Raw genomic sequence first — 57671 nt, forward strand, 5'->3', positions numbered from 1 at the left:
ACGGCAGCCTCGGGCCCGTCACGGCCAGCGGCATGCAGTTCGCCAGCAACGGCTACGTCGTGCGGGGCGCCCCGATCACGCTGGTCGATTCCGCCGCCACGCCCGGGGAATCCATCATCCGCGTCGGCGACGGCTCCGGGCCGAGCGCCGGCTTCGTCGCCACCATCGACTCGGTCCTGACGGGCACCACCACCCTGGTCAAGAGCGACATCGGCACGCTCGTGCTCAACGGCGCGAACACCTACACCGGCGGCACCGCCATCCGCGGCGGCGTGCTGCAGGTGGCCGCCGACAACAACCTGGGCGCGGCGAGCACGCCGCTGAGCCTCGATGGCGGCACCCTGCGCACGACGGCGACCTTCACGTCGGCGCGCGCCGCCACGCTGGGCGAACAAGGCGGCACGTTCGAATCGCTGGCCGGCACGACGCTGACGCTGGCCAGCGCGGCAAGCGGCGCCGGCACGCTCACCAAGACCGGCGCGGGCACGCTGGTCCTGACCGCCGACAACACCTACACCGGCAACACCATCGTCTCCGCCGGCACGCTGCAGGTCGGCAACGGCGGCACCACGGGCAACCTCGCCGGCAACGTGATCAACGACAGCGTGCTCGCGTTCAACCGCTCCGACATCGCCACCATCCGCGGCAACATCTGGGGCTCGGGCGCGGTGAACCAGATCGGCAGCGGCGTCACCGTGCTGTCCGGCGACAACACCTATACCGGCGACACCACGGTGGCCAGCGGCACGCTGCGCGCCGGCGCCACGGGCAGCTTCAGCGCGGGCTCGCGCTTCGACGTGGCGGCGGGCACCACGCTCGATCTCAACGGCTTCAGCCAGACCATCGCCGGCCTCACGAACGGCGGCATGGTGCGGCTGGGCGGCGCGCCGGGAACCACGCTGCGCGTGGTCGGCAACTACGTGGGCAACGGCGGCCTGCTTGCGCTCAACACCTATCTCGGCACCGACAACTCGCCGAGCGACCGGCTCGTGATCGACGGCGGCACGGCAACGGCGGCCACGCCCGCGAGCGTGGGCGCCAATGCCGCGGTGCGGGTGCCGGCCGCGGTCGCGGGCGGCAGCACGGCGATGGTCGTGTCCAACGTCGGCGGCCCCGGCGCCAGGACGACCGGCGACGGCATCCTGCTGGTCGATGCCATCAACGGCGCCACCACCGCGCCCGCTGCCTTCGTGATGGGCGGGCGGCTGCTGGCCGGCCCCTATGAGTATTCGCTGTTCCGCGGCGGCGCCAGCGGCGCCTCGCCCGACAGCTGGTTCCTGCGCTCGACCCTGGACTGCGCGGCCGCGCCGGGCTCGCCGGAATGCCAGAGCACCGGCGGCCCGCCGCCAGCGCCCCCCAACTACCGGTCCGAAACGTCGCTCTATACCGCCATCCCGTCGCTCGCGCTGACCTATGGCAACGCCCTGCTCGACACGCTGCACGAGCGCATGGGCGGACAGGTCGCGCCGCAGCCCGACGATCCCCGCAACCTCCGGCGCGCGCCGGTCCCGCTCGGCTGGGGCCGCTTCATCGGCTTGGGCGGCTCCAAGGACGGCGGCCGGCTGGGCATCTACGGTGGCAACGGGCCCGACTACGACTACCGCATGTTCGCCGTGCAGGCGGGCATGGACGTCTACCGGAAGCGCCGGCCCGACAACAGCGCGGACAACGCGGGGCTGTACTTCGCCACCGGCCAGGTCAACAGCGACGTGATGCATTTCGACGGCTCGCGGGCCGGCTCCGACCGCATCGACGGCGTCACGCTGGGCGGCTACTGGACGCACTTCGGGCCGGGCGGCTGGTACGTCGACGGCGTCCTGCAGGGCACGCGCTACGACACCACGGCATCCGGCCGGCTGCCCGCCACCACGCGGGCGCGCGGCAACGGCGTGGCGGCCTCGCTCGAAGGCGGCTACCCGGTCCCGCTCGCCAATGGCCTGGTGGTGGAGCCGCAGGCGCAGCTGACCTATCAGGCCGTGTTCCTCGGCGACACGCGCGACCAGGCAGCCTCGATCCGCTTCAACAACGAACGCAGCATGGTGGGCCGGCTCGGCGTGCGCGTGTCGCGCACGTGGGACATGGACCAGAGCGCCACGCGCGAGACGCCGCCGCGCAGGACGATGGCGTGGGCGCGCGTGAGCGTCGTCAACGAATTCCTCGGCAGGCCGGAAACACAGTTCTCGTCCGCCGACGGTTACGTGGCGTTCCGCTCGGACACCCGTGGCGCCGGCGCCAAGCTCGACCTCGGCGTCGACGCGCAGATCACCCGCGACACCTCGTTCTACGGCAGCGTGCAGGGCGTGGTCAGCGGCGACGGGCATGCCGTGGGCGGGCAGATCGGCGTGAAGGTCAAGTTCTAGGCAAGCGTGGGCCGTCCGCACCGACGGCCGCCAGCACAAGGAGCGATGCACGTGGTCCTCACGATATTCCGGCGTTGGTCCGTCGCGGCCCTGGCCACCGCCAGCCTGGGCGGCTCGGTCGCCGCGGCTGCCGATGCATCCCTGCCCGGCGGGGCGAGCTCGCTGCGCGAGTCCTATGGCGACTGGCTGGTGAACTGCGCGGTCACCGGGCAAGGCAGCCAGGCGCGCAAGGCGTGCGCGATGCAGCAGGAGCAGAAAGACGCCAAGTCCGGCCAGCGCGTGGTGGCGATGGAGCTGCGCACGGCGCCGGGCAGCAACGTGGCCACCTTCATCCTGCCCTTCGGCCTGGACCTCGCCGCCGGCGCCACGCTGCAGATCGACGACGGAGCAAAAGGCCAGGTGCTGCCGTTCCGCACCTGCGTGCCGGCCGGATGCGTGGTGTCATCGACCATCGATCCCAGGATGCTGGCCTCGCTGCGCAACGCCACCGCGCTGAAGATCCACGCCAGGGCCGATGGCGGCCGGGACATGATGTTCCCGCTCTCGCTGAACGGGTTCGGCAGCGCCTACGACAGGACGGTGGCACTGGCGAAGTGATGCGCCGCTGCGCCGCCGCTCAACGCAGCGTGTAGCCGGATAGCTCGACCGTCACCGTATTGAACACGCCATCGGGGAACCGCACGCCGGGGCCACGCAGCCGCCCCGGCCTCCTGGTGGGGCCGGCGACCCCGCCTCCTGCCCGCGCGCTGAAGCAACTGCACGGCGAAGCGGCCCGCCCGTGGTCGGTCGAGGCATTGGCCCGCGTGGCCGGCCTGTCCCGCTCGACCTTCAGCGAGCGCTTTGCGCGGACGGTCGGCGTGCCGCCGATGCAATTCCTGATCGACTGGCGCATGGTCTTGATCAAGGCCATGCTTCAGCGCGAAGCGCCCCCGCTAAAGGTCGTCGCGGCGGCAATCGGCTATCCGTCGGCCAGTGCGTTCAGCACTGGCCTTCTGGCGTGAGGTGGGGGTGTCGCCGAGTCAGTTTGGCCGGGGTGTGGCGGCTGGTTGAGCGTGGGCGGCAGGGTGGCTGCGGTGCCGAAGTTGGGGCAATGCCGGCGGGATTCGGCTGGCTGAGCGGGGCCGGTACCGCTAATTGCCGGCCCGCAGAAGTGCGCCATGCGCGAGACGGTTGGGGTGCCCCCACATCCAGACCCACCGTACTGGAGACCAGCCATAAAATGTTCAGCATATTGGACAAATAATTTATATTTGACTAATACAATGAACATATACCTGCATTCGCCGATACTTCTTCTGTCCTGGAACGCCAGTTGTTGCTTCAGCTGGGCGACCGCCTTAAGCGCCTCAGGAAGGCGCAGGGCATCAACACGGTCGAAATGGCCCGGCGGGTGGGCATTTCCAGGACCACACTTGGCTCGGTCGAGGCCGGAGATCCCGCGCCGACAATCGGCACGTACCTCCGGGTCATGTCGGCTCTCGGCGTTGCTGGTGACCTGGCCCTGCTGGCTGGTGATACCTTCCAGCCGCCCCCGGCAACCTCCGCGGCGGCAACGTCAAGACGCGCGCGCCCCCTGGTGCAGGTGCTGGTCACCACGGATTCCCAGCGGCATCAGGCACAAGATCTTCAAAGCATGGCGCTTCACAAAGAAGCAATCCGGCTGACTCAGGAAGATCCTGCGCTGCTCGAACGCGCCCGGGATACATTGCGGCAATGGCGCGCCAAGGAAGACGCTCGCTCCCGATCCCTCTGGGACGAGTGGGAGACAATTCTCACCCGGCGCTCATGGCGCAAGGTTCTTGGCCGGACGAGGTGTGCCCAGGAACTTCGCCAGGCATCACCACTGCCAACCGTACTGCCAGAAGATGTCCGACACAATGTGCTTGCCCAAATACAGGCGCTAAAGAACGGGGTTATTCTGGGCGACCGAAACGAAGAAGGGGCCACGTGAACCGGGAGGACCTGGAGCACATCATTCGAGCCGCAGCAGAAATCACGAATGAGTACGAGTTCGTGGTCATTGGCAGCCAATCGATCCTGGGGCAGATCCCCAATCCGCCAGCGGTCTTCACGATGTCCGCCGAGGCTGATATCTACCCGCTCAATGCACACCAAAAGGCCGATAGCATCGACGCCGCAATCGGTGAAGGGTCCAGGTTCCACGAAACCCACGGTTACTACGCTCAAGGTGTGGGCCCGGAGACGGCCTGCCTGCCCGACGGCTGGCAAGATCGCCTGCTGCGTAGTCAGGCAATGCGTTTGCGGAAGTGGACTGCTTCACGCCGCTCTACGTTGGCTTCGCCATTGGCATGAAAATGGGCAATATGCATCGACTTGTTGTGGTGCTTCTCTTGTGTCTCGGCGTCGCGCCAACGCTCAGCGAGCATAAAGCGCCGGTTGTCGTTCGCGTCGCCAGGAAGCTCATAGCCCGGATTGCCTTCCTCGGTCGCCGGCTTCTCCGTGACTGTCACAAGATCGGCGCGCAATGCATCCTGCCGTCCTTCCTTAGCATGGAGAATCGCCACGCCACGAATTTCGCGCATGACTACCCGTTCCTGAAAATGGTTGCTCAAGGCGGCAAGCCGCTGACCGCCGGTTGCCGCCTGTTTCGTCGACTTACTCGCTACGGTCGTACGAGAACTGGATGCCCGGCGTGCCGCCCGTTTCGATGAACAGGTTCATGAACGCGGGGACGGTCTCGCTGCGCTTCCAGTCCCGTTGCAGCTCGCAGAACAGTTGCACGGTAGAAATAAGCTTGCCGCCGGCCTGCTCGATGCGTCGCAGTGCGGCTTCATGCGCGGCCACGGATGTGCCACCCACGGCATCCACCGGCACATAGACCTCGTAGCCCTCGGCCAGCGCGTCCAGCGCCGGGAACGTCAGACATGCTTCGGTCCAGAGCGCAGTCATGATGAGCTTCTTGCGGCCGGTTTCCTGAACCGCTTTCCGGAATTCCACGTCCTCCCAGCTGTTGATGCTGGTGCGATCGTAGGTCGGATAGTCGCCCAACACCTTGCGGATATGGGATACCGGCGGCTTGTTGAGACCGGTTTGCACGTTGACCGTGGAATGCACGATCGGCAGGCCGTAAGCGATGGCTGCCTTAGCGCAGCCAACGATATTGTTCAGCATCAGTTGCCGATCCATCGAGGCAATCGAGTTCACCTGCACCGGTTGATAGTCGATGATGATGAAGGTCGAGTTTTGCGGTGTCAGCAGTTGATCCGCCTTCGGGTCACGAATAGATTCGCTGGCCATGATTACATCCTTTCTTTGACAGGTGCCCGCCATTGTTCCGGCGCGGGAGGCAACTCCGGGCAGGCAGGGGCGGTGCGGGCAGGATGGCCGTCCCCATTCTGGAAAAAAGCCGGTCTTGCCCTGCAAGACCGGGATGAACGTCAAGTGGCCTGAACGAAGCGGCCGCTTTTGAAGTCGTCGAACGCCTGGATGAGTTCCGCGCTGGTGTTCATCACGAACGGCCCATGACCTGCTATCGGCTCGTCGATCGGCTCGCCAGTCAGTACCAGCACCATCGCGTCGCCATCGGCGTGAATGGCCACGTTGCTACCCTCGCGGCTCAGCAACACCATTTCCGCCTCACGAGCCTCCTGGCTGCCGTTGAGGGTGACGTGTCCGGCCAGCACCACCAGCATGGCCGTGTGGCGCTCGGGCAGTGCGATCGTCAGATCGTTATTGCCGGACAGGCGCAGATCCCACATGTTGATGGGCGTAAACGTCTTGGCTGGTCCCTTCGCGCCGAGCAGTTCGCCGGCGATCACTCGCCCCTTGCCGCTACCGTTGGGCAGATCGACGACGGGAATGTCGGCCGAGACGATGCCCTGATAGCCGCCAGGCGTCGTCTTGTCCTTGGCCGGCAGGTTCACCCAGAGCTGGATCATGCGGAACGGGCCGCCAGTCTTGGCGAACGCCGGTGAGTGATACTCTTCATGCAAGATGCCGGCGCCGGCAGTCATCCACTGAACGTCGCCAGGGCCGATGACCCCGCCATTGCCGGCGGAATCCTTGTGTTCTACCTGCCCGTCATAGACGATGGTTACCGTCTCGAACCCGCGATGCGGATGCTGACCCACACCACGACGCTTCGTCGTCGGCTCGAAGTAGTGCGGCCCCGCGTAGTCCAGGAGCAGGAACGGACTGATGTGCTGGCCGAGATCGTTGTACGAAAACACTGAGCGGACCGGAAAACCGTCGCCCACCCAGTGGCCGCGATTGTTGCCGTAACGGCCAAGAATTGCCTTGCTCATGATCATTTCCCGTGACAGCAGTAGTAATTACCGCTTCCTGCCATTGAAAATAGCAGCGCAACGATCGATCAGGAAGATTGCAATTTCCTACGCTCCGTCCTAATAATGGGACGATGCAAGACCTCAACGACCTCTATCACTTCGTGCAGGTGGTCGACCACGGCGGCTTTGCCGCTGCGGCTCGCGCCACGGGCATGCAGAAATCCAAGCTTAGTCGGCGCATTCTGCAGTTGGAAGAAAGGCTGGGCGTGCGCCTGCTCAACCGCTCCTCGCGCCGGTTTTCGGTGACGGAGATTGGCCGCGAATACTACGATCGTTGTGTCGCCATGCTGGTGGAGGCCGAAGCGGCCGATCAGGTAATCGCGCAGGTAAAGGCCGACCCGCGCGGCATCATCCGCGTAAGTTGTCCTGTGGCGCTGATCAACTTCCAGTTCGGCGAGTTATTCGCGCGCTTCCTTACCGCTTACCCGGCCGTGCAAATCTATCTTGAAAGCACGAACCGGCGCGTCGATGTGATCGCCGAAGGGTTCGACATCGCCATCCGCGTGCGCTTCCCGCCGCTCGAGCCGTCCGAGCTGGTCATGCGCAGGCTCGACACCAGTACGCAATGTCTGGTAGCCAGTCCCGCGCTGCAGGCGGTACGCGCCATCACCTCGCCCGCCGACTTGCACCATTCGCCCAGCATGACCCTCGGGCCGCCGCGGCGGGACTATCAATGGCAACTCGAACACGCCGACGGTCAGACGGCAAACGTCACTCATGTGCCACGTCTGGTCAGCGATGACATGGCGGCCCTGCGCGATGCGGCCATCGCCGGCGTAGGGGTTGTTGCGCTGCCGACGATGATGGTGTGGCGACAGGTCGAAGCGGGACAGCTCGTCCACATTCTGCCCGACTGGCGGCCACCGGCCGGCATCGTCCATGCCGTGTTTCCTTCACGGCGAGGGCTGTTGCCCTCCATCCGGACGCTGCTCGAATTCCTGGCGGCCGAATGCGACGAAGCGCGCCGCCGGGCCGTTGTGTAAGGTGCGTGATGCAGCGCAAGGAGCGAGCCTGTCTTGCTTGCGACGAAAGCAGGCTTGACGGTAGCAACAAGTATTGGGTCCCTGCAAACGGCATTTATCGAACACTTCGCAAGCGCCAGTTATTGGGGCGAATTCATCCCTCCGAGCCATCGTGAGCAACAGCTGCAACTGGCCGCACGGAGACGCTGCCACTGCGCGGCGCGCAGCAGTGACAGGACACAGGCGGCCGCCCGATCGGGCGCGCCAGCGGAAAGGTATTGAAGGCCGCTCGAACCGGCTCTCTCCGGTGACACTTTCATTCCGCGTTGCCCAAAGCCTTACCCGGCGAGGATTGCGGGGATCCTGGGATGCCGCGTACACGCGAGTCGACGCAATGGCCCTCGCAATGGCGACAATGTTGGTTCGGCAACCGGATCAGCCGGGCGAGTTGTGAAGGGGAACATGACCCTTTCAGACGCCCCCCACCGATTTCCCCTGATCCACTGGCAATTCGCTCGCCACGCCGCGGCCGCGCCTGGGCCCTCCCCTGGCCAACGTCAGCAATTCCATCTCCGGATACATCCGATCGATCTCCGCGATGTCCTGGAAGGTCTCCTCGACGATCCAGTCCCGCAGCCTGGCTACGGTCGGACGCGGCGTGGCCGTGGCCTGCTGCACCAGGTAGCAGTGCCGCTCCGTGACATGGGCCTGGCGGATGGCCGGCACCAGGGTTCCCAGCCGCATCCAGTGCGAGACCACGTTGAGCCATCCTGGCGCGATGCCCTGGCCCAGCATTGCGGTCTGGATCACGATCGAATAGTCGGAGAAGTTCAGGCTGTACAGGTCGAGATCGCGTTTCCGCAGGCCGGGGAACAGGTTCGGCCAGTCGCGAAAGCTGTCGGTCAGGTTGATGATGATGTCGCTGCCGTGCGTGGAATCGTCGCGGTAGGCCGGGGTGCTGATCGGAAGAATGATTTCCGGCATCAGCAGCGCGCCGTTCTGCGGGGTCTCGCCAGCGGTAAAGAAGCGCACGCCCAGATCCACGTCATGCATCGGCCCTCCCACCTTGCCTGAAATCAGCTGAAAGCGCAGGTCGACGCCGGGAAAGTCCCGCCGCAGCTTTTCCATGCGCGGCATCATCCAGTGCGTCGTGAAGGCGGTCGACACCGACAGCGTGATGGTCTCCATGCCCGTGGCCCGCGCCTCGATTTCGCTGATCGAGGCTTCGATGCCATTGAAGCCCTCGGTAATGGCTCTGTGCAGCAGGCGGCCATCGTCGGTCAGTTCGATGCCGCCCCGGACCCGCTTGTACAAGGGCACGCCCATGCGCTCTTCCATGCGCGCCATCATGCGGCTGACCGCGGGCTGGCTGACGTAAAGCTCGGCCGCCGCCTTGGTCAGGCTGCCGCAGCGGCCAGCCGCCTCGAAAACGAACAGCGCATTGGCGCTCGGCAGTTTGCGACGGAAATTGGCCATAACTTCAGATTATATTTGACCCAACAATTGGGAAGTTGCCCGGAGCCAGCGGCTGTCCCTAAACTCTCCCATCGAACAAGGAATTATGCAGCAAGCGGACTCCCTGCACACGACATGACAGAATCTGCCCTGCCACGGATCCTATTACATTGACACCGTCTTGTCATAACGCGACTCGCCCTTCGACCCCCCAGGAGCCCACCTGCCATGAATGACCGAAAAACGCTTGAAGACCTGATCGGACCCGCGGAAAGCACGCGCATCATGGATGCGATGCGCCGGGGTTTCACGCGCCGCGACGTCCTCGCCATGTTCGCGGCCGGCGGCATGCAGGCGGCGCTGGCTGGCAGCCTGGCGGGTGCGGCGGTTTCGGCGCATGCGCAGACGCCGCGCCGCGGCGGGCGGATTCGCGTGGCCGGGGACAATGCCGGCGCCTCCGATACGCTCGATCCCGCGCGCCAGTCGAACAAGGTCGACTATTGCCGCTGCAATATGCTCTACAACGGCCTGACCTGGCTGGATGCGACGCTGACGCCGCAGCCGGCGCTGGCGGAGTCGTTCTCGACGAAGGATGCGAAGACCTGGGTGTTTGCCTTGCGCAAGGGCGTCACCTTCCATGACGGCAAGCCGCTCGCGCCCGCCGACGTGGTGTTCTCGCTGATGCGCCACAAGGACCCCGCCACGGCGTCCAAGGCCAAGGCGCTGGCCGACCAGATCGAGACCGTGACCGCCACCGGCCCGAGTGAGGTGACGGTGGTATTGTCCGCCCCGAACGCCGACCTGCCGGTGATCCTCGGCACGTTCCATTTCCATATCGTGAAGAGCGGCACCACCGACTTCAATACCGGGATCGGCACGGGCCCGTTCAAGCTCAAGGAGTTCAGGCCCGGCATCCGCTCGGTGGTGGTGCGCAACGAAAGCTACTGGAAGTCCGGCAAACCGTACCTGGACGAGATCGAGTTCGTCGGCATCGGCGACGAGGGCGCGCGCGTCAACGCGCTGCTGTCGGGCGACCTGGACCTGGTCACGACGATCAACCCGCGCTCGGTCGCGCGCGTCAAGGGGTCGCCGGCACATACCGTGTTCGTCACGCAGTCGGGCCAGTACACCGACCTGATCGTGCGCCGCGACGTCGGTCCGGGCACCAACCCGGACTTCGTGATGGGCATGAAGCTGCTGCAAGACCGCGAGCTGATGAAGAAGTCGATCGCGCTCGGTTATGCGCTGACCGGCAATGACCAGCCGATCGACCCGACCAACCGCTTCTATTTCGACGGCCTGCCGCAACGGCAGTTCGATCCCGAAAAGGCGAAGTTCTACCTGAAGAAGGCGAACCTTGGCAGTGCGAGCATTCCGGTAGTGGCATCGCCGGCGGCCATGTACTCCGTCGATATCGCGCAGGTGCTGCAGCAGTCCGCGCGCCAGGCGGGGGTCAATCTCGACGTCAAGCGCATGCCGGCGGACGGCTACTGGTCCAATCACTGGCTCAGCAGCCCGGTGGGCTTCGGCTCCATCGTGCCGCGCCCGAACGCCGACACCCTCCTCACGCAGTTCTTCAAGTCGGATGCAACCTGGAACGAGTCGCGCTGGAAGGACCCGAAGTTCGACTCGCTGCTGACCGCCGCGCGCGCCGAGACGGACCTCGCCAGGCGCAAGCAGATGTACGCCGACATGCAGACGATGATCCACAAGGATTCGGGCATCGGCATTCCGCTGTTCCTTGCCACGATCGATGGCCACAGCAAGAAGCTCAACGGCCTGTCGCCGATCCCGCTGGGCGGCATGATGGGCTACGCCTTCGCCGAGAACGTCTGGCTCGAAGGGTGAGCTAGCGCCCGCAGCCCGCCTGCCCCCTGTTTTTCCATACCGCGGCCGCATGCAAGTGCGGCCAGGGACCCCCTGTATCCGCTTTTTCTTTTTAAGCTCCTTTTTCCATAGAGAGGCACCTCATGGCACTACGTGATTTCAAGGTACTGACGTTCGACGTGGTTGGCACGCTGATCGATTTCGAAGGCGGCATGCTCGACTATTTCCATAGCGCCGTGCCCGGCAGCCCGATCACCGACGAAGCATTCCTCGCGGCTTACCGGCGCGCGCGCGCCGGCGACAAGACGATGTGGTACCCGGACGACCTGGAGCGCTGCTGGCACCTGATGGCGGCCGACCTCGGCTTTCCCGACTCCGACGAGCTGGCGCGCGGGCTGCGCGACTCGGTCGTGAACTGGAAGCCGTTCCCCGACTCGGTGCAGGCCCTGAAGCGGCTGCGCAAGCATTTCAAGCTGGTGGCCATGACCAATGCGCAGCGCTGGGCGCTGACGCACTTCGAGAAGGCGCTCGACTTCCCGTTCGACGACAGCAACACCTGCGATGACGCCCTGTCCGAGAAGCCCGACCCGCAGTACTTCGCCTATGCACGCGGCCGCTATGACGCGATCTGGGGCCTCAAGCAAGCCGACAATCTGCATGTCGCGCAGAGCCAGTACCACGACATCGGCGTGGCGCGGCAACTCGGCCTGAAGACCTGCTGGATCGAACGGCGCCATGCGCAGCCGGGATTCGGCGGCACCATGGAAGTGCCGCAGATCACCACGCCCGACTACCACTTCCATTCGCTGTCGCAACTGGCCGATGCCGTCGAGGCCAACGCCTAGGAAATCGCTTCAGGAAGATCCTGGCGCCGTGGCGCGGCACGGCAAGTACCCCTTGCGCTGTCCGCGGCCGCGCGGCTGGCCAGGACCGCTTCGCTTCATGCCGAAACAGCTTCCTGGCCCTCTCAACTCCCCGGCCGCGCCGTCACGACGGGCGGCCTCAGCGCTTGCCTCATCATGCCCATCACCATCATCCCGAACTCCGTGCACTGCAACGACCTGGTCGACGACGGCCCGGTCGGACGACCGCTGAGCCAGCCTCCGTGCCGCACCAGCAGCCTGCGGGTCGCCCTGGAAGGCGCGGGCGACAACCGGACCGGCCTGTGGGAATGCACGCCCGGCTCCTATGAACGGCAGGTGCCGGAGGCCGAGGTCATGCATATCCTGGCCGGCTCCTGCGTGTTCACGCCAAGCGGCGGCGAGCCGTTGCGCATCAAGGCGGGCGACACGCTGTTCTTTCCCGCCAACACGACCGGCAAGTGGGAAATCCATGAACCGCTGCGCAAGGTGTTCGTGATCCTGAAGTAAGGCGCCAGCCAAGGATGCGGACCGCAGCCAGGCCCGGTCCCGCAGAATCTGCGTTCCAGCCCCGCCAGTTTGCAATTCGCTATGGCGCAGCTCGGTCAAAACAGCGGCATGCGCGTCGGCATCGCCACTATGCTAGCCAGCATGAGCCCGATCGCCGCATCCACCCACTCTTCGCGAGCCCGGCCGGCAAGCGCCGTTGCGGCCAGCACGCAGCATCCGCGCCTGGGCATGGTGCTGGCCTATATCCACCAGCATCTGGGCGAGCCGCTGCCGTTGCGCAAGCTGGCCGCGGTCGTGGGGCTGAGCGTGGGCCGCTTCGTGACGGTCTTCAGGCAGACGGTCGGCATGACGCCGCACCGGTATATCAGCCTGAAGCGGATCCGCCATGCGCAGGCCCTGCTCCGGCAGGGGCTCTCCCCGTCGTTGGCCGCGCACGAGTGCGGGTTCTATGACCAAAGCCATCTCTGCCGCTGCATGAAAAGCGCGTGTGGCATGACGCCCAGCGAATTCCAGCTCACCGGCCAGGACACCGGCCGGCGCAAGCCGTCGTCCCTCGGCACCGAAGCCTTCCCCAGCGTCCCGTGAGAGCCGGGCAATGCGTCTGAAAGACTTCAACGTCCTGATTGCCGAACGGCGCCTCCGGCCCCGGGGGGCGCAACCGTCCGCGCGCCCGGGCGCATGGCTGGCGTCGTCGGCCGACGCTAGCCCTCCGATGTAAACAGCCGCTCGATCGGATAGTGCGTCTTGATGAACGGCGACTTGATGACGATGAAGCTGAAGTACTTCTCGATGCCGATCTTGCGGTCGAGCAGGCTCTCCATCAGTTCCTGGTAGTGGTTGACGCCACGCGTGATGAACTTGAGCAGGTAGTCGTAGCCACCGCTGACCAGATGGCATTCGACGATCTCGTCCACGTCCGCCACGGCCTTCTCGAAGCGCACGAAGTCTTCGCGGTGATGGTCTTCCAGCGTAATCTCGGTGAACACCGTCAGGACGTCGCCGAGCTTGTCCATGCAGATCCGCGCGCCGTATCCGGTGATGTAGCCCGCCTGCTCGAGCCGCTTGACGCGCAGCAGGCAAGGGCTGGCCGACAGCCCGACGGCGTCGGCAAGGTCCACGTTGGTCATGCGCCCGTTCTTCTGCAGGTGCGCCAGGATGCGAAGATCCAATCGGTCGAGTTTGACGGCCACGGACATGGTCCTTTGTCGCTTGTGAGTCACGCGGTATTTTCCACGCTGCCGGGCACCTGTGCAATTGGTGCGGACCCGCCTCCGGCAACCCGCGCGGCAGTCTGGTATTTGGCGCTGATTTGGCGCTGATCTGGCGCGGCTCAGTATCCCTTGCCGCGGTCCACCAGCCCGACCAGCGCTTCGCCGTCCCGGTGGCGGCGCAGATTGTCCAGCACGACCCGCGCCGCGGTCTCGGGCTGGGTCATGCTGGCAATGTGGGGCGTCAGCCATACCCGCGGATGACGCCACAGCGCATGGCCGGCCGCCAGCGGCTCTGGGTCGGTGACGTCGAGAATGGCCTCGCCGATCTGCCCCGCATCCAGTGCGGCCAGCAGGTCGGCGTCGCGCAGGTGCTGGCCGCGGCCGACATGCACGAGGCTGGCGCCGCGCGGCAGCGCATCGAACAGGCGCGCGCACAGCATGCCGCGTGTTTCGTCGGTCAGCGGCAGCAGGCAGACCAGGATGTCGGTGCGGCCAAGAAAGGCAGCCAGGCCATCCGCGCCGCTGAACGTGCGCGCGCCGTCGACGGCGCGCGGCGACCGGGCCCAGCCCGCGCAGTCGAAGCCGAACAGTTTCAGGCGCGCCAGCGCCGCTTGCCCCAGCGATCCCAGCCCGAGCACGCCCACGCGCCGGGAGGCGGCAGTGCGTACCTGGATCGGCCGCCATTGCTCGCACGCCTGCTGGCGGCGATAGGCGGGCATGTCCCGGTGCAGCGCGAGCACCGAGAACACGACATATTCGATCATGCCGTCGATGATGCCCGGTTCGACCATGCGTACCAACGGTACCTCGGCGGGCAAGGCGTCCAGGTCGAACTGATCGATGCCTGCGCCAGTGGAGAACAGCACGCGCAGGTTGGGGAAGCGCTGCGCGATGCCGTCCGGCGGCTCCCAGGCCGCCAGATAGGCCACCTGCGCGGGATCGCCGATGTCGGGCCACAGGCGAAAGTCGATCCCGGGTGCTGCCTGCGCGAACACTTGCGCCCAGATCCTGCCGCGCTCGGGGTCGGCCTTGTAGAGAAACGTTGCCTTCTGATCCATCTGTCGGTCCGGGTCGTGTGTGTGTGTCTGATCCGATGCCCTGCTCAACCGGTGGCCAGGTCGGCCAGGGCAAAGGTGGTGAAATCCGGCGAAGCCGGCGCGAACGCGCCTTTCTTCATCGCGCGCATGCCGCCCGCATGCACCAGCCCGAGGTCGCGCAGCCATGCTTCGATCTCCGGGTCCGCCACGGCGTCGATGCGCAGGAAGCGCCCGCCGGCCAGGCCGGCCAGATGCGCGATCATCGCCTTGGCCGGACCGGCGCCGGGCGCGACCACCGGGCCGATCATCGCGCCCCTGCCGAAGCGCCGCAGTATGGCGAAGCCGAGCGGGCCGTCGGCATGATCCAGCACCACCGCGCCCACGGCGTGGGCCAGCCACGCCTCGATCAGGCGACGGCGCCCGGCGCCGCTGGCCGCGTGGTCCATGGCGGCAATGCGTGGAAGATCCTTGTGTCCGGCCGGGCGGAGCCGGCAGCCCCGCGGCAGCGCCATCAGCGGCGCCTGGATGGCCTTGCCTTCGTAAGGGTGCACGTAGCCGCCCAGCGTGAAGCCGAGCCGCCGGCAGAACGCTTCGCTGTCCGTGGGCGCGTGCAGCAGCATGGGGCCATTGCCGGCTCCCGCGGTCAGCGTTTCCATCAGCCGCCGCCCGATGCCCCGGCCCCGCGATGCGGGCGCCACGCTGACCAGCCCGACCGACGCGCCGCGCGGCTCCCACAGCCAGCGCAGGCCAATGCCGGCGATGGTGTCGCCAAGCTGCGCGATACGGCCTTCGCCAAGGGCGAACAGCGTTTCCCAGTCGCTCGCGCGGTAAGGCCAGCGCAAGTGTTCCGACAGCGACAGGGCAGCGGCCAGGTCAGCCGCGACCATGTTGCGCAGATGCACGGGCTTGTCGTCCGACATGAGTGTGAGCGGTGCGGGATCCATGTGTGCGCCGGCCTCGCCGAAAGATGAGTGAGCGCCAATGATGCGATGAACGGCGGGACCCGGGATAGGAAAAACTTGCTGTTTCCCGAGCGCACTGAACCGGTGCCACGGCCTAGGGTAATCCCTTGATTTTTTTGGTGCAGATGCACTCGCGCCGGGCACCTGGCACACCATGCCAAACAGACCCCGCGAAACCACAGCATCCACTGTCGCGAAGGCCAATATCCTACAAAGTCCTCGTTGGCCCATGCTTCAATGACACCGTGTTGACGCGCTTCGCCATGTCGCCGCCAGACAAGCGAGCGGCAACAGTGCCGCGTCGCCGCCGACGCAAGCCGGGCCGGCATCGCGCGGGACTGCGCGGGCGGTGGCGGGACAGCGAACCCGTACTGCCGTACTGCCGTATTGCCGTATTGCACCCCCTGTTCTCACAATCGATATGAAACTCGAAAGCTACTGGAATGACGGCGTTGCCCGCTTCGCCGGCGCCACCGAACCATTGACGTCGAACGTGGACGTCGCGATTGTCGGCGGCGGCTTCTGCGGCCTGTCCGCCGCGCTGGCGCTGGCGCGGCGCGGCGCGAGCGTGGTGCTGCTGGAGGCGGGCAGCCGTCCGGCCGGAGAGGCTTCCGGCCGCAATGGCGGACATGTCAACAACGGGCTTGCGGTCGACTACGCCACGCTGGCGGCGCGCGTGGGCGCGCAGCAGGCGCGCGACTGGTATCACGCCTATGACGCCGCGGTCGATACCGTCAAGCACGTGATCGACGCCGAGCAGATCGACTGCGACTTCCTGCGTCATGGCAAACTCAAGCTGGCTTCCCGTCCTGGCCACCTGGACGCGCTCGCGCGCAGCTGCGATCTGTTGCGCCGCGACGGTGTCGACCTCGATGTGGAACTGCTCGACGCGGCGCAGACGCGTGCGGAAGTCGCCAGCGAGCGCTATCACGGCGCGCTGCTGTACAAGAAAAGCGGCCAGATGCACATGGGCCGCTTCGCGCTGGGCCTGGCGCAGGCCGCGGCGCGGCATGGCGCGCGCATCTATCTCGACACCCCCGTCCAGCGCCTGCAGCGCGTCGGGTCCGGCCACCGGCATCGCCTGCACACGCCGCACGGCGTATTCGAAGCGGACCAGGTGCTGCTGGCCACCGGCGCGACGCGTCATGGCGGCTATGGCACGTTCGGCTGGATCCGCCGCCGCATCGTGCCGGTCGGCAGCTTCATCCTGGCCACCGAGCCGCTCGGGCGCGAACGCGCACAGGCCTTGCTCGCGGGGCGCCGCACCTACGTGACGACCGCCAATGTCCATCACTATTTCCGCCTGTCGACGGACGACCGGCTGATTTTCGGCGGACGCGCGCGCTTTGCCGGCTCGAACCCGCAGTCCGACGCCAAGAGCGGGCGGCTTCTGCGCGCGTCGATGCTGGAAGCGTTTCCGCAACTCGCCGACGTCGGCATCGATTACTGCTGGGGCGGTCTGGTCGACATGACGCAAGATCGCCTGCCGCATGCGGGGGAGCGCGACGGGCTGTACTACGCGATGGGTTTCAGCGGGCACGGCACGCAGATGTCCGTGCACATGGGGCAATGCATGGCGCGCGTGATGGCGGGCGAGACCACCGCCAACCCGTGGCGCGCGCGGCAGTGGCCGGCCATTCCGGGGCACGTGGGGCCGCCCTGGTTCCTGCCCGCCGTCGGTCTCTATTTCAGGCTGAAAGACAAGGTGTCCTGAACGCACGCCGCTGCCGCGCGCCGCATGACAGCTTTGCCAGTCCCACTTTCTTCGTCATTCAGGAGCCCTTTGCCATGCCAGCCCCGAAACCGCCGGATGCCCTGATCGGCCCAGCCGGCCACAACAAGCGTCTCATGGGCCTTGCGCCGGTTCCGCTGGGCGGCCCGATGGGTCATTCGCTCGCCGGGCACGCCTGGCGCGCAGCCTGAGCCATCGAAGGAGGAAATATCGTGAACCTCTTCATCTTGCGCCTGCTGGCGCGCCGGATCGGGCTCGCCCTGGTCTCCCTGCTGGCGGTTTCGGCGATCGTCTTCGCGATCACCGCCGTGCTGCCCGGCGACGCCGCGCAGGAACAACTCGGACAGGACGCCACGCCGGAAGCCCTGGCTGCCCTGCGCGCCCAGATGGGACTCGACGTGCCGGCACCGCAGCGCTACGTGCACTGGCTCGGCAATCTCGTCAGGGGCGACGCCGGCGAATCGCTGGTCACGCACATGCCGGTCAGCGAGACGATCGGCAGCCGCCTGCCGCTTTCACTGCTGCTTGCCGGCCTGACCGCGCTGATCTCGGTGCCGGTCGCGCTGACCCTCGGCATTCTCGCCGCCGTCTATCGCGGCACCTGGTTCGATCGGGCCGTGAGCCTGGGTTCGGTCGCGGTGGTCTCGATTCCCGAGTTCCTGGTGGCCACCCTGGCCGTGCTGCTGTTCGCGGTGCAGTTGCGCTGGCTGCCCGCGCTTGCCTATATCGGCAGCGACGATTCCTGGGAAAAGGTGTTGCGCTCGCTGGCGATGCCGGTGCTGAGCCTGTGCTGCGTGATCGTTGCCCAGATGCTGCGCATGACGCGCGCGGCGGTCATCGACCAGCTCAAGGCCCCGTACGTCGAGATGGTCCAGCTCAAGGGCGCCTCCGCCACGAGGATGGTGCTGTTCCACGCCTTGCCCAATGCGGTCGGCCCGATTGCCAACGCCGTGGCGCTCAGCCTGTCATACCTGCTTGGCGGCGTGATCATCGTCGAGACGATCTTCAACTATCCGGGCATCGCCAAGCTGATGGTCGACAGCGTCGCGCAACGCGACATGCCCGTCGTGCAGGTCTGCGCCATGATCTTCTGCGCGGCCTACCTGGTCCTCGTCACGCTGGCCGATGTCTGCGGCATCGTCGCCAACCCGCGTCTGCGTCACCGCTGACACCCTGCCGGAGCCGTTGTCATGTCTACTACTTCCAACACGCATGCGGCAGTCACGCCGCCCGGGGCGCGCCGCCGCCCGGGCCTGCCTGCCCTCGGCCCGGCCGGATGGATCGGCCTGCTGATTCTTGCCGCGTGGCTGATTGCCGCCATCGTCGGGCCGATCGTGATCCCGCAGGACGGCACTCCCGTGGGCGAGGTCCAGATCTTCGGCCGGGTCAGCGCCGCCCACTGGCTCGGCACCGACTACCTTGGCCGCGACATGCTGGCCCGTGTCATTCTCGGCGCGCGCTACACCGTGCTGGTGGCACTGGTGTCGACACTGTTCGCCAGCGGCATCGGCATCACGCTCGCGCTCCTGGCCTCGGTCAGCGGACACTGGGTCGACGCCTGCCTGAGCCGGGGCCTGGACACGCTGACCGCGATACCAAGCAAGATGTTCGCGCTGATCATGGTCGCGGCGTTCGGCTCCACGGTCTGGATGCTGGCCATCACCGCCGCGGTCATCTATGTCCCCGGGGCCTTCCGCATCGCGCGCTCGCTCGCGGTCAACATCAATGCGATGGACTACGTGACGGTCGCCCGCACGCGCGGGGAAGGCATCGGCTACATCATGCGCCAGGAGATCCTGCCCAATATCGCCGGCCCGATGCTGGCCGACCTGGGGCTGCGCTTTGTCTACGTCGTGCTGCTGCTGGCCAGCCTGAGCTTTCTCGGGCTCGGCATCCAGCCCCCCGATGCCGACTGGGGCTCGCTCGTGCGCGAAAACATCGGCGCGCTGTCCGACGGCAGCATGGCCGTGGTCGCGCCCGCGCTGGCGATCGCCAGCCTGACGCTTGCCGTCAACCTCGTCATCGACAACCTGCCGGGCCGCTCGGCACGCAACGGAGCGAAATAATGGGGACTTCCGTCAAGGTTACCGACCTGCGCATCACCGCGGGCCAGGCCACGCTGGTCGACGGCGTCAGCTTCGAGATCGAGGCGGGCAAGGTGCTGGCGCTGATCGGCGAATCCGGCTCGGGCAAGACCACCACGGCGCTCGCGCTGATGGGCTACGCGCGGCATGGCTGCGAGATTTCCGCGGGCAGCATCCAGGTAGGCCAGCACGACGTGCTGGGGCTTTCGCCCAACGAGCGGCGACGCCTGCGCGGCCGCTCCATCACCTATATCGCGCAGAGCGCGGCGGCGTCGTTCAATCCGTCGCGCACCATCATGGACCAGGTGGTGGAGCCCACGCTGATTCACGGTTTGCTGGACCGGCGCGCGGCCGAGCAGAAAGCGGTGGCACTGTTCCGCGAGCTGGCGCTGCCGAATCCGGATTCGATCGGCGAGCGCTATCCGCACCAGGTATCCGGCGGCCAGTTGCAGCGGCTGATGGCGGCGATGGCGCTGATCACCGACCCCGACCTGGTCATCCTCGACGAGCCGACCACGGCGCTTGACGTGACGACGCAGGTCGAGGTGCTGCGCGCCTTCCGGCGCGCGGTGCGCGATCGCAAGACAACCGCGGTGTATGTCAGCCACGACCTTGCGGTGGTGGCGCAGGTGGCCGACCAGATCGTGGTGCTGCGCGACGGCAAGATGCGCGAGGCGGGCGAGACCGACCAGATCCTGTTCCGGCCGGCCGACGAATACACGCGCAGCCTGCTTGCCGCGGCGCGCCCGGCGCGGCGCCAGGGAACGGCGGCCGCGGCGCAGGCGCAGCCGCCGCTGCTCGAAGTGCGCAATCTGTCGGCCGGCTACGGCCCCGTCGATTCGGCCGGGCAGCCTGCTGTGCGGATCCTGGAAGGAGTTGACCTGACGCTGTACCGGGGCCAGGCGATCGGCGTGATCGGCGAGTCCGGTTCCGGCAAGACCACGCTCGCGCGCGCCATCGCGGGGCTGGTGCCGCCGTGCGGGGGCAGCATCGTGTTCGACGGCGCGGCGTTGAAGCCGACGCTGGCGGGGCGCAGCCGAGAGGAACTGCGGCGCATCCAGATCGTGTTCCAGATGGCCGACACCGCGCTCAATCCGGTGCGAACCATCGAGGACATCCTGGCTAGGCCGCTGCAGTTCTTTCACGGCCTGCGCGGCGAGGCGTTGCGCGCCCGCATCCGCCGGCTGCTCGACCTTGTGCGGCTGCCCGCCGGCGTCGCGCAGCGTACCCCGGCGGGGCTGTCGGGCGGCCAGAAGCAGCGCGTCAACCTGGCGCGCGCGCTGGCGGCCGAGCCGGAGCTGATCCTCTGCGACGAAATCACTTCCGCGCTGGATACGGTGGTGGGCGCCGCCATCCTCGACCTGATGGCGGAGTTGCGCCGCGAGCTGGGCGTCTCCTGCCTCTTCATCAGCCATGACCTGCACACCGTGCGCGCGATCTGCGACGAGATCGTCGTCATGCAGCACGGCCGCAAGCTGGCGCAGGTACCCCATGCCGACTACGACAGCAGCGGCAACCACCCCTACTACACGCTGCTCGCGCGCTCGGTGCCGGAACTGCGCCGCGGATGGATCGACGAGGTCGACCTGAACATTCCCGGCGCGGTGCCTGCCGTGCAACCGCATGCACCGCACCCATCCCTCTGAATTCGCATGAAAGGAGCCATTCCGATGTCGTTGTCTCTCCAGAACACAACCCTGCTGCCCGGGCGCAACCTGATCGGCGCCGAATGGAGCGGTGCGGCCGACGGCCTTACCCTGGCCGTGACCGATCCGGCCACCGATGAAGTGTTTGCCCAGGTGCCGGACAGCGGCGCGGCCGACGCGCGCCGCGCCGTCGACGTCGCGCATCGGGCGTTCTCCACCTGGCGCAAGGTGCCGGCCAAGCAGCGCGCGCAGATCATCAAGCGCTGGAACGACCTGATCGTCAGCCACGTCGAGGACCTGGGGCGCCTGATCTCGCGGGAACAGGGCAAGCCGCTGGCCGAGGGCAAGGGCGAGGTGCTGTATGCCGCCAGCTATGTGGAGTGGTTCGCCGAGGAAGCGACGCGGGCCGACGGCGACGTGATCGCCGCCCCGGTGGCGGGCCGCCGCATGTTTGCGCTGCGCGAGCCGGTCGGCGTCATCGCGGCGGTGACGCCGTGGAACTTCCCCGCCGCGATGATCGCGCGCAAGATAGCGCCGGCGCTGGCCGCCGGCTGCACGGTGGTCTGCAAGCCCGCCGAGGACACGCCGCTGACCTCGCTGGCGCTGGTCAAGCTGGCCGAGATCGCCGGGGTGCCGCCGGGCGTGCTGAACATCGTCACCACCTCGCGCGAGCGCGCGCCGGCGGTGGTCGACGTCTGGCTCGACGACCCGCGCGTGCGCAAGATTACCTTTACCGGCTCGACGCCGGTTGGCAAGCACCTGGCGCGGCGCTCCGCGGATACGCTGAAGAAGCTGTCGCTCGAGCTCGGTGGCAACGCGCCGTTCATCGTCTTCGACGATGCGGATATCGACGCCGCCGTCGACGGCCTGATGGCGGCCAAGTTCCGCAATGGCGGCCAGACCTGCGTGTGCCCCAACCGCATCTACGTGCAGGACAAGGTGCACGACGCGTTCGTCGACAAGCTGGCCTCGCGCGTGGGCGCCCTCGTGGTGGGCCCGGCAAGCGATCCCGCTTCGCAGATCGGCCCGATGATCAATGCGCGCGCGGTGGACAAGATCGAACGGCATGTCAAGGACGCGGTCAGCCGCGGCGCGCGCGTGGTCGTGGGCGGCGAACGTGTGCGCTCAGAGCGCTGCGCGGGCCCGAACTACTACGCGCCGACGGTGCTGGTCGATGTCGACGACACGATGGCATGCTCGTGCGAGGAAACCTTCGGCCCGGTCGCGCCGGTGACGCGCTTCCATACCGAGGCGGACGTGATCGCCGCGGCCAACGCGACGCCGTTCGGCCTCGCGGCGTACTTCTACTCCAATGACGTGCGCCGCATCTGGCGCCTGGCCGACGCGCTGGAATCCGGCATCGTCGGCGTCAATGAAGGCGCCGTCGCGGCAGAGGCCGCACCGTTCGGCGGCATCAAGGATTCCGGCTACGGGCGCGAGGGCTCCCGCCACGGCCTGGAAGAGTACATGCACATCAAGTACGTGTGCCAGGGGCTGCTGGACTGACCGCCGACAGGCACCGCCACGCAAGGCGGCCGACAGATGCCGGCCGCCTTGCCTTGCCGCCAGCGCGGACTCGCGCGCCAGCGAAGGAACTGCCGTTGGCGCGGCGATAACGGTATTCGCTGCTGCGCGGCCCCGTGAATTCGGGAGAAGCTGCAAGACCTTGATCCCTATACTCATTCCGAACCGGACGGGGAAGCGCTGCCAGGAACTGCCGGATGGCACCCGTGGCCGGAGAGCAATGAGCGGCCGGGTTCGCCATCTCGCCGCCATCGGGCGGCGCCGGTGCCCTTCTCCCTGACCCTCCGGTCGCATGCGACCACGCATAGACCACCAAGCGACGAACGCCAATGCCATCTCCACAGGCCCACGAGCCCACCGACATCAACGTGCTGCTGCGGCTGCGCAAGCGCCTGGAGTCCGCCACCACCGCGGAGGTGCGCTTCGACGCGGTCACTCGCGCGGTGTATGCATCCGAAGCATCGAACTACCGGCAGGTGCCGCTGGGCGTGGTGATTCCCAGGACGCTGGAGGACCTCGAGACCACCGTGCGCGTCTGCGGCGAGATGGGTGTCGCCATGGTGCCGCGCGGCGCGGGCACGTCGATGAGCGGGCAGTCCGTCAACCTGGCGGTCTGCATCGATCACTCGAAGTACCTGCATGCCGTCGAGGCTGTCGATCCGACGCAGCGCATCGGCAGGGTGCAGCCAGGTGTCATCTGCGACCACCTGAAGCTGGCCGCGGCCGCGCACGGCCTGACCTTCGGCCCGGACCCCGCGACCCACAGCCGCTGCACGCTGGGCGGCATGATCGGCAACAACTCCTGCGGCGCCCACTCGGTCATGGCCGGCAAGACCGTGGAGAACATAGAACGGCTGGAGATCGTGAGCGCGACCGGCGCGCGCTTCTGGGTCGGCGCCACCGACGACGCCGCCTATGCCGAGCACATGGCCGCCGGTGGCGAGCGCGCGCGCATCGTGCGGGGCCTGCGCGAGCTCGCCGAACGCTACGCGGACGACATCCGCGCGGGGTTTCCACGCCTGAAGCGCCGCGTGTCGGGCTACAACCTCGACCAGTTGCTGCCCGAGAACGGCTTTCATATTGCCCGTGCCCTGGTCGGCTCCGAAGGCACTTGCGCGACGGTGCTGCGCGCCGAGACCCGGCTGGTCGAAGGCTTGCCGCAGCGCGTGCTGCTGGTGCTGGGCTTCGACAGCATCTTCGACGCGGCCGACTGCGTGCCGGCGCTGCTGGCGCTCGGGCCGATCGCCATGGAAGGTCTCGACACCGGCATCATCGGCGGCCTCAAAGAACTCGGACTCAAGCTCGACGACATTGCCGAGCTGCCGGCCGGCAACGCCTGGCTGATGATCGAGTTCGGCGCCGTGCAGCGGGCGGACGCAACGGCGCTGGCCGAGCGCGCCGCCGCCGCCGCGGCGAGTTTCCCGAGCCGCCCCAGCCGGCGCGTGGTCGCCGATGCCGCCCTGATGGGCCGCCTGTGGTCGATCCGCGAAACCGGGGCGTCGGCCACCTCGCTGTCCACCGTGCCGGGCCAGCCCGATCCGACGGTCGGCTGGGAAGACGCCGCCGTCGAGCCGGCACTGCTTGGCCCCTATCTGCGCGAGTTCTCGGCGCTGGTGGCGCGCTACGGCTACAAGACCAATATGTACGGGCATTTCGGCGATGGCTGCATTCATTCGCGGATCACGTTCGATCTGCGCTCGGAAGCCGGCGTCGATGACTGGAAGCGCTTCCTCGCGGAAGCGGCAGCGCTGGTCGTCAAGTACAAAGGATCGTTGTCGGGGGAACATGGCGACGGACAGGCCAAGGGCGACTTCCTCCACCTGATGTTCTCCCCGCGCCTGATGCAGGCATTCCGCGAGTTCAAGGCCCTGTGGGATCCGCGCGGCCTGATGAACCCGGGCAAGCTGATCGACGCCATGCCGGTCGACGAGAACCTGCGTCTGGGGCCCGGCTACAAGCGCGATACGCGCGCGAGCGTGTTCTCCTACCCGATGGGCGATGGCCAGGGCTCGGGCTACGGCCGCGAGACCGAGCGCTGCATCGGCATGGGCAAGTGCCGCTCGCTCGAAGGCGGCACCATGTGCCCGAGCTTCAAGGCCACGCGGGAAGAACGCTATGCCACGCGCGGACGCGCGCGGCTGTTCTTCGAGATGCTCAACGGCGAGGTCATCAGCGAGACCCGCGACGCCGAGGCCGTCAAGGATTCGATGGACCTGTGCCTGTCGTGCAAGGGCTGCAAGAACGACTGCCCGACCCACGTCGACATTCCCAAGTACCGCAGCGAATTCCTGCACCGCTACTACCAGCGGCGCCTGCGTTCGCCGATGGATGCGGCGATCGGCCGCATCGGGCAGTGGCTGCCCGCCGCGACATACGTTGGCGGCGCGCTCAATGCCGCGCTGCGCAATCCGGTCGCGCGCCGCATCGGCCAGCTGTTCGGCCTGGCGCGCACGGCGAATTTTCCCGACATCGCCCGCCGCGCCTTCCTTCGCGGCGCGACGGCGAGGCGGCTGCGCGAGCAGCCCGTGCATGGCTACGGCCCGCGCGATGTCCTGGTGTGGACCGATACCTTCAACAACGGGTTTACGCCCGGCGTGCTCGAAGCCGCCGTGACCGTCATCGAGCGGCATGGCTGGCATGCGCGCCTTGCCACGCGGCACGTCTGCTGCGGGCGGCCGCTCTACGACGTCGGCATGCTCGACGCGGCGCGCCGCAACCTGCTCGAGATTCTCGACGTGCTGGCCGGTCCGGTCGCGGCCGGGGTGCCTGTGCTGGTGCTGGAGCCAAGCTGCCTGTCGGTGTTCCGCGACGAAATGCCCGCCCTGCTCCCCGACGACCCGCGCGCCGGGGCGCTGTCCAGGCTCGTTGTCACGATGGCCGAGTTCGCCACGCGGGCGGACATCGCGCTCGGCGCGAGCGCCGCCGTCCACCTGCACGCGCACTGCCATCAGCGCGCGTGCGGCGGCACCTCGGCCGAAAGCGGGTTGGGCGCGAACGTGCTCGATACCGGCTGCTGCGGCATGGCGGGCGCGTTCGGCTATCACAGCAAGACGGCCGACCTCGCCCGCGCGATCGGCGAAAGCACGCTGGTGCCCAAGCTCGCCGGCCTGCCCGCGCAGGCGCTGGTCGCCGCCGACGGCTTCAGTTGCCGCACCCAGATCCGCAAGCTGACAGGGCGCGAGCCACGCCATCTCGCCGAGATTCTTGCCGCGTCAGCGCCCGCCGGCGCCAGCGCGGCGCCCGCGTTTCATCCAGAACCGCAACCGCAACCGCAACCCCAGTCGAAACCAACCCGCGACGTCGATCTCGCGGACCATGAAAGAGGTGTCATCCAATGAGTCAATCCAACCAAGCCCATATCGCGGCGCGCACCGAACATGTGCCGCATGGTGTCGTCACCGCCCATCCGCTGTTCGCGCAGAAGGCCGAAGGTGCCTATCTCTGGGACGTGGAGGGACGGCGGTATATCGATTTCGTCGGCGGCATCGGCGTGCAGAATATCGGCCACAATCACCCGAAGATCGTCGAGGCGGTACGCCGCCAGCTCGATCGCGTCACGCATGCGGCGTTCCAGGTGGTGGGCTATGACGTCTATGTCGAACTGGCGGCCCGGCTGAACAAGCTGGTCGGCGGCGGCGAACCTTACAAGTCGCTGCTCGTGACGACAGGTGCGGAGGCGGTCGAGAATGCCATCAAGATCGCGCGCGCCTACCGCAATGTGCCCGGCGTGATCGCGTTCCGCGGCGGCTTCCACGGCCGCACGCTGCTGGGTTCGACACTGACCGGCATGAGCACCCCGTACAAGCAGAACTTCGGCCCGCTGGCCGGCGAGGTCTATCACACGCCGTACCCGGACGAATACCGCGGCTTCACGGGCGCCGACGCGATCCGCGCGCTCGAAGAACTGTTTGCGACGCAGATCGCGCCGGAGCGCGTGGCGGCCATCATCCTCGAACCCGTGCAGGGCGACGGCGGCTTCCTGCCGGCCGGCAACGAATTCCTCCAGGCACTGCGCGCGCTGACCACCAAGCATGGCATCGTGCTGATCCTCGACGAGATCCAGGCGGGCTTTGGCCGCACCGGAAAGATGTTCGGCTTCCAGCATGCGGGCATCCAACCCGATCTGGTCACGGTGGCGAAGAGCCTGGCCGGCGGCATGCCGCTGTCCGGCGTGGTCGGGCGCGCCGAGATCATGGACGCGCCGGCGCCGGGCGGGCTTGGCGGCACCTATGCGGGCAACCCGCTCGCCTGCGCGGCAGCGCTTGCCGTGCTCGACGTATTCGAGGAAGAGCAGATCCTGTCCGGAGCCCGCGCGCTGGGCGAAACGCTGCGGGCCGGGCTGGAGCGCCTGGCAGCCGAATTCCCGGCGGTCGGCACGGTGCGCGGCGTGGGCGCGATGCTGGCGCTGGAGTTCGTGCGAAATGGCGATCCGCTGCAGCCGGATGCGGAGTTCGCCCAGGCAGTGATCGACCGTTGCCGGGAAGGCGGCCTGCTGGTGATCAAGTGCGGCGTGTATCGGAACAACCTGCGGCTGCTTGCGCCGCTGAATACCCCGGCGGAGACGGCCGAGGAAGCGCTGGCGATTCTGCGCGCGGCAATCGAGAAGACCAGCGCGAAGCGCTAACCCGCGGCAGGCGGGCGCCGCGCGCCGGTTCCCGCCTGCTCTGCGCGAATGACATTGCGTGGGGGATTGTGCGTTGGAGTGGGTTTCGATGGCGGGACGGATTGCCGGAGAACCGAGGGTGCTTGTCGAGCCGGAACGATCCTTCGATCCGGCCTGACTTCGAAGGCAGCTTCATGAGGTACAACGGCCAATATTGCCGTGGATACAAATGGGTGGCTGCTGATGGTGAACCTGACGCCTGCAGACATTGCCGACAGTACAGGGGCAGTGACGGTACTGGAGGCCTTGAAGAGGCGTTGGCCGGGCCTGAAACATCTGTTTGCTGATGGCGCGTACGATCGTCGCGCGCTGATGGACAAAGCCGCGACGCTCGACTTTGTCGTCGAGGTGGTGCGTCGCCACGAGGATCAGGTTGGCTTCGCGGTTCTGCCCCGGCGTTGGGTAGTGGAACGGACCTTCGGCAGGATGATTCGCTGGTGCCGCCTGGTCAGGGACTACGAGCGACGTCCCGACGTGTCCGAGGCAATGGTCTATATCGCAATGGGCGGACTTCTACTACGCAGAGTCGCCCATCCTTGAATTTTCAAACAGGCTCTGAGAGCCGGGTCAGGGGTTTCCGACCAGCCACTCGCTGTAGGCGAAGGCGGCCCGGGCCTCGGCAATCAGCCCGTCCAGCCTGGCGGCGTCCTCCATGATCGGCCCCGCCGCCGCACGCAGCATCGGCTCCCAGTTCGTGGCCACGAGCGCGGCCGTCGCCTGCAACCAGGCGCCCGCCGCGTCGGCGTCCACCCCGAAATGGCCCGCCGCGGCGGTCAGCCGCGGCACCCCGGTGCGGGCCGTGCCGTCGGCGTTGGTGGCCATGAACAATCCGGGGCCGTCGGCGAGCGGCCGCGGCATTCCAGTCATGGCGGGCGTGATGTCGAACGCCGGCGCCAGCCGCCAACCGCGTTTGGCATGGCCGTCATGCAGCAGGCCGTGGTTTAGCGGGTGATCGTCGACGTTGCCGACCAGGGCGTTGAAGGCCATGCGCTGCCACAGCTCGCGCAGCAGCGCGCCCAAGTCGTCGCGCCCCCTCGCCCACACGCGCACGGCATCGCCAAGGTTCAGGTAGGAGCGCTGCGGATCGCCCCTGACCGCGTCCAAGGGGAGTCGCAGCACCGTGTGGGCACTGGCGAACAGGCGGCGCTGCGGGCGATACGGATCCCCCGCGCGGTCAAACCGTTCGACCAGCAAGACCTGGTGCGAGCCGAAGGTGTGCAGCACCACTGGTGCCGCGTCCAGCCCCGCCATGTTCGCCAGGCGCATCGTCACGAACTCGCGGGCCGGCATGGCCGGCCGATCGCCGCGGTCCTGCATCTTCGCCAGCCAGAGGCGGCCTTCATGCACCAGGGTCGCCTTCGGGCGCTCCCCGCCCGCGCTGGTGTCCAAGTCCTCGTTGAGCCGGCGCAGCGCTCGGCTGGCTGGCGCGGCCGCGTCCAGCTCTTCGGCGATGGACTTCAGTTCCTCCAGGCCCTTGGGCCGCCAGGCCAGCTTGTGGTCCATGTCGACGCAGACCTCAATGGCCCCGACGCCATCCGGGACCCCGCGCTCGAGCAGCTCGAGGGGGCTCAGCTCGGTCCCCGCATGCGCATGCAGGCGGTCCGCACCGTAGCCCGCCGGCTTAGCATCGCGGATCACGCCAGGGAGACCGTCGGCGGCAGAAATGGCGATGCCGCGGGCACTGCGCGCGAGGCGAAGCGCCACCGGATCCAGGGGGAGCGCGTCGCCGCGCGCAAGGTAGTCGGGCCGATAGTTGAACCGGGCGGTGCGCTCGACCGTGAGATCGGCGGCATGCAATGGCGTGTCGCTCCCTGGCAGCCAGGTCCAGACAGGCACCGTCGGCATCAGCGGCCAACCCGCCGTTCGGCAAACGGAATGGCCTCAGGGTCGCGGTGTGGATCGAGCACCTCGTCCACCTGGCCCAGCAAGTGCAGGCCTTGCAGGACCTTGAGCAGGTTGCCAATTGACACGCCGTCAGCGCCCTCCTCCAGCGATCGCAGCGTCGAGGGCGACACATCCGACAGGCTGGCGAGTTGCTCTTGCGTCATTTCCCGCAGTCTCCGCGCGAGGATCAGGCGCTTCCCCAAGCGCTCCAGGGAGCTCTTGACCAAGACAGGGGTGTGCTTCGGCGAGCGACGCGGTGGAATCGATGGCATGGTTCAAAAATAGGGGTTATTCGCCATAATATCAACAAAAAACTCTAGAGAATTGTTGTCCTTATGCGGATGCGGTTCAAACACATCACTTCTTGGCTGTGGGGGGGGGGGACTACCCCCGCACTGCCCCGCGGCACCGGCCAGCTGACCGCGGCATGCTGCCGAGCCGACCTCAATGCAGGGAGTGCGCTGGCGCCGGCGGGGTCGGCCTGGCTGGCTGGGATCTTCGACGCCGCGGATTGCCTGCACGCACCTGGCAGGCTGCCACACGCTAGGTCTGCAGCGACCTCGAGACGGAGACGAGCGCTGGCCATGGAGGGCGGCTGACGACCCACTTCGGCCGTCCGACCGGGCACAAAGCGAATGGCAGCCTTTAGAACGCTTCGGCCATCCGGTCTCTTCAATAACCTACCATCGCCAATGAGAGGCTAGCCTGCTATCCCACCTCTCGTGTTACGCTCTTGATCGAAAGTATCGGGGACGTTTTGGCACCAAGGAAAATGGAATGGGAAACGATATCGCGAAGGCAGTGAATTCGGAAGATGGCCACTCAAATTTCCACTTCGGTTTAGCTGCGCTCCGTTTCAGCGACGGAACATCAATATCAGTTGGGCACGGTGACCTAGTCGTCATCGTGGGTGGCAACAACACTGGAAAAAGTCAAAGTCTTCGCGACATTTCAAAAACATTTCTGGCTCCAAATCAGCACTTAACGGAATATAAAGGAAATGTCGTTGATAAAGTTGAATTCACGTACACGTCTGATCCTTCTATCGTAGAAATTTGGCTCTCCAATCAGGGCGCACTCAATGATGCATCTGACGCGCAACTCCAGACTCCAAGCCGCGGAAGCCGCCACCCTAGGAAAACCGCTCTCGAATGGTTCCAGAGCAATATCCATTGGACAAAGCAGGTGCTAGGTGCTCTTTGCATTGATTTTTTGGATACGGAGACCCGCCTAACAATTGCAAATCCTGCCAAGGCCATTAGCTATACAAAAGGAGATCCAATTACGCATCCCATTCAACAGTTGTACCGAAAAACTGATCTTGAATTAGAAATATCCGGTTACTTTCGAGATGCGTTTGGCATGGACGTGGTTGTCAACCATGGAGACGGTTCTGAAATACCGTTGCATTGCGGAGAGCGCCCGACGCGCGACACGGAACACGACCGAGTATCAGAAGAGTATCTCGACCAGTTAAGTAAGCTTCCGCTCGCGCATCATCAGGGTGATGGTATTCGAAGTTTTCTCGGAACCGTTCTGCGTGTTTTTGTATGGAAGCCGTTCGTAACATTGTTGGATGAGCCGGAGGCGTTTCTTCATCCGCCGCAGGCTCGCTATCTCGGATCTCTGTTGGCAAAAAAGAAGCCTGATGGGTGTCAGGTCATTGTTTCCACTCACAGTGGCGATTTCCTTCGGGGCGTCCTCGATGCAAATGTCAAAAACGTTAAGATTGTTCGATTGACGCGGGATGGCGTTAAGAACACACCGATTGAGCTGAAAGACAACGAACTCGCGAAGCTCTGGAAAGACCCATTGCTTCGGCATTCGAATGTCCTCGATGGCCTATTTCACGATGGTGTAGTGCTCTGCGAGGCCGATACCGATTGTCAGTTCTACGCCGCGATGCTAGAAGCTGTGGTGGGAGAGCAACCAGCAATCCGACGCCCGCACTTACTCTTCGCACACGTCGGCGGTAAAGATCGATTCCGTACAGTTATTCCCGCACTTCGCGCTTTAGGTGTGCCGGTACATGTGATCGCAGATTTTGACATTTTGTCGGCTGAACATCCGCTGCGCCCGGTCGTTGAAGCTCTCGGTGGAATGTGGGCTGACATCGAAAGGAATTTCAAAATTCTTGCCAACGGAATGAAGGGGCGTAAAAAGGAGCTTACAAAGGACGAGGTTCGGACCGAAATAGAAAATATCCTCGACGAAGCAGGGGAGGTTCTGTCGGAACCCGTCGCGGATAGGATAAGGGGGGTGGTCAAACAAGCTTCTCCGTGGGCGCTTGCCAAGCTGTCCGGCAAGTCCTTTGTACCACCAGGCGAAGCTACGCTTGCCTACAAGGAATTACATGCGATGTTAAAAAAATTGGGCTTGCACGTGGTGGAGGTCGGTGAGATGGAGTGCTTTAATAGATCTATTTCTGGGCATGGATCAAAGTGGGTAAACGAAGTCATGGCTTTAAACCTCGCTGATGATCCCGATCTGCGCGAAGCGCGGGAGTTCGTTTCAGAACTTTGGGTGGCGACAACGAAATGAACATCCGGGCTCAAAATTCAGCGCCCCCTACCGATTGAACCCATCCACATTAGCCCCCCCAGAGCGGTGGCCGCTAGACATTCATTGCCGAGCGGGAGGCAGCAGGTTTTGCCCCTACGCGAGACGAAGCCGATTGATGCAATATATGTGTCCGTTGTCCGGGTGGAACCAACATTGGAGCATCAGTCTGAACGCTAGGCCAGCGGCCGCTCGTGGCCGAAATACGACATCCGCTACTCTTTCCTTCCCCACATAAAGCGCCCTCACGGAAGCCTGGCCCGCTGCCCGTCCCACCACGTGGGAGGCAGCTTGACAAACCCCTCCCCATCCTTCGCATTGAAGTCATAGCGGACACGGTCATCGATCCAAAGCAGGCGAGGAACGTCGGGATCCAGATAGGTGCGCTCAGCCACCATTTCGCCACTGTGGGCATCGTAGAGCCGAAATACCACGCCCCATTCACGCGGCAGGTAGCATGTCTCGCCGGTGTAGTCCCCGACCGTCTCGCGCCGGCATTCGCGCGCGCCCGATCTGTTTAGTGCGTCATAGCAATATGGCAGGCTCGCCAGCATTGCGACCAACAGAGTGCCAAGCATGAACAGGTGCTTCCGCCGCTGCCTTGTGCTGCTCACAGATCAAGCCCCACAACTAGCGGCCCAGGCCATTGCCTCCGCCTTGCAACTCTCCTTCTTCTTCCACGACCACGGCAATAGCAGACCTTGCATGTAGTAAGGAAGCGGCTCGTTTCCGTTCTCCATCTTTCCGTCCTCCGACTCGGCGCACGATTTTTGAATTAACGCGCGAGTGGCTACGGAAATGAATCAGTAAAGTCCGAATCTAGATGAAATTCCTTCTTGACTGTACCAATTGGGGTCAAATTCATGCCGGGACTGCAAGGCGCTAACCAGCCTTGCAGCCCCCTTCCAAAAAATCAACGCTGGCGCGTCAACTATTACCCTCGACGCGGCGCCCTTCACCGCCCAGCGCAGCAAGCTCACTCAACACCGCCGTCTCATGCGCAAGCCCTGCGGCCAGCGCCAGGAGACGGCTCTGCCCTTCCCTCGCGATATGACTGGCGCAAATTGAGCCGTCAACCTGCTCGCTGGCCGCCACCAGCAACGCATTCAACTGCGCCGCTTTCTCCGCGGCCAGACTCAAGGGATTTTCGGAAGGTGCATGCGCGGTGACAAACATGTCCGCGCCCGTATGTTCGGCAGTGATGCCGTAGGCAGTGTGCTTACGCATGGGACGCCCTCCTTTGCGGAGTGCGCATGCACAGGCTGATGGTGAAAAGATTGGAAAACGCTAGTTGCCCGGAATGGGCGAACGAGAAACGGGGCATGTCAGTGCCTCCTTTTGGGCGGTTCCGATTCCGCGCCCCGCTGTCAATCGGGGTGGGCGGGCGCAAGGCAGGGTTGACAGACCGGCCAAAAGGACCCGGCGAGCCCGAGGGCTCCCCCGCCCAGGCCCGCCCGTATGGGCGTGCGAAGGCACGACGGACATGAAAAAGCCGCCTGGCGGCGGCTGTCCGCCCTTTTGGTCCGGGCTGTCAAACCCGGTCGCTGTGGTTGCAGCGACGAACGGAGTATACCTTCGGCGGAGTCACGCCGACACGACTCTACTAGCTTTTGAGAATTCAGGACATAGGGTTAGCCAGCCCACAACCCGGCGCCGGCCAAACCCCCTCCCCTCACTTCGCCAAAACCCCCCGAATCGTCTCGGCCAGATCCTTGGCCAAAAACTTGGACACATAAGCATCTGCCCCAACCTTGCGCACATGATCCTCGCTCGCCGTCCCGGACAGCGAGGAATGGATCACCACCGGGATCGACTTGAAGCGCGCGTCGCCCTTGATCTTGCGGGTGAGCGTGAAGCCGTCCATCTCGGGCATTTCGAGGTCGGTCAGCACCAGGGCGATTTCGTCCTGCACGGTGCGGCCGGCGGCGGCGGCGTGTTCGGCGATTTCGCCGAGCTGCTGCCAGGCTTCTTCGCCGGTCTTGGTCATGAGCACGGGCACGCCCATGGCCTTGAGGCCTTGCTCGATCAGGCTGCGGGCGAAGGCGGAGTCGTCGGCGGCGAGGATCTTGGCGCCAGGGCGCAGGTTGAGCTGGGGGCCGACGGTCTTGGGGTCGACTTCGGGCTGGCGGGTGGGCAGCACGTCGCGCAGGATCTGCTCCACGTCCAGCACCTGGACCAGGCGGGGGTTGTCGGTGTCGGTATCGAGCTTGGCGATGCTGGTGACGAGGTCGCCCTTGACGCTGGTCTCGGCGGAGACGACCTGGTTCCATTCGAGGCGCACGATTTCTTCCACGGCTTCGACGGCGAAGCCTTGGGTGGAGCGGGCGTATTCGGTGACCAGCAGGATGTTGAGGCCGCTCTTGGGCGTGCAGCCGACCAGCTTGGGCAGGTCGATGACGGGGATGACCTGGCCGCGGATGTCGGCCATGCCGAGCATGGCGGTGCCGCCGCCGACCACGGTCGTGACCTTGGGCATGACCAGGATTTCGCGGACCTTGAAGACGTTGATGCCGAACAGTTCGCTGTGCGTGGACTGGTCGGACTCGCCGAGGCGGAACAACAGCAATTCGAACTGGTTGTTGTTGGTGAGGTTGGTCCGTTCGTCGATGTCTCTCATCGCGCTGCTGCCGCTCATACGCTTCCTTTGTCCAGCCGGGGCGCGGATTGTGCCGCGCGGAGTTGATCGTGTCCCTGGGCCCGCGCCGCCACGTGGCTCCGGCAGCGCTTTTTTGCGCTGGCGCGGAGGTCCGGTGCTGCAATGACGGGCCACTGTCCTGGCTAACGGCCGAATGGCGGAAAAATTAAGGGCGATGGCAGCGCGCGGCCTTCCCTGGCGGTGCGGCGGCTAGCCGCAGGCGGGCCGCAGCAGGCGGTCGATGGCCTGGGCCACGCCGTCGTCGGCGTTGCTGGCGGTGACGTGGGCGGCGTGGCGGCGCACCTCGGGCTCGGCCTGGCCCATGACGATGGACAGGCCGGCGCGGCCGAACATGGGCACGTCGTTGGCGCCGTCGCCGATCACGGCAGTGCGCGCGAGCGGCACGCCGATGCCGGCGGCGAGCGCGGCCACGGCGTTGCCTTTGTTGGCGTCGGGATGGGTGACGTCGAGGTAGTAGGTCTGGGAGCGCAGCGCGCCCACGTCGGCGCCGAGCTGGGCCTGGAGCTGGGCTTCCAGGCGCGCCAGCAGGCCGGGATCGGCGTCGGCGGCGACGATCTTGTCGACGCGGCCGAGGTAGCCGTCGAAGCTGTCCACCACCAGCGGGCCGTAGCCGAGGGTGTGGAGTTCGTGCGGCACGTAGGGGCCGTCGGTGCGGCGCAGCAGCCATTGGCCGTCGGCGAAGACCCAGGTGTCCACGCCGGTGCCGGCGAACAGGGCCAGCGTGTGGGCGGCGGCCTGGCGGGACAGGTGCCGGGACTGGGCGATGCTGCCGTCGGGCGCGACGATGGCGGCGCCGTTGAAGGCGGCGGTGGGCAGGTCGATGCCGAGCTGCTCCACCAGCCAGCGCATGCCGCGCGGCGGGCGGCTGCTGACCAGCGTGAAGCGGATGCCGGCGGCGCGCAGGCGGGCGATGGCGGCCTCTGTTGCGGGGGCGAGGGTCTTGTCGGGGCGCAGCAGGGTGCCGTCCACGTCGGAGACCAGCAGGTCGATCGGGGGAAGCTGGGCAATCCGGGACATCGGGGGCGTTGGCATGGTCATGGCGTGGGGGGCATCAGTGGCGCCGGGGGCGTCAGTCGCGCTTGTGCCAGCGGCGGCCGTCGCGCGCGAGCAGTTCGTCGGCGCAGCGCGGGCCATCGCTGCCGGCCTTGTAGCCTTGCACGTCGGCGCTGTCGTCGTCGCGCCAGGCGTCGAGGAACGGCTGCACGGCGCGCCAGCCGTTCTCGATGTTGTCGGCGCGCTGGAACAGGGTCTGGTCGCCCATCAGGCAGTCGTAGATCAGGGTCTCGTAGCCGGTGGAGGGCCGCATGTGGAAGAAGGTGGAGTAGGCAAAGCCCATCTGCACGTTGTCGATCTCCACGGCGGGGCCAGGGCGCTTGGCCTGGAAGTCGAACCACATGCCTTCGTCCGGCTGGATCTGGATGGTGAGGTAGTTGGGCTTGAGGCGGTCCACGCGGGTGTCGCGGAACAGCGAGGACGGCGCCTGCTTGAAGCAGATGGCGATCTCGGTGTCGCGCACGGCCATGCGCTTGCCGGTGCGCAGGTAGAACGGCACGCCGTCCCAGCGCCAGTTGTCCACCATGAGCTTGAGCGCGACGTAGGTCTCGGTGCGGCTGTCGCGCGCGACCTTGGGCTCGCCGCGGTAGCCGGGCACCTTCTGCCCGGCCATCGTGCCGGCGCGGTACTGGCCGCGCACGGAATTGGCCAGCGCTTCCTCGCGCGTCTGCGGGCGGATGGCGCCGATCAGCTTGGCTTTCTCGGCGCGCACGGCGTCGGCGCCGAAGGCGGCGGGCGGCTCCATCGCGACCAGGCCCATGAGCTGGAACAGGTGGTTGGGCACCATGTCGCGCAGCGCGCCGGTGTGCTCGTAGAAGTCGCCGCGCTGCTCCACGCCGACGGTCTCGGCGGCGGTGATCTGCACGTGGTCCACGTAGTGGTTGTTCCAGAACGCTTCGAACAGGCCGTTGGCGAAGCGGCTGACCAGGATGTTCTGCACGGTCTCCTTGCCGAGGTAGTGGTCGATGCGGTAGACCTGCTCCTCGCACATGGCGCGCAGCACGCGGGCGTTGAGCGCCTGGGCGGACTTGAGGTCGGAGCCGAACGGCTTCTCGATCACCACGCGGCGGAACACGCCGGGCGACTCGGCGAGCAGGCCGGCGGCGGCGAGCCGGTCCACCACTTCGCCGAAGAAGCGCGGCGAGGTGGCGAGGTAGAACACGGCGTTGCCGGTGGGCGCGGCCTTGATGCGCGCGGCGATGTCGGCGTAGGTGCGGTCGTCGAGGAAATCGCCTTGCAGGTAGCTGATGCGGCGCGCCTGCGGGTTCCACATCTTGGCGTCGAAGACCTTGGCGCGGCCCTTGCCTTCCACGCCGCCCTCGGCGCCGGGACGCGCGCGGGCGCGGATGCCTTCGGCCAGCCGCTCGCGGAAGGCGGCGTCGGTCATGGCGTTGTGGTCCACGCCGACGAGGTGCAGGCCCTCGCACAGCAGGCCGTCGCGGCGCAGGTTGTAGAGCGCGGGCACCAGCAGGCGCGAGACCAGGTCGCCATGCGCGCCGAACAGGAACACCGTGGCCGGCGGCGGCTTGGGGGCCTTGGCCATCACGGGGCGGTGGTTGCCGGTGGCCTTGGTGATGGTCTTGCCTGCGGCGCCTTTCGCGGGCGCTTTGGCGGATGCCTTGGCGGTATCCTTCTTGGCCTCCACGGTGGCCCCCTTCCCGCCCTCCTTCGCGGCGGCGGCCATTACGGCTTCTCCCCGCCGCCGGTCACGTATTCCACGTGCCCGCCGAAGCCGAAGCGCATGGCCGACAGCAGTTTCTCGCCATAGGTATGGTCCTGCCGCGAGCGGAAGCGCGCGAACAGCGCGCTGGACAGCACCGGCACCGGCACGGCCTGCTCGACCGCGGCGTCGATGGTCCAGCGGCCTTCGCCGCTGTCGGCCACCTCGCCGGGAAAGCGCGACAGCGCCACGTCGCCGGCGAGCGCCTGCGCGGTGAGATCCAGCAGCCACGAGGACACCACGCTGCCGCGCCGCCAGACCTCGGCCACGTCGGCGAGGTCGATGTCGAAGCGCTCGGCCGCGGGCAGGCTGTCGGACGACTTGGTCTTGAGGATGTCGAAGCCTTCGGCGTAGGCCTGCATCAGGCCGTATTCGATGCCGTTGTGGACCATCTTGACGAAGTGCCCGGCGCCGGCCGGGCCGGCATGGATGTAGCCGCGCTCGGCGCGGCTCCTGGCCGGATCGCGCCCGGGCGTGCGCGGGATGGTGCCGTAGCCGGGGGCCAGCGTGTCGAACAGCGGGTCGAGCCGGTCCACCACCGCGGCCGGGCCGCCGATCATCAGGCAGTAGCCGCGCTCCAGCCCCCATACGCCGCCGGAGGTGCCCACATCCATATAGTGAAGCTGGCGGGCCGCCAGCTCGCCGGCGCGGCGGATGTCGTCCTTGTAGAAGGTGTTGCCGCCGTCGATGATGACGTCGCCCGGCGACAGCAGGCCGGCCAGCGTGGCGATCATCTGCTCGGTGGCCTCCCCGGCCGGCAGCATGATCCAGACCGCGCGCGGCGCCTGGAGCCTGCCGACCAGTTCCTCGACGCTGGCCACGCCCTGCGCGCCTTCGCCGGCCAGTTCCCGCACCTTGTCCGGGCTGCGGTTGTACACCACGACTTCGTGCTGCCCGCGCAGCAGCCGCCTGGCGATGTTCGCGCCCATGCGCCCAAGCCCTACGATTCCGAGTTGCATGATCGGTCCTTTCATTGAGTCAGGGGGATGACGACATCTCAAAAACCAGCACACGTCTGAAACCAGCGGCCATTGTCCGCCTCCCGGCGCGCGCCTGCACGGGCCGCCGGGAAAAGCCCAGGCACCCAACCGAAAGATATTGATGAATCACATCGATGCGGCCGCCGGCTCTGCTTCGAGCGCGGCAACAACAGTAAATTCCGTCCCGGCCCGCAGGGCATTTGCACGTTACTAAACGCACGCTTAAAATAGCGCGACCAGCCCGGCGGGATCGCACACGACCGGGCGGATTCTTTTTTACCGGACTGCATCTGGGGACACGCACCGGCCAACCGCGCGCCCTGTCATGTCCTTGCCTGCCTTGCCGTCCCGCCACCCCCGTGTTGCCCTGGCCTGTTCCGTGCCTTCGTCCGTGCCACGGCGCGAGTAGCCGCGCGCGCGGGCCATGCCAGCCTGCCCGCCTTGTCCGTCACAGCCCGCCGCCCGGCCAACGCCAGCCGGCCGTGCCTTGCCTGCGTGCCTGCCCGCGTCCTCGTCCGCGTCCCTGTCCGCATTCATCCGCACACAAACCGCACCGATTCACCGCCCTCGCCCCAGCATGTCCGCAAACAGTTCCACCCTCGCCGCCCCCGATTCCGGGGACCAGCAAGGCAGCATCGGCCGGCGCATCGCCGCCATCGTCTTCTTCAACTTCATCGCCTACCTGACCGTGGGCCTGCCGCTGGCCGTGGTGCCGGGCTTCGTGCACGGCGACCTGGGCTATGGCACGGTCATCGCGGGGCTGGCGGTCAGCATCCAGTACCTGGCCACGCTGCTCAGCCGCGCGTGGGCCGGCAACCTGTGCGACCTGCAAGGCCCCAAGAAGTCCGTCACGCTCGGGCTGGCGCTGTGCGCCGGCAGCGGCCTGCTGGTGGTGCTGTCCAGCGCCTGCGCCGGCACCGCGTGGCTGAGCCTGGCGTGGCTGTTCGCCGGGCGGCTGGTGCTGGGCGCGGGCGAGAGCCTCGTCACCACCGGCACCATCGCCTGGGGCATCGGCGACGTGGGCCCGCGCTTCACCGGCAAGGTGATCTCGTGGAACGGCATGACCACCTACGGCGCGCTGGGGCTGGGCGCGCCGCTGGGCGTGCTGCTCGACAAGCACCTGGGTTTTGCCGCGCTCGGGCTGGCCACCACCGCGCTGGCCGCCGCCGCGTTCCTGCTGGCGCGGCGCAAGTCGGCGGTGCCCACCGTCAAGGGCGCGCGCATGCCGTTCCGCACGGTGTTCCGCCACATGACGCCGTTCGGCCTGTGCCTGGCGCTGGGCTCGGTCGGCTTCGGCACCATCACGGCCTTCGTCACGCTGTACTACGGCAGCCGCGGCTGGGACCATGCCGCGCTGGCGCTGACCAGCCTGGGCGTGAGCTTCATCGTGGCGCGGCTGCTGCTGGCCGACAGCATCAGCCGCTTCGGCGGCTACCGCGTGGCGCTGTGCTCGTTCGCGGTGGAAGCGCTCGGGCTGGCGCTGATCTGGATGGCGGACTCCCCGGCCACGGCCCTGGCCGGCGCGGCCGTCACCGGCTTCGGCTTCGCGCTGGTGTTTCCGTCGCTGGGCATGGAGGCGGTCAAGCTGGTGCCGGCCAGCAACCGCGGCTCGGCGCTCGGCGCCTACGCGCTGTTCCTGGATCTGTCGCTGGGCGTGACCGGGCCGGTGGCGGGCGTCATCGCCAACCATGCGGGTTATAGCTCGGTGTTTCTGTTCTCGGCCTTGTCGGCCGTGGCGGGGCTGGGGTTGAGTCAGGTGCTGGCGGCGCGGGCGCGGCGTGGCAAGCCAGGGGACAATGCCCTGACTTCAGCCTGACAGCGCCCGCACCGGCATACGGCTGCGGTTGTCCACGCCGGGCCACCCCGATCAACGCATCTGGAACAACTCCTGGTGAAAGTTGCCGGGATCCATGCCGTGGGCCGCGAGGTCGCGGCGCAGTGCCTTGCCGAGGGCCGCGGGGCCGCAGAACCAGATGCTGGCTTCCCGCCAGTCCGGCACGGTGTTGCGCAGGCGTTCGCCGTTCAGCCGGCCGTCCCTGGCGTCCACCAGCAGATGCAGCCGGACATGCGCGGCTTGCGCGTCGGCCTGCAGGTTGTCGATGGCCGATGGCGAGAAGTCCGCGGTCGGATGGAACAGGTCGATGGCGTGCTGCTGGTCCCGCGCACAGGCCAGATGCTTCATGCGCGCGATGAACGGGGTGATGCCGATGCCGCCGCCGACCCATATCTGCCGCTTGCACCGGTCGGTGAAGGTGAAGCAGCCGTAGGGGCCTTCCACCGTCACCGCGTCGCCGGCCTTCAGGCGTTCCGACAGCCGGCTGGTGTGGTCGCCCAGCGCCTTGGTGAACACCGTGATGCGGCGCTCCCGCGGATCCCACGCCGACGCGATAGTGTAGGGGTGCGCGCCTTCATTGCGGTCCGAGGTGAGAAACGCGAACTGGCCGGGCTGCTGCCCGGGCCAGCCGGGCTCCATGACGAGGGTGGTTTCCAGCACGCGCAGCTCTGGGTAATAGGTCAGCGATTCGATATGGCCCGTCACCTTGCGGTGCGCGCCGACCTGCCTCGACAGCACGCGCACGGCGGCGACGGTGCCCGCCGCCGCCATGAGCGCCATGACGATGCCGACCGGCTGGAGCCAGTACCGGAATTCCAGCAGGATGATGGTGTGGAACACCAGCACCAGATAGAGCGCGGCGAGAATGGTGTGGGTCTTGGCGAACAGGCGGTAGGGAAAGCGCCTGACCAGGGCCAGGACGATCAGCACGGCGGCGGCATAGAAGGTCCACTCGCCAAGAAACTCGGCCAGGTCGCGCTGGCCGCGGAACAGTTGCTCGACGGCGCCCAGCGATTGCCCGCCGCCACGCCGCGCCGGCCTGGTCAGCCAGCCCCAGCCGACCGCCCACTTGGTGCCCTTGGCCCACAGCCAGTGGACGACGCCGAACGCCAGCGCGGTGATGCCCAGCCATTTGTGCAGCCGGTACATCTTGTCCAGCCCGCCGAGCGCGGGCTCGATCGCCTTCGGCCGCGCGGCCAGCACCACGGCCACGCTCATCGCGCCCATCGCGATCACCCCGGTGTACTGGACCAGCACGTGGCGCAGCGGGAAGTAGCCGAACGGCTGCGGGACAAAGGTGTCGGCGAGCAACCAGAGCACGGTCAGCCCTGCCAGCAACGCACAGAAAGCGATCTTGATCGGCGCCATCGGGCATGCCTCCGAAAGCGAAGCGCGGCATTGCGGCACCGTGCGGCAAGCCGCCTTCTTTCGAAAGTATGCAATTCACTCGCGCTGGCGGCATTGCGCTGGGACAAGTGCGCGGGCGATGTCGGCCGGCCGTTTTGAAGCGGGCCGCGAGCGCGCGCTGCATGCACCGTATTTCCCGTATCCGTCTGACGCATCCCAGGAAATTTCCCACGGGGAACCAGGCAGCGTCCCAGGCGTGGCCATCGCACCCGACGATCCCGGCTTTGCCGCCCGGCAGAACGGACACACCGGAGCTGCCCGCGCAGTTCGGGCGGGAAATGCCGCGCCAAGGGAAAGCCGGCTAGATCAGCGTGCCGATCGCCCGCGGCAGTTCGCCCGTCACGCTCGCCAGCCGCGCCGCGGCCGCGCCCAGTTCCGCGCCCGACGCCACCGTGCCGATGCTGACGCGATAGCCCGCGGGAGCGCTGCCGCCGGCAATGGCGAAGTGGGATCCGGGCGACAGGCGCACGCCGGCCTGCAGCGCCTGCGTGCAGAAATCGTCGACCAGCATGCCGCTGGCCGCGGGAACCCAGACGTGATAGCCCGCCGTGTTCGGCTCACGCATGCCAGGCAGTGCTGGCCGAATCCGCGCAAGGCGCTCGCGTGCTTCATTGCGATGCCGCTCGATGCAGCGTTGCGCGGAACCATCCGTCAGCATGGACTCGGCCAGGGCCAGGTAAAAGCCCGGCCCGATCCATTGCGTGCTCACCAGGGCCTCATGAAACGGACCGACATAAGCCGGCGGCACGACGGCATAGCCCAACCTGAAGCCCGACGCCACGCACTTGGAAAATCCGGTCAGATAGAAGGTCCTTTCCGGCACGAGCGTCGCCAGCAGCGGCAATCCGTCATTGGCCAGCGGCACGTTGACCCCGTCTTCGATCAGCATGGCGTCGTGCTTGCGCAGTATTGCCGCAAGCGCCAGCCGGCGCTCCAGCGAGAGCGTTGCCGTGGTGGGATTGTGCATGGTGGGCGTCAGGATGACCACGCGCGCACCGGAGCGCTCCAGCGCTTCCTCCACCGCCTCCGGCACCACGCCATCCTCATCGCACCGCGCGCCGATCAGCTGCACGTTGGAATACTCGGCTATGCGCTTGATGCCGGTATATGTGAGCGCCTCGCAAACGGCGCGATCGCCGGGTTTCAGCAGGGCCCGGAACGAAGCCAGCAGTCCCTGATGAACGCCCGTGGTGCACAGGAGGCTGTCGGGATCCGGCCATTGCCCGGCCGCGCCGATCCACCCGGCCGCGACTTGCCGGTGCGCCGCCGACGGCAGGTACGAGTGGTAGGAAAACAGGCTGTCGTGCAAGGCATCGGGCGCGAGCTTGCCCATCGCGCCTTGCAGGACATCCGCGACCACCGCCGCGGGCAATGTGTTGAGGGACAAGTCGATGGTATCGGTCGCATTCGCCGCGGTGCGCGTCTCGCGTATGAACGTGCCGCTGCCGACGCGCCCTTCCACCAGGCCCCGCCGCGCGGCTTCGCCCATGGCACGGCTCACGGTCGCTACCGTGACGCCGAAAAACTCACTGATTTCCCGGTTCGAAGGGAGTTTGTCTCCAGGCCGGAGCGTGCCTTCCGCCACGCCCTGCTCGATCGAGGCGAGCAGCGCCATGTACTTGGAGAGACTCGGGTCAAGGCTTGAGGGAATCCACGTTTTTTTCATAGTCGTCGCAATCCAGCGGGCAGTGTTCTACCCCTTCACCGGCAGCGAACTAGTATACACTCGGCGCACGGCCGCCGGCCGGCGAAAAGCCGAAGACAACCAGTGGGACCTGCCTCGTGGAAGTGCCCCGTGGAGGCTGCCGGTTTCCGGCAAACGGCAGACCGGCCCCGGCGTCGCCACGACGACAGGCTCCTGGTCCGGCCCCGACGAACCGCAGACCACGGCGTCACCACGGGCAATCGTGGGCGGGCAGCCATGCGGCACCTGGAAGGCGCCACAGTGCTTGTTGACATGCTTCGGTCCGATCGGCGGAAAATCCTTCGCGACCCGCGCGTGTCCTAGCGCACCACCTGCATGCGGCGTTGCAGCCTGCCGACGATCCGCGACATGCCAAAGCTCAGCAGGAAATACGTCGCGGCCACGAAAACATACATCTCCACGGGCCTGTTGTCGCGCTGCGCCACCTTGGCCGCGGCCCCGACGAAATCCGTGATGGACAGCACGTACACCAGCGACACGTCCTGGAACAGCACGATGGTCTGCGTCAGCAGCACGGGCAGCATGTTGCGCACGGCTTGCGGCAGAACGATCGACGCCATGACCTGGCCGTCGCGCATGCCCAGCGCCCGGCCCGCGGACGTCTGTCCGGGCGACACCGACAGGATGCCCGCCCGCATGATCTCGCAGTAGTACGCCGCCTCGAACATCACGAAGGTCGTGAGCGACGAGCTGAAGGCACCGACCTGGACCGGCTTGCCGGAACCGGTAAGCCAGGCGCCGATGTACGGGACCAGGAAATAGAACCAGAAGATGACCAGAACCAGCGGGACGGCCCTGACGACGTTCACGTAGCAGGTGGCTATCGCGGCGACGAACGCGTTGGATGACAGCCGCATCAGGGCCAGGATCGTGCCGAGAATCAGCCCGCCGATCATCGCCATCACCGTGAGCTGGATGGTGAAGGCCATGCCGTCGAGGAACAGGTAGCGCAGCGAGCGCGCGATGACGCCCGTGTCGAATGTCTCGAGCATGCGCTACCTCCGTCCCGCTTGCGCGGTGAGGCGCTCGTTCACATGACGCATGACGAAGATCACGGTCAGGTTCATGGCGACGTAGAGCGCCGTCGCGACGGTGAACGCTTCGAACGTCTGGAACGACAGTTCGGTCATGGCCCGCGTTCGCGCCGTCAGCTCCATCAGCCCGATCGTCAGCGCGACCGCGCTGTTCTTCATCACGCCGACGAATTCCCCGGTAAGCGGGAGGATCACGATCCGCAATGCCTGGGGCAGCAAGATGAAGCGATAGACCTGCCACGGCTTCATGCCGCTTGCCAGCCCCGCCATGAACTGGCCGCGCGGGAGGCTGCGTATGCCGGCGCCCACCTGCACCGCGACGCGCGCGGAGGTATAGCAGCCGAGAGAGACCACCGCCGTCAGAAACGACGAGTATTCGTAGCTCTTCAGCCAGGCTCCCACGGCTGCCGGCAGCATCTCGGGAAAGACGAAGTAGAACAGGAACATCTGCACCAGCAGAGGTATGTTGCGAAACAGCTCGATGTAGGCGTTGGCCACCTTCGACCATCGGCGGTCTGCCACGGTGCTCAGCGTGCCGACAGCAAAGCCGAACACCAGGGCCACCACCCATGCCGTGAGCGCGGTAGCCAGCGTCCAGCCCAGTCCGTCGATGACCGCCTGCAGGTACGTACCGCTGCCGTCAGGAGACTGCTCCCCGAAGATGCCCCAATTCCATTGATAGTTCATGTCTTCGTCCGGTCACGAGCCCGTTCGCTTACTGATAGTCCTTCGGGTCGCCGGAGTCGTTGGGCCTGGCAATGGCATGCTGCAGCTTCTGGCTCATCGGGATGCGCAGATTCACATTGATCGAAGGCAGCGGCGATTCGAACCACTTCGTGTAGAGCGTCTTGATCTCGCCCGACGAGAACATGCCGGCCAGCACGCCGTTGACCAGCTCGCGGAAGGCCGGGTCGTCGCGGCGCATCATGAGCGCCCACGGCTCCACCGGCATCTCGTCGACGATCCCCATGTAGTACTCGTCGGGATTCTTCGCGCTGGCGATCTGGGAGGCGATCAGGATGTCGGTGACGATGAATGCATTGGCGCGTCCGGTGTCCATCATCATGAACGAGGCCCCGTGGTCGGGGGCGACAAGCACCTTCATGCCGAGATTGCGCTCGCGGTTCATGTCGTTGACCAGCTTGACGTCGGTGGATCCCGACGTGGACACCACGGTCTTGCCCTTCAGGTCGGCAACGGCGCGGATGTTGGCCGCCTTCTTCGCCACGTAGGCTTCGTTGCCGACGTAGATGGCGTAGGAGAACGCGACCTGGCGCTGGCGCTCGAGCGTGTTCGCGTCCGAGCCGCAGGTGAGATCGATCGTCTCATTGACCATCAGCGGAATCCGCGTCGCCGACGTGATCGGCTGCAGCTTCACGTCGAGCTTCGCCATGCCCAGCTTCTTCTTGATGGCCTCCGTGACCCTGCTGCAGATGTCGAGCGAGTAGCCGCGAAACGCCTGCTTGTCGTCGAGGTAGGAGAAAGGAACCGAGGACTCCCGCACGCCGAGCGTAATGCTGCCGGTGTCCTTGATCTTCTTGAGCGTGCCCGTGAGTTGTTCGGCGCGGACAGGGGCCATCAGGGTGAAGGCGACCACCACCGCGGCCGACAGAATGCTCCAGTGCTGCAACTTCATGACGTGCTCCTTGCTGCGGGCGGCTCAGGCCACCCAGTGTTCATGACCCTTGAATGTGAATCGCCGGATCCGTGGTCCAGCAGTGACACCGGTACACCCACCAATCAAAACTAGTTCAATGCAAGACTATTGGCACCAGTGATGTAGTGATATTCGGTGAAACCCGTACAGGTTTGCAAGAAGAACCTGGTTTGAAGGTCCAAAACGTAGATTTGGTGCGGGATGTGCGGAACCAGTGCACTTGGGAACCGTTTTAGTGCGCGGCGCAAGATGGCATGAACAAGACGAGAAACAGCACAAATTTATGGCTTTTAAGTCACCAAAATTCGGCGTCAGAACGAGAATCACGAGGAACAGTTGTCTGCCACCACAGGAATGAACTAGTATTTAACACAAATAGAACTAGTTCTATTTGTTTGCAATACAAGTATGCCTAGTGCATTCGCAGCGCTGTTCCCTGTCCCCTTATCTCTCAGTGGAGTTTCGACGATGGTACGTCCCAGTTCTGAAGCACTCGTGTCCGGCGAGGTGTATGTGCCCGGTTTGCCCAAGGAATATGTCACCGCCAAGTACGGTGTCCCCGCAGACGACATCGCCAAGCTGGCTTCCGCCGAGAACCCGCACGGCGCCTCGCCGAAGGCGGTGGCCGCCGTCGAGGAAGCGCACCAGAGACTCGATATCTACCCGGACTGGACCGCGCGCCAGCTACGTGAGGCCATTGGCGCGAAGTACGGCTTCGACCCGGAAGGCGTCGTTTGCGGCTCCGGCGAGACCGAGGTCATTTCGATGGTGATCCGCGCCTTCGCGGCGCCGGACGACCCCGTCCTCATGCATGCGCCCTGCTTTCCGCTCTACCGCATCTATGCGAACGCGGAAGGCCGTTGCCCCGTGTATGTGCCGATGGGCAAGGACTTCGACCCGCAGATCGAGCTGTACCTGGAGACCCTGAAGAAGGTCAATCCGAAGATCGCATTCATCACCAACCCGCACAACCCGAGCGGCCAGATGCTGCCGGAGGCGGACGTGCGGCGCGTCTGCGAAGCCGCCGGCGAAGATACCTTGATCGTGCTCGACGAGGCCTATGTCCACTACAGCGAAGAAACGTTCGGCATGGACCTGCTCCGCGAGTACAAGAACCTGATCGTGCTGCGCACGATGTCCAAGGCCTTTGGACTGGCGGGTCTGCGCGTGGGCTTCGGCATCTCGGCCAACGTCGACCTGATCCGTCCGCTTCGCCTCATCAAGCCGACCTGGAACATGGGCCAGATGCAGATCGCCGGCGGCGTGGCGGGCATCGACGACGACGAGCACGTGCAGCGCGCCGTGCGCACGGTGGTGGAGATGCGCGAATACGTCACCGCCGGCGTGAACAATATCCCGGGCTTCCGCGCCGTGCCGAACTCCCGCGCCAACTTCTTCCTGACGGAGATCCTGAATCCGGAACTCGATGCCACGCGCGTCTTCAACGCGCTGCTGCAGCGGGGCGTGATCGTCAAGGACGGGTCGGACATCGAGGGACTGGGCTCGCGCTACCTGCGCGTGGACGTGAACCTGAAGAAGCATATGGACCGCTTCCTTTGGGCGCTTGGCGATATTCGCGCCTGAATCGCGGCCTGACTGCCGGCCGCCCCGGCGCCGCGTCCTCTTGCCTGGGCACTGCCGCGCAGAGCGGGACGCGGGGCCCCGCCCGCGCCGCTAGCGCATGTCGGCAATGTCGCGCGCCTCGACGAGCGCACGCGGAAATCCCCGCCGCGCCACGATGAGCATCGCGCGCCCGACCTGCTCGGTGGTGGTGACGTAGGCCGGGAACAGCCGCCGCAGCAGCGGCAGCAACGGCCCGAGCAGCAGGTAGGGAATCCGGTAGGCCGCGGTCTTGGAGCGGATGCCGTGCAGCGGCTGGATGGCGCCGGGACGGAACATGTAGGCCGCCTTGAACGGCAGTTCGAGCAGCGCGTTCTCGGTGCGGCCTTTCACGCGCGCCCACATCGAGCGCCCGCGCGCGGTGCTGTCGGTGCCGGCGCCGCTCACGTAGACGAAGGTCATGCGCGGGTTGAGCCGGGCCAGCACCTGCGCGGCGGCCAGCGTGATGTCGTAGGTGACGCGGGTGTACTCGGCTTCCGACATGCCGGCCGACGACACGCCGAGGCAGAAGAAGCAGGCGTCGAAACCGGTCAGCGCCGCTTCGATGCCTTCGTAGTGCAGCAGGTCGGCGTGCGCCACCTCGGTCAGTTTGGGGTGCCGCTGGCCGGTAGGCGTGCGGCCCACGGTCTGCACGCGCTGCACGTCGTCGGCCAGCAGGCATTCGCGCAGCACGCCGAGGCCGACCATGCCGGTCGCGCCGAATATCAGTACGTTCATTCGTGACTTCCTGTTCGATGAGAGCGGCCGCGCGTCGTGGTTTCCGAATTGCCGGCATGCCACTGCGGAAAAATCCGCTTGATCGCGGCGCCGCCATGCGGCCCGTTTTCCGCGGCGCGGCGGCACCGGCGCCGATCGCGCGCGGGCGCGGCATTTTTGCTTGACCCATGCCATGCCCGCCGCTAGAGTACGCGCATTCTCAACAACAGGGCATACCCAGTGGGCAATTGTTCCGACGACAGTAGCCGATCCAGGATCGGCATCACCGCCTGATCGGGCCACGGTATCCCTAATCCGTGCCCGCTCCGCGGCACGGTGCTTCGAGGCCGGGCGTCCTGCCCCGCCTGCTTTCCTGAACACGGTCTCCTTCCACCGGGCGCGCTGCGCATCGCAGCCCGCCGGTGGCTGCGTTCGTCCACCGCCAGCGTGCCCGCGGCCGGCACGCGGCTTGTCCACGCCGGTCCGCCCGGAACCGACCAGAGGCCAGACATGGACCCCGACCCTTCCTGCAGTCCGACGCGCCGGGAGCGCGGCGGCTGACCGCCTGACCTGCATCGCGCGCGCCGCCACCGGGCGCGCCGCGCGCATCCGCCTGGCTTTCCCCGCCCCGCTCTCCGCGCCGTCCCTCATCCCGTAGTCCGCCGGGCATGCGCCCGTCACCGGCCACCCGCGCGCGTTCGCGCCGCGCGGCGCCGGGGATGCGTCACGCCTGTCGATGCCGTTCGACTCCGCTCCGAGAGCCAGACAACCATGTTCCCGAACACCCCTTTCCTGCCCGCCGGCGCCTGCGCGCTGGCCGCCTGCCTTGCCCTGGGCGGCTGCGATGGCGGCGCGCATGCCGGCCCGCCCGCGTCCTCTTCTTCACCCCCATCGTCCGCCGGACTCGTGCGCGATGGCGGCGCCATCTTCGTGCCCGCGGCCTCGCCGCTGCGCGCGCGCCTCGAGGTCCGCGCCGTCGCCGAGACGCCGCTGCGGCGGTCCATCCCGGTCCCCGGCGAGATCGAGGCCGATCCGGCCCGGCTGGTGCGCATCGTGCCGCCGCTGCCCGGGCGCATCGCGCGCCTGCACGTGGCGCTCGGCGATGCCGTGCGCGCGGGCGACGCGCTGCTGACGCTGGACTCGGCCGAGCTGAGCGCCGCGCGCGGCGAGGCCGGCAAGGCGCGCGCCGCGCGCGAGCAGGCGCGGCTGGAACTGGAGCGCCAGCGCGCCTTGCTCGACGCGGAGATCGCCGCGCGCAAGGACTTCGAGCAGGCCCGGCTGGCCTACGCGCAGGCCAGCAGCGACGCCGACACCGCCGCCGCGCGGCTGGCGCAGCTTGGCGCCGGCGGCGGCGCGCCGTCGCAGCGGCAATACACCATGCGCGCGCCGCTGGCCGGGCGCGTGATCGCGCTGGACGCCGCGCCGGGCGGCTACTGGAACGACACCGCCGCGCCGCTGATGACGGTGGCGGACCTGTCCACCGTGTACCTCGCGGCCAACGTGCCGGAGAAGGACATCGGCGCGGTCTTCGCCGGGCAGCCGGCGCAGATCGCGTTCAACGCCTACCCCGGCGCGGCCGTCGCCGGGCAGGTGCGCTACGTGGGCGAGATCCTCGACGCCGACACCCGCACGGTGAAGGTGCGCGTGGCCATCGACAACCGCGAGGGGCGCTACCGCCCGGGCATGTACGCCACGGTCGTGCTGGCCGGCGCGGCGCACCCGGCCCTGCTGGTGCCGCCCGCGGCGCTGCTGCAGGGCGGGCTGGAGACGCGCGTGCTGGTGGAGACCGCGCCGTTCCGCTTCGCGCCGCGCGTGGTCGCCACCGGCGCGCAGGCGGGCGGCATGGTGGAAATCCTCTCCGGCCTCGAGGCCGGCGAGCGCATCGTGGTGAAGAACGGGGTGCTGCTCCATGATTGACCGTTTCGTCACCCTGTGCTTCGAGCGGCGCGCCGTGGTGTGGCTGGTGTTCGCGCTGGTGGCGCTGTACGGCGCCCATAGCTGGAAGCAGCTGCCGATCGAGGCCTATCCCGACATTGCCGACGTCACCTCGCAGATCGTCACCCAGGTGCCCGGCCTGGGCGCCGAGGAGATCGAGCAGCAGATCACCATCCCGCTGGAACGCGCGCTGCTGGCCACGCCCGGCATGCACGTGCTGCGCACGCGCAGCCTGTTCGCGCTGTCGCTGGTCACGGTGGTGTTCGAGGACGGCACCGATGGCTACTGGGCGCGCCAGCGGCTGCAGGAGCGCCTCAACGAAGTCGAGCTGCCGTATGGCGCCAGGCCCGGGCTCGATCCCTACACCTCGCCCACCGGCGAGTTCTACCGCTACACGCTGGCCTCGCCCACGCGCAGCCTGCGCGAATTGTCGGAGCTGCAGGCGTGGACCGTGGTGCCGCGCCTGAAGAAGGTACGCGGCGTGGTGGACGTGACCACCTTCGGCGGCCTGACCACGCAGTTCATGCTGGAGGTGGACCCCGCGCGCCTGGCGGCGTACAAGCTCACGCTGGCGCAGGTGAGCGCGGCGCTCAACGCCAACAACGCCAGCGCGGGCGGCGGCGTGATCGACCGCGGCGAGCAGTCCTACGTGGTGCGCGGCACCGGGCTGCTGCGCTCGCTCGGCGACATGGGCAACGTCGTGGTGACGGTGAAGGACGGCACGCCGGTGCTGGTCAAGGATCTCGGCACGCTGCGCTACGGCAGCGTGGAGCGGCGCGGCATCCTCGGCAAGGACGACGACCCGGACGCGGTCTCCGGCATCGCGCTGCTGCTCAAGGACTTCAACGCGGCGCGGGCGCTCGACGGCGTGCACGCGGCCGTGCGCGACCTCAACGACAACCTGCTGCCGGCGGACGTGAAGGTGGTGCCCTACCTGGACCGCGCCACGCTGATCGACGCCACCATGCGCACCGTGGGCATGACGCTGGCCGAGGGCATGGCGCTGGTGGCGGTGGTGCTGCTGCTGTTCCTGGGCAGCCCGCGCGCGGCGCTGATCGTGGCGCTGACGATTCCGCTGTCGCTGCTGATCGCGTTCATCTTCATTCACCACCTGCGCATCCCGGCCAACCTGCTGAGCCTGGGCGCGATCGACTTCGGCATCCTGGTGGACGGCGCGGTGGTGCTGGTGGAAAACGTCCTGCGCCGGCGCGAGCAGCAGGCGCAGCGCCCGCTGGCGCCGCGCGACGCGCTCGCCGCGGCCTTGCAGGTGGCGCGGCCGATGGGCTTCGGCATGCTGGTGATCGTGGCCGCCTACCTGCCGCTGTTCTCGTTCGAGCGCATCGAGTACAAGCTGTTCTCGCCGATGGCCTTCGCCGTGGGCGCGGCGCTGGCCGGCGCGCTGATCGTGGCGCTGGCGCTGGTGCCGGGGCTGGCGTGGCTCGCCATGCGAAAGCCGCGCCGCGTGTTCCACAACCCGGCGCTGGCGTGGCTCGGCGCGCGCTACCGCGCCGCGCTGGAGCGCGGCATCGGCAAAACGCGCCGGGTGGCCGCAACCTGCGCGCTGGCGCTGGCCGGCATGCTGGCACTGGGCGCCAGCATCGGGCGCGATTTCCTGCCCTACCTCGACGAGGGCTCGCTGTGGCTGCAGGTGCAGATGCCGCCCGGCATCACGCTCGAGCGCGCCGCCGACATGGCCAGCGAGCTGCGCCGCGCCACGCGCGCGTTTCCCGAAGTCTCCTACGTGGTCACGCAGACCGGCCGCAACGACGACGGCACCGACTACTGGACGCCTTCGCACATCGAGGCCAGCGTGGGCCTGCACCCGTACCGGACCTGGGCCTCCGGCATGAGCAAGCAGCAACTGATCGACAAGCTGGCGGCGCGCTACGCGCAGATGCCCGGCTTCACGGTGGCCTTCATGCAGCCGATGATCGACGGCGTGCAGGACAAGCTCTCGGGCGCGCACAGCGACCTCGTGGTCAAGCTCTTCGGCGACGACCTCGCCGAGCTGCGCGGCCTCGCCGCCCAGGTGGCGGACACCCTGCGCGGCGTGCCCGGCGCGGCCGACGTGGCGGTGGACGTGGAGCCGCCGCTGCCCAACCTGCGCATCGACCTGGACCGCGCCGCCGCCGCGCGCCACGGCATCAGCGCGGCCGACGTGGCCGAGCTGGTCGCCACCGGCATCGGCGGCGCGCCGGTCGGCCAGGTCTACGTGGGCGAGCGGCGCTACGACATGACCGTGCGCTTCGCGCCCGAGGCGCGCGCCGGCGCCGACGGCATCGGCGGCCTGATGCTGAACGCGGCCAACGGCGCCAGGGTGCCGCTGGCGCAGGTGGCGGACATCCGCGCCACCTCGGGCGAAAGCGTGATCGTGCGCGAGATGGCGCGCCGCCACCTGATCGTGCGGCTCAACGTGCGCGGGCGCGACCTGTCCGGTTTCCTGGCGCAGGCGCGCCCGGCGCTGGACGCCGCGCTGCGCTACGACCCGCGGCGCATCCAGGTCGAATGGGGCGGCCAGTTCGAGAACCTCGAGCGCGCGCAGGCGCGCCTGGCGGTGATCCTGCCGATGACGCTGGCGCTGATGTTCGTGCTGCTGTTCGCCGCGTTCCGCAACCTGCGCCAGCCCGCGCTGGTGCTGCTGGCGGTGCCGCTGGCCGCCATCGGCGGGCTGGCCGCGCTGCACCTGCGCGGCATGACGCTCAACGTGTCCAGCGCGGTGGGCTTCATCGCGCTGTCCGGCGTGGCGGTGCTCAACGGCGTGCTGATGATCGCGCAGATCAACCGGCTGCGCGCGCAGGACGGCATGGGCCTGCGCGCGGCGGTGATCGAAGGCGCCGCCAGCCGCATGCGGCCGGTGCTGATGACCGCCACCGTGGCCGCCATCGGCCTCACGCCCGCGATGCTGGCGACGGGTCTCGGCAGCGACGTGCAGCGCCCGCTGGCCACCGTGGTGGTGGGCGGGCTGGCCAGCGCCACGCTGCTGACGCTGTGGCTGCTGCCCGCGCTCTATTACCTCGTGGAAGCCCGCGCCGCGCGGCGCGCGGCCTGAGGAGAATCCGGATGAACGACAAGAACACGTACGAGCACAAGAACAAGCACAGACCCTTCGCCCTGCCGGGCCTGCTGGCGTGCGCGCTGCTGATGCCGGCCCACGGCGCGGCGGCGGCCGGGCCGGTGCGCTTCGCCGATTTCCTCGAGGTGGTCGAGCGCCAGAATCCCGGCCTGGCCGCGCAGCAGGAAACCGTGCGCAGCGCGCGGGCCGGCATCGACATCGCCGGGGTGCGGCCGGACCCGGTGCTGACCTATGGCCGGGGCAACATCGAGCTCAGCCGCGCGGTGACGCCGCGGCCGCCGCGCACGCATGAGCTGGGCCTGGAGATTGCGCTGGAGCTGGGCGGCAAGCGCGCCGCGCGCGTGCGCGCCGCCGGCAGCGGCCTGCGCCTGGCGCAGGCCGGCGAGCGGGGGTTCCGCAACGCGCTGTACGCGGAATCCGCGGCGGCCTTCGCCGAAGCCTGCCGCAGCCGCGACGCGCTGGTGCGCCAGGAGTCCGCGCTGGCGGCGCTGGGCCGGGTGGTGCGCGCCAACGAGACGCGGCGCGCGGCGGGCGACATCGGCGGGCTGGAGCTGGCGCAGTCGCGCGTGGAGCGCGACCGCTTCGCCGCCGGCGTCACCACCGCGCGGGCGGCGGCGGGAGCGGCCATGCAGGCGCTCTCGGTGCGGCTCGGCATGCCCGTGGAGGACGCCTTCGGCGGTGCGCCGCTGGCCTGCGATTTCCCCGCCTACGAGCCCGGCGCCGATGCCGGTGCGCTGGTCGCGCAGGCGCTGGAAGCGCGCGACGAGGTGCGCATCGCGCGCGCCGCGCTGGACCACATGCGCGACAACGCGGCGCTGGCGCGCGCCAACCGCTGGGTGGACCCGAGCGTGAGTCTCGGCCTGACGCTCGCGCCGGGCACGCCCGGCGATGGCGATGGCGGCGGCACGGCGCGCTCGCGCATGCTGGGCGTGTCGGTGTCGGTCCCGCTGCCGCTGTCGCGCCTGCAGCGCGGCGAGCTGGTGCAGGCCGGGGCGGACGTCACGCAGGCCATGCTGGCGCTGCGCGAGGCGGAACTGAAGACGGCGGCCGAAGTCCGCCGCGCCCTGCTCGCCTTCGCGGCCGCGCGCGAGAACTTCCGGCGCTACCGCGACGCGGTCAGCGCCGACGCCGACCGCGTGCTCGACGGCATGCGCCAGTCGTACCGCCAGGGCGCGGCGCCGCTGCTGGCGCTGCTCGACGCGCAGCGCACCGCCGACGAGACCTACCTGGACTATCTCCAGTCGCGCGCGGACCTGGCCGAAGCCACAGTGGCGCTGCAGCTCGCCACCGGCCAGCGGCCGTCGCTCTGAGCGCGACGGCGGCGGAGCATGAAATGGGGGCCGGCGCCCGGGTGCGACCCCGGGCGCCGGGCTTGCCTTTGTTACACCTTGATGTCGACGTTCTGGCCCAGGTGCGGCGGGTTGCTGGCGGCCACGCTGGCCGGCGCCACCGACGCCAGCAGCGCGGCCACGCCCTCGGCCTGCAGGTCCAGCGATTTGCGCAGCATCAGCAAGGGCACCGGGTCGGAACCGGCGTTGCTTGCCGCGCTGACGATGGCAGTATCCATGAGTGAATCGTCCTGTTTCGGGTTGCGGTTGGTGGTGCGGGTGGCCGGGATGCCGGCAGGCCGGCCGGAAAAAGCCGCGGCGCCACGCGCGGGAGGGATTCCTGCCAGTTTGTTGTCGGCCCGCCGCGACAAAGCTTTAGCGCGGCGGGCGGAACGTTTATGATAGGCAACCCCGCGCGCTCGTCCGCCGGGTCCGGAACAGCGGGCGGGGGAAAGACCGGATCGCCGGGGCGGTGGCCGCACCGGGCGGCGCGCCGGCGAAGATTGCCGCAAGAATTCCGGCAAGGATTCCGGCAGGACCAGTCACCAAAAAGAACATCATGGGTCGGGCGAAAAAAATAGCGGGCCGCATCGCGGTTTCGTGTTTGACTGCCGGCATCTCCCTGCCCGGCCTGGCGCTGGATTCGGCGCAGTTGTACGAGCGCGAGTCGCCCAGCATCTGGGTCGTCACCGTGTTCGACGCCCAGGGCGGGCGCATCGGCCTGGGCAGCTCGGTGGTGATCGGGCCGGAGGAGCTGGTCACCAACTGCCACGTGCTCAGGAACGGCAAGTCCATCGGCATCCGGCGCGAGAACACCGCGCACAGCGCGCGCCTGGTGCATGCCGACGTGGAGCGCGACCTGTGCATCCTCCACGCCAGGGGGCTGGCCGCGCCGGCCGTGAAGATCGCCCCGCTCGCCTCGCTCAAGGTCGGCCAGAAGGTCTATGCCATCGGCGCGCCGCGCGGCTATGAGCTGACCCTGAGCGACGGCCTGCTGTCTTCCCTGAACCGCGACACCGCCGACCGCGTGGTGCGCCTGCAGACCACCGCGCCGATCTCGCCGGGCTCCAGCGGCGGCGGCCTGTTCAATACCGACGGCCAGCTGATCGGCATCACCTACCTGATGCGCGCCGACGCGCAGAACCTCAATTTCGCCGTGCCCGCGCAGTGGATCGACGAGGTGCCGGCGCGCTCGGCGCTGGCGCTGCAGCGCTTTCGCAGCGAGGCCGCGGCCGTGCAGGCGGCCGCGGCGCCTGCAGCGCCCGCGCGGGCGCTGCAGGCGCCGGCGCCGCAGCCGCTGCCGGCCGGCACGCAGGACCGGCAACTGACCGGCGCCGAGCTGGCCGCGCATTTCACGCATCTCGGGCGCGTGGACGCCACCGCGCCGTCCGGCATCACGCTGTGGCTGAACATCCGCGAGAGCGGCGAGCTGGACGTGACCAATGCCGTCAGCCGCGGCTACTCGCCGGGCCGCTACCGTATCGAGCCGGACAGCGGCCAGGTCTGCATCGACATGGACAACCCCAAGTTCAGGACCATGCAGACGTGCTACCGGCTGACCGAGGCCGGCGGGCGCTACGTGATGCGCTCGGTCTCCAGCCCCTATTACTTTTCCTACGTGAAATAACGTGAAACAGCACGGCACGCCCTCCCTGTCCTGCCCGCCGTCCACGGGCATGCATTCCATGCGTCGCGCCGCCACGGCCGCCGCCGTGGCCGCCGCCCTGCTGCTCGGCGGCTGCGCGCCGGCGACCGTCGGCGTCTCCACGCGCGCCACCGACTACAGCGGCAAACCCACGCGCCTGTACGTGGTGGGCATGACCGGCATGGGCTGGGACAGCGATTTCTCGCAGGCCTTCGCCGCCAAGTTCCGCGAGGTGGCCGGGCAGTGCGGCGTGGCGGCGGCCTATGACGAGCTGTCCGGCCTGGAGCTGGACCCGAACGCCATCAACGGCCGCATGCGCGCGTTCCACGCCGACGCGCTGCTCACCATCTCCAGCGGCGGCGGCGTGCTCAGCGCCTACGGCCAGCGCCTGTCGATCCGCTACGCCAGCACGCTGACCGACGTCCGGCTGCGGCGCCCGGTCTGGAAGGGCCAGTACACCTTCAGCCGCGGCTCCACGGCGATCCCGATCGAGGAACGCGCCGCGGTGTTCGCCATCGACCTCACCAACAACCTGAAGAAAGACGGTTTCCTGAACGGCTGCGCGCCGATCGCGCTGGGCCAGAACGGCCGGCTGGACCCGGCGGCGGTGCCGGTGATCGTGCATGGCGCGCCCATCCGGCCGCCCGTGGCGGCGGACGGCGCGGGCGCCGCGGTGGTGGCGCACGGCCCGGCCGCGGGCCAGGCAGCCGCCAACCCGGCCGCCACGCCGGGCGTGCCCGGCGGCGCGACGCTGCGCGACCTGCAGGACCTGCTGCCGAAGTAAGCGGGCGCCGCGCGCCTCCCGAGGCACACCGCCTTTGCCATTGGCGGCAATGTGGGTGTTCTGTGCGCGGCAGCCGCCTGCGTTACCATGACGGTCCCGGTTTCTCCCCGTGCCCGCGCCCGGCACCGCGCGCGCCGCCCGCCTCCGCTTCCGCCATTGCCGCCACTCCCGCCATTGCCATGACTTCTGCTCTCCTGCTCGAAAACATCCACGACACCGCCGTAGAACGCTTCAAGGAAGCGCTCGTCACCGTGGAGCGCCGCAGCGGCGCGCTCGCCGGCGAAGAACTGCACCGCGCGCCGCAGGCGCACCAGATCCTCGGCATCCGCTCCGCCACGCACCTGGGCGCGCCGGAGATCGAGGCCGCCCGCCACCTGCTGGCCATCGGCTGCTTCTGCATCGGCACCTCGCAGGTCGACCTCGACGCGGCCGCGCGCGCGGGCATGCCGGTGTTCAACGCGCCGTTCTCGAACACGCGCTCGGTGGCCGAGCTGGTGATCGCCGAGGCCATCCTGCTGCTGCGCCGCGTGCCGGAGAAGAACACGCTCGCGCACGCGGGCAAGTGGGCCAAGGGCGCCAGCGGCTCGTTCGAGGCGCGCGGCAAGACCATCGCCATCGTCGGCTACGGCAACATCGGCTCGCAGGTGGGCGTGCTGGCCGAGGCGATGGGCATGCGGGTGGTGTACTACGACGTGCAGGCCAAGCTGTCGCTGGGCTCGGCGCGCGCGGCGCGCTCGCTGGCCGACGCGGTGTCGCACGCGGACATCGTGACGCTGCACGTGCCGGCCACCGCGCAGACGAAGAAGATGATCGACGCCGCCGTGCTGCGCCAGTTCAAGCGCGGCGCGATCCTCATCAATGCCTCGCGCGGCACCGTGGTGGACATCGAGGCGCTGCGCGCGGCCTGCGACGACAACCACATCGCCGGCCTGGCCATCGACGTGTTCCCCGAGGAGCCGAA

General features: G+C 67.4%; 47 protein-coding genes and 1 pseudogene (2 of these 48 only partly in view). 26 read left to right on the forward strand and 22 right to left on the reverse strand.

All coding sequences use genetic code 11. From position 1 onward, the window contains the following. The 4 genes from ACWTPI_RS29950 to ACWTPI_RS29965 form a co-directional block, all read left to right on the forward strand. Positions 1–2360: the 3' end of an autotransporter-associated beta strand repeat-containing protein gene (locus tag ACWTPI_RS29950; RefSeq protein WP_454740532.1), read on the forward strand. 6193 nt of this gene lie to the left of the window's left edge; the window shows 2360 of its 8553 coding nt (coding positions 6194–8553); the start codon falls outside the window, past its left edge; its stop codon occupies positions 2358–2360. A 51-nt stretch (positions 2361–2411) separates the two neighbouring features. Further along, positions 2412–2957 carry an invasion associated locus B family protein gene (locus ACWTPI_RS29955; RefSeq protein ID WP_197090365.1) on the forward strand — a complete coding sequence of 182 codons (546 nt, stop codon included), beginning with the start codon at positions 2412–2414 and terminating at the stop codon, positions 2955–2957. Positions 2958–3016: 59 nt separating this feature from the next. Continuing rightward, a complete protein-coding gene (locus ACWTPI_RS29960; RefSeq protein ID WP_454733560.1) occupies positions 3017–3361 on the forward strand; it encodes a helix-turn-helix transcriptional regulator in 345 nt (114 codons plus the stop codon). Positions 3362–3630: 269 nt separating this feature from the next. Further along, positions 3631–4311 (forward strand): helix-turn-helix transcriptional regulator, encoded by a 681-nt coding sequence (locus tag ACWTPI_RS29965; protein WP_454734039.1) that lies wholly within the window; start codon positions 3631–3633, stop codon positions 4309–4311. A 295-nt stretch (positions 4312–4606) separates the two neighbouring features. Here ACWTPI_RS29965 and ACWTPI_RS29970 read toward each other — a convergent pair whose 3' ends face one another. The 3 genes from ACWTPI_RS29970 to ACWTPI_RS29980 all read right to left on the reverse strand — a co-directional run bounded on the left by ACWTPI_RS29970 (position 4607) and on the right by ACWTPI_RS29980 (position 6631). Further along, the gene (locus ACWTPI_RS29970; protein WP_454733561.1) at positions 4607–4903 is read right to left on the reverse strand and encodes a putative quinol monooxygenase; all 297 of its coding nucleotides are present in this window, start codon (positions 4901–4903) and stop codon (positions 4607–4609) included. 73 nt (positions 4904–4976) lie between these two features. Next, the gene (locus ACWTPI_RS29975; protein WP_020203729.1) at positions 4977–5618 is read right to left on the reverse strand and encodes a hydrolase; all 642 of its coding nucleotides are present in this window, start codon (positions 5616–5618) and stop codon (positions 4977–4979) included. A 140-nt stretch (positions 5619–5758) separates the two neighbouring features. Beyond that, on the reverse strand, positions 5759–6631 hold the full coding sequence (locus ACWTPI_RS29980; RefSeq protein ID WP_020203728.1) for a pirin family protein: 873 nt from the start codon (positions 6629–6631) through the stop codon (positions 5759–5761). Positions 6632–6738: 107 nt separating this feature from the next. Here ACWTPI_RS29980 and ACWTPI_RS29985 point away from each other — a divergent pair, with 107 nt between their 5' ends. Continuing rightward, positions 6739–7650, forward strand: a complete 912-nt coding sequence (locus ACWTPI_RS29985) for a LysR substrate-binding domain-containing protein (RefSeq protein WP_020203727.1) — start codon at positions 6739–6741, stop codon at positions 7648–7650. A gap of 450 nt (positions 7651–8100) precedes the next feature. Here the strand turns inward: ACWTPI_RS29985 and ACWTPI_RS29990 are convergent, their stop codons facing one another. Further along, positions 8101–9105, reverse strand: coding sequence for a LysR family transcriptional regulator (locus tag ACWTPI_RS29990; protein WP_454733562.1), 1005 nt, complete (start codon positions 9103–9105; stop codon positions 8101–8103). A gap of 207 nt (positions 9106–9312) precedes the next feature. Between ACWTPI_RS29990 and ACWTPI_RS29995 the strand changes: the two genes are divergently transcribed. From ACWTPI_RS29995 to ACWTPI_RS30010, 4 genes are all read left to right on the forward strand, one after another. Then, positions 9313–10932, forward strand: coding sequence for an ABC transporter substrate-binding protein (locus ACWTPI_RS29995; protein ID WP_059412575.1), 1620 nt, complete (start codon positions 9313–9315; stop codon positions 10930–10932). Between the two features lie 122 nt (positions 10933–11054). After that, on the forward strand, positions 11055–11756 hold the full coding sequence (locus tag ACWTPI_RS30000; protein WP_020203724.1) for an HAD-IA family hydrolase: 702 nt from the start codon (positions 11055–11057) through the stop codon (positions 11754–11756). A 174-nt stretch (positions 11757–11930) separates the two neighbouring features. Continuing rightward, on the forward strand, positions 11931–12281 hold the full coding sequence (locus ACWTPI_RS30005) for a cupin domain-containing protein (RefSeq protein ID WP_020203723.1): 351 nt from the start codon (positions 11931–11933) through the stop codon (positions 12279–12281). Positions 12282–12362: 81 nt separating this feature from the next. Next, positions 12363–12866 carry an AraC family transcriptional regulator gene (locus ACWTPI_RS30010; RefSeq protein ID WP_454733563.1) on the forward strand — a complete coding sequence of 168 codons (504 nt, stop codon included), beginning with the start codon at positions 12363–12365 and terminating at the stop codon, positions 12864–12866. Between the two features lie 116 nt (positions 12867–12982). Here the strand turns inward: ACWTPI_RS30010 and ACWTPI_RS30015 are convergent, their stop codons facing one another. From ACWTPI_RS30015 to ACWTPI_RS30025, 3 genes are all read right to left on the reverse strand, one after another. Next, positions 12983–13477, reverse strand: a complete 495-nt coding sequence (locus ACWTPI_RS30015; protein WP_020203722.1) for an Lrp/AsnC family transcriptional regulator — start codon at positions 13475–13477, stop codon at positions 12983–12985. A gap of 134 nt (positions 13478–13611) precedes the next feature. Beyond that, complete coding sequence (locus ACWTPI_RS30020; protein ID WP_454733564.1) at positions 13612–14550, reverse strand: 2-hydroxyacid dehydrogenase; 939 nt, start codon at positions 14548–14550, stop codon at positions 13612–13614. A gap of 44 nt (positions 14551–14594) precedes the next feature. After that, positions 14595–15473, reverse strand: a complete 879-nt coding sequence (locus tag ACWTPI_RS30025; protein ID WP_231586502.1) for a GNAT family N-acetyltransferase — start codon at positions 15471–15473, stop codon at positions 14595–14597. Positions 15474–15912: 439 nt separating this feature from the next. On the opposite strand from ACWTPI_RS30025, the gene ACWTPI_RS30030 reads away from it, so the two are divergent. The 8 genes and pseudogenes from ACWTPI_RS30030 to ACWTPI_RS30065 all read left to right on the forward strand — a co-directional run. Continuing rightward, positions 15913–17205, forward strand: a complete 1293-nt coding sequence (locus ACWTPI_RS30030) for an NAD(P)/FAD-dependent oxidoreductase (protein WP_020203719.1) — start codon at positions 15913–15915, stop codon at positions 17203–17205. Positions 17206–17435: 230 nt separating this feature from the next. Beyond that, positions 17436–18392: an ABC transporter permease gene (locus ACWTPI_RS30035; protein ID WP_454733565.1), complete on the forward strand. Its 957-nt coding sequence runs from the start codon at positions 17436–17438 to the stop codon at positions 18390–18392. Between the two features lie 21 nt (positions 18393–18413). Next, entirely contained in the window at positions 18414–19289 is an 876-nt protein-coding gene (locus tag ACWTPI_RS30040; protein ID WP_020203717.1) for an ABC transporter permease, read from the forward strand. Beyond that, entirely contained in the window at positions 19289–20953 is a 1665-nt protein-coding gene (locus tag ACWTPI_RS30045; protein ID WP_454733566.1) for an ABC transporter ATP-binding protein, read from the forward strand. The genes ACWTPI_RS30040 and ACWTPI_RS30045 overlap by 1 nt, the downstream gene beginning before the upstream one ends. Before the next feature lie 24 nt (positions 20954–20977). Continuing rightward, positions 20978–22459, forward strand: coding sequence for an NAD-dependent succinate-semialdehyde dehydrogenase (locus ACWTPI_RS30050; RefSeq protein WP_059412569.1), 1482 nt, complete (start codon positions 20978–20980; stop codon positions 22457–22459). Between the two features lie 347 nt (positions 22460–22806). Next, entirely contained in the window at positions 22807–25815 is a 3009-nt protein-coding gene (locus ACWTPI_RS30055; RefSeq protein WP_454733567.1) for an FAD-binding and (Fe-S)-binding domain-containing protein, read from the forward strand. Further along, positions 25812–27101, forward strand: a complete 1290-nt coding sequence (gene gabT / locus ACWTPI_RS30060) for a 4-aminobutyrate--2-oxoglutarate transaminase (protein WP_020203713.1) — start codon at positions 25812–25814, stop codon at positions 27099–27101. Before ACWTPI_RS30055 ends, gabT begins: the two co-directional genes overlap by 4 nt. 177 nt (positions 27102–27278) lie before the next feature. Beyond that, positions 27279–27680 (forward strand): annotated as a pseudogene (locus ACWTPI_RS30065) (transposase); the annotation flags it as partial. A 27-nt stretch (positions 27681–27707) separates the two neighbouring features. On the opposite strand, the gene ACWTPI_RS30070 reads toward ACWTPI_RS30065, so the two are convergent. Together ACWTPI_RS30070 and ACWTPI_RS30075 are read right to left on the reverse strand one after the other, a co-directional pair. Continuing rightward, a complete protein-coding gene (locus ACWTPI_RS30070; RefSeq protein ID WP_454733568.1) occupies positions 27708–28937 on the reverse strand; it encodes a type II toxin-antitoxin system HipA family toxin in 1230 nt (409 codons plus the stop codon). 47 nt (positions 28938–28984) lie between these two features. After that, positions 28985–29296: a helix-turn-helix domain-containing protein gene (locus tag ACWTPI_RS30075; protein WP_029044204.1), complete on the reverse strand. Its 312-nt coding sequence runs from the start codon at positions 29294–29296 to the stop codon at positions 28985–28987. Positions 29297–29801: 505 nt separating this feature from the next. On the opposite strand from ACWTPI_RS30075, the gene ACWTPI_RS30080 reads away from it, so the two are divergent. Then, positions 29802–31565, forward strand: coding sequence for an ATP-dependent nuclease (locus tag ACWTPI_RS30080; RefSeq protein ID WP_454733569.1), 1764 nt, complete (start codon positions 29802–29804; stop codon positions 31563–31565). 263 nt (positions 31566–31828) lie between these two features. On the opposite strand, the gene ACWTPI_RS30085 is transcribed toward ACWTPI_RS30080, so the two are convergent. The 6 genes from ACWTPI_RS30085 to gnd all read right to left on the reverse strand — a co-directional run bounded on the left by ACWTPI_RS30085 (position 31829) and on the right by gnd (position 37971). Further along, on the reverse strand, positions 31829–32161 hold the full coding sequence (locus tag ACWTPI_RS30085) for a hypothetical protein (RefSeq protein WP_454733570.1): 333 nt from the start codon (positions 32159–32161) through the stop codon (positions 31829–31831). A 349-nt stretch (positions 32162–32510) separates the two neighbouring features. Next, entirely contained in the window at positions 32511–32810 is a 300-nt protein-coding gene (locus tag ACWTPI_RS30090; RefSeq protein ID WP_454733571.1) for a hypothetical protein, read from the reverse strand. 445 nt (positions 32811–33255) lie between these two features. After that, the gene (locus tag ACWTPI_RS30095; protein WP_020205812.1) at positions 33256–34218 is read right to left on the reverse strand and encodes a chemotaxis protein; all 963 of its coding nucleotides are present in this window, start codon (positions 34216–34218) and stop codon (positions 33256–33258) included. Positions 34219–34428: 210 nt separating this feature from the next. After that, on the reverse strand, positions 34429–35271 hold the full coding sequence (locus ACWTPI_RS30100) for a Cof-type HAD-IIB family hydrolase (RefSeq protein ID WP_454733572.1): 843 nt from the start codon (positions 35269–35271) through the stop codon (positions 34429–34431). A gap of 37 nt (positions 35272–35308) precedes the next feature. Further along, the gene (gene zwf, locus ACWTPI_RS30105; protein WP_454733573.1) at positions 35309–36976 is read right to left on the reverse strand and encodes a glucose-6-phosphate dehydrogenase; all 1668 of its coding nucleotides are present in this window, start codon (positions 36974–36976) and stop codon (positions 35309–35311) included. Beyond that, positions 36976–37971 carry a phosphogluconate dehydrogenase (NAD(+)-dependent, decarboxylating) gene (gnd, locus tag ACWTPI_RS30110; protein ID WP_454733574.1) on the reverse strand — a complete coding sequence of 332 codons (996 nt, stop codon included), beginning with the start codon at positions 37969–37971 and terminating at the stop codon, positions 36976–36978. Before gnd ends, zwf begins: the two co-directional genes overlap by 1 nt. A gap of 598 nt (positions 37972–38569) precedes the next feature. Here gnd and ACWTPI_RS30115 point away from each other — a divergent pair. Then, the gene (locus tag ACWTPI_RS30115) at positions 38570–39808 is read left to right on the forward strand and encodes an MFS transporter (RefSeq protein WP_020205816.1); all 1239 of its coding nucleotides are present in this window, start codon (positions 38570–38572) and stop codon (positions 39806–39808) included. 51 nt (positions 39809–39859) lie between these two features. On the opposite strand, the gene ACWTPI_RS30120 is transcribed toward ACWTPI_RS30115, so the two are convergent. The 5 genes from ACWTPI_RS30120 to ACWTPI_RS30140 all read right to left on the reverse strand — a co-directional run bounded on the left by ACWTPI_RS30120 (position 39860) and on the right by ACWTPI_RS30140 (position 45608). Beyond that, on the reverse strand, positions 39860–41194 hold the full coding sequence (locus ACWTPI_RS30120; protein WP_454733575.1) for a ferredoxin reductase family protein: 1335 nt from the start codon (positions 41192–41194) through the stop codon (positions 39860–39862). 340 nt (positions 41195–41534) lie between these two features. After that, positions 41535–42848 (reverse strand): aminotransferase-like domain-containing protein, encoded by a 1314-nt coding sequence (locus ACWTPI_RS30125; RefSeq protein ID WP_454733576.1) that lies wholly within the window; start codon positions 42846–42848, stop codon positions 41535–41537. Between the two features lie 389 nt (positions 42849–43237). Continuing rightward, the gene (locus ACWTPI_RS30130) at positions 43238–43930 is read right to left on the reverse strand and encodes an amino acid ABC transporter permease (protein ID WP_020205819.1); all 693 of its coding nucleotides are present in this window, start codon (positions 43928–43930) and stop codon (positions 43238–43240) included. Between the two features lie 3 nt (positions 43931–43933). Beyond that, positions 43934–44659 (reverse strand): amino acid ABC transporter permease, encoded by a 726-nt coding sequence (locus ACWTPI_RS30135; RefSeq protein WP_020205820.1) that lies wholly within the window; start codon positions 44657–44659, stop codon positions 43934–43936. A gap of 28 nt (positions 44660–44687) precedes the next feature. Continuing rightward, positions 44688–45608, reverse strand: coding sequence for a transporter substrate-binding domain-containing protein (locus ACWTPI_RS30140; RefSeq protein ID WP_020205821.1), 921 nt, complete (start codon positions 45606–45608; stop codon positions 44688–44690). 429 nt (positions 45609–46037) lie between these two features. On the opposite strand from ACWTPI_RS30140, the gene hisC reads away from it, so the two are divergent. Continuing rightward, entirely contained in the window at positions 46038–47213 is a 1176-nt protein-coding gene (gene hisC, locus ACWTPI_RS30145) for a histidinol-phosphate transaminase (RefSeq protein WP_454733577.1), read from the forward strand. Positions 47214–47303: 90 nt separating this feature from the next. Here the strand turns inward: hisC and ACWTPI_RS30150 are convergent, their stop codons facing one another. Continuing rightward, positions 47304–47966 carry an NAD(P)H-binding protein gene (locus ACWTPI_RS30150; protein ID WP_454733578.1) on the reverse strand — a complete coding sequence of 221 codons (663 nt, stop codon included), beginning with the start codon at positions 47964–47966 and terminating at the stop codon, positions 47304–47306. A 750-nt stretch (positions 47967–48716) separates the two neighbouring features. On the opposite strand from ACWTPI_RS30150, the gene ACWTPI_RS30155 reads away from it, so the two are divergent. The 3 genes from ACWTPI_RS30155 to ACWTPI_RS30165 are packed head-to-tail and all read left to right on the forward strand — an operon-like array spanning position 48717 to position 54263. Next, complete coding sequence (locus ACWTPI_RS30155; protein ID WP_454733579.1) at positions 48717–49862, forward strand: efflux RND transporter periplasmic adaptor subunit; 1146 nt, start codon at positions 48717–48719, stop codon at positions 49860–49862. Beyond that, positions 49855–52929 carry an efflux RND transporter permease subunit gene (locus ACWTPI_RS30160; protein ID WP_454733580.1) on the forward strand — a complete coding sequence of 1025 codons (3075 nt, stop codon included), beginning with the start codon at positions 49855–49857 and terminating at the stop codon, positions 52927–52929. Before ACWTPI_RS30155 ends, ACWTPI_RS30160 begins: the two co-directional genes overlap by 8 nt. 11 nt (positions 52930–52940) lie before the next feature. After that, a complete protein-coding gene (locus tag ACWTPI_RS30165; RefSeq protein ID WP_454733581.1) occupies positions 52941–54263 on the forward strand; it encodes a TolC family protein in 1323 nt (440 codons plus the stop codon). 71 nt (positions 54264–54334) lie between these two features. On the opposite strand, the gene ACWTPI_RS30170 is transcribed toward ACWTPI_RS30165, so the two are convergent. Continuing rightward, complete coding sequence (locus ACWTPI_RS30170; RefSeq protein WP_020205827.1) at positions 54335–54520, reverse strand: YjfB family protein; 186 nt, start codon at positions 54518–54520, stop codon at positions 54335–54337. Between the two features lie 365 nt (positions 54521–54885). Here ACWTPI_RS30170 and ACWTPI_RS30175 point away from each other — a divergent pair, with 365 nt between their 5' ends. The 3 genes from ACWTPI_RS30175 to serA form a co-directional block, all read left to right on the forward strand. Beyond that, positions 54886–55908, forward strand: a complete 1023-nt coding sequence (locus ACWTPI_RS30175; protein WP_454733582.1) for a S1C family serine protease — start codon at positions 54886–54888, stop codon at positions 55906–55908. Between the two features lie 49 nt (positions 55909–55957). After that, positions 55958–56710 carry a hypothetical protein gene (locus ACWTPI_RS30180; RefSeq protein WP_454733583.1) on the forward strand — a complete coding sequence of 251 codons (753 nt, stop codon included), beginning with the start codon at positions 55958–55960 and terminating at the stop codon, positions 56708–56710. 179 nt (positions 56711–56889) lie between these two features. Continuing rightward, positions 56890–57671 carry the 5' portion of a phosphoglycerate dehydrogenase gene (serA, locus tag ACWTPI_RS30185; RefSeq protein ID WP_020203382.1) on the forward strand. Its footprint extends 430 nt past the window's final position, so 782 of the gene's 1212 nt are visible here — the first part of the coding sequence; the start codon lies at positions 56890–56892; its stop codon lies beyond the right edge, outside the window.

Source organism: Cupriavidus ulmosensis (assembly GCF_977008105.1).

Excerpts from the sequence above, each read along its gene's own strand:
- zwf (WP_454733573.1), bottom strand. The coding sequence starts at position 36,976 with ATGGCCGCCGCCGCGAAGGAGGGCGGGAAGGGGGCCACCGTGGAGGCC.
- ACWTPI_RS30170 (WP_020205827.1), bottom strand. The coding sequence starts at position 54,520 with ATGGATACTGCCATCGTCAGCGCGGCAAGCAACGCCGGTTCCGACCCG.
- hisC (WP_454733577.1), top strand. The coding sequence starts at position 46,038 with ATGCCTAGTGCATTCGCAGCGCTGTTCCCTGTCCCCTTATCTCTCAGT.
- ACWTPI_RS30095 (WP_020205812.1), bottom strand. The coding sequence starts at position 34,218 with ATGAGCGGCAGCAGCGCGATGAGAGACATCGACGAACGGACCAACCTC.
- ACWTPI_RS30085 (WP_454733570.1), bottom strand. The coding sequence starts at position 32,161 with ATGCTTGGCACTCTGTTGGTCGCAATGCTGGCGAGCCTGCCATATTGC.
- ACWTPI_RS30075 (WP_029044204.1), bottom strand. The coding sequence starts at position 29,296 with ATGCCATCGATTCCACCGCGTCGCTCGCCGAAGCACACCCCTGTCTTG.
- ACWTPI_RS29975 (WP_020203729.1), bottom strand. The coding sequence starts at position 5,618 with ATGGCCAGCGAATCTATTCGTGACCCGAAGGCGGATCAACTGCTGACA.
- ACWTPI_RS30115 (WP_020205816.1), top strand. The coding sequence starts at position 38,570 with ATGTCCGCAAACAGTTCCACCCTCGCCGCCCCCGATTCCGGGGACCAG.
- ACWTPI_RS29980 (WP_020203728.1), bottom strand. The coding sequence starts at position 6,631 with ATGATCATGAGCAAGGCAATTCTTGGCCGTTACGGCAACAATCGCGGC.
- ACWTPI_RS30160 (WP_454733580.1), top strand. The coding sequence starts at position 49,855 with ATGATTGACCGTTTCGTCACCCTGTGCTTCGAGCGGCGCGCCGTGGTG.
- ACWTPI_RS30015 (WP_020203722.1), bottom strand. The coding sequence starts at position 13,477 with ATGTCCGTGGCCGTCAAACTCGACCGATTGGATCTTCGCATCCTGGCG.
- gabT (WP_020203713.1), top strand. The coding sequence starts at position 25,812 with ATGAGTCAATCCAACCAAGCCCATATCGCGGCGCGCACCGAACATGTG.
- ACWTPI_RS30080 (WP_454733569.1), top strand. The coding sequence starts at position 29,802 with ATGGGAAACGATATCGCGAAGGCAGTGAATTCGGAAGATGGCCACTCA.
- ACWTPI_RS30010 (WP_454733563.1), top strand. The coding sequence starts at position 12,363 with ATGGCGCAGCTCGGTCAAAACAGCGGCATGCGCGTCGGCATCGCCACT.
- ACWTPI_RS30040 (WP_020203717.1), top strand. The coding sequence starts at position 18,414 with ATGTCTACTACTTCCAACACGCATGCGGCAGTCACGCCGCCCGGGGCG.
- ACWTPI_RS30140 (WP_020205821.1), bottom strand. The coding sequence starts at position 45,608 with ATGAAGTTGCAGCACTGGAGCATTCTGTCGGCCGCGGTGGTGGTCGCC.
- ACWTPI_RS29970 (WP_454733561.1), bottom strand. The coding sequence starts at position 4,903 with ATGCGCGAAATTCGTGGCGTGGCGATTCTCCATGCTAAGGAAGGACGG.
- ACWTPI_RS30130 (WP_020205819.1), bottom strand. The coding sequence starts at position 43,930 with ATGCTCGAGACATTCGACACGGGCGTCATCGCGCGCTCGCTGCGCTAC.
- ACWTPI_RS30120 (WP_454733575.1), bottom strand. The coding sequence starts at position 41,194 with ATGGCGCCGATCAAGATCGCTTTCTGTGCGTTGCTGGCAGGGCTGACC.
- ACWTPI_RS30025 (WP_231586502.1), bottom strand. The coding sequence starts at position 15,473 with ATGGATCCCGCACCGCTCACACTCATGTCGGACGACAAGCCCGTGCAT.
- ACWTPI_RS30045 (WP_454733566.1), top strand. The coding sequence starts at position 19,289 with ATGGGGACTTCCGTCAAGGTTACCGACCTGCGCATCACCGCGGGCCAG.
- ACWTPI_RS30005 (WP_020203723.1), top strand. The coding sequence starts at position 11,931 with ATGCCCATCACCATCATCCCGAACTCCGTGCACTGCAACGACCTGGTC.
- ACWTPI_RS30150 (WP_454733578.1), bottom strand. The coding sequence starts at position 47,966 with ATGAACGTACTGATATTCGGCGCGACCGGCATGGTCGGCCTCGGCGTG.
- gnd (WP_454733574.1), bottom strand. The coding sequence starts at position 37,971 with ATGCAACTCGGAATCGTAGGGCTTGGGCGCATGGGCGCGAACATCGCC.
- ACWTPI_RS30155 (WP_454733579.1), top strand. The coding sequence starts at position 48,717 with ATGTTCCCGAACACCCCTTTCCTGCCCGCCGGCGCCTGCGCGCTGGCC.
- ACWTPI_RS30180 (WP_454733583.1), top strand. The coding sequence starts at position 55,958 with ATGCATTCCATGCGTCGCGCCGCCACGGCCGCCGCCGTGGCCGCCGCC.
- ACWTPI_RS30000 (WP_020203724.1), top strand. The coding sequence starts at position 11,055 with ATGGCACTACGTGATTTCAAGGTACTGACGTTCGACGTGGTTGGCACG.
- ACWTPI_RS30165 (WP_454733581.1), top strand. The coding sequence starts at position 52,941 with ATGAACGACAAGAACACGTACGAGCACAAGAACAAGCACAGACCCTTC.
- ACWTPI_RS30030 (WP_020203719.1), top strand. The coding sequence starts at position 15,913 with ATGAAACTCGAAAGCTACTGGAATGACGGCGTTGCCCGCTTCGCCGGC.
- ACWTPI_RS30055 (WP_454733567.1), top strand. The coding sequence starts at position 22,807 with ATGCCATCTCCACAGGCCCACGAGCCCACCGACATCAACGTGCTGCTG.
- ACWTPI_RS30135 (WP_020205820.1), bottom strand. The coding sequence starts at position 44,659 with ATGAACTATCAATGGAATTGGGGCATCTTCGGGGAGCAGTCTCCTGAC.
- ACWTPI_RS29990 (WP_454733562.1), bottom strand. The coding sequence starts at position 9,105 with ATGGCCAATTTCCGTCGCAAACTGCCGAGCGCCAATGCGCTGTTCGTT.
- ACWTPI_RS30020 (WP_454733564.1), bottom strand. The coding sequence starts at position 14,550 with ATGGATCAGAAGGCAACGTTTCTCTACAAGGCCGACCCCGAGCGCGGC.
- ACWTPI_RS29985 (WP_020203727.1), top strand. The coding sequence starts at position 6,739 with ATGCAAGACCTCAACGACCTCTATCACTTCGTGCAGGTGGTCGACCAC.
- ACWTPI_RS29995 (WP_059412575.1), top strand. The coding sequence starts at position 9,313 with ATGAATGACCGAAAAACGCTTGAAGACCTGATCGGACCCGCGGAAAGC.
- ACWTPI_RS30090 (WP_454733571.1), bottom strand. The coding sequence starts at position 32,810 with ATGCGTAAGCACACTGCCTACGGCATCACTGCCGAACATACGGGCGCG.
- ACWTPI_RS30050 (WP_059412569.1), top strand. The coding sequence starts at position 20,978 with ATGTCGTTGTCTCTCCAGAACACAACCCTGCTGCCCGGGCGCAACCTG.
- ACWTPI_RS30125 (WP_454733576.1), bottom strand. The coding sequence starts at position 42,848 with ATGGCGCTGCTCGCCTCGATCGAGCAGGGCGTGGCGGAAGGCACGCTC.
- ACWTPI_RS30100 (WP_454733572.1), bottom strand. The coding sequence starts at position 35,271 with ATGCCAACGCCCCCGATGTCCCGGATTGCCCAGCTTCCCCCGATCGAC.